Source organism: Moraxella sp. K02 (genome assembly GCF_041154755.1).
Classification (GTDB): Bacteria; Pseudomonadota; Gammaproteobacteria; order Pseudomonadales; family Moraxellaceae; genus Faucicola.
In genome coordinates this window covers 1,211,097-1,268,767 of record NZ_AP031590.1, presented here as the reverse complement: position 1 = coordinate 1,268,767, position 57,671 = coordinate 1,211,097, and the positions used below count along the sequence as shown (strand labels likewise).

Here is a 57,671-nt window from a genome sequence, read left to right as displayed (position 1 = left end):
AGCAATTATCTTGGCAGTGATTTCGACAGTTATGACCCAGCGGCATTATATGACGCGATGACCACGCATAGTTATTGGCTGCAAGCAAGCATTTACCAAGTAGCGCTGCATCGCTATTTAAAGTTACGACTACCCAATTATGACATTAATACCCATTTGGGGGCGGTCGAGTATGCTTTTTTACGCGGTATGTCACCCGAGCATGATACCTGTGGGAAACTAGTAAAGCAGTTTGATAGTGCCTTTATCTTGGCACTCGATGATATGTTCGGCTATCCCAATGGCAATTAAAATTAACCATCACGCATAAAGAATTTATTATGAAAACAAATACGACTGAGCCAACCGCTACAACTGAAGAAACTGCTAAATTAACCCAATTAGCCAGTTTTATTCAATACCGCAAGCAGCAAAAATCACAGCTAACTAACACCAAAATAAATAAAAATAGCCTAAGCAAAAATAATCAAAAAAATAGCGAAAAAACAAAAGAGAAACCGAAAATCTCGCAAATTTTTGATGAGCTCAATAACCAACTATCAGAAGGTCATACCGTTTATGAAATGACAGTCAACAATGAGGAAGAAAAATCACTCATTGCAGCGTTGACGGACAATAACTGGGCAAGCGTAATAGGGGCGAAGGGGGATGAGTTATACAACCATGACACCAATACACCTATCATTCTTCAAAAGCTTGCCCAATCAGTTGATGGAGTTGGTGAAACGCAAGTTAGCTACATTGTTTGGCTACATCGGCAATGGCATGCAGAACAATCATTAGCCAAGCAGTTGATGAAAATTGCCCAGAGAAAAGTGGCGGCGTTTAATGGTATATCTGCATCACAGGACATCGATAATGGTTTGGCGCCCAATGCGATGCAGCAACTCGCCATCGACAAGTCGAGTCAACACGCACTGAGTATCATTATCGGTGGACCTGGCACGGGCAAAACTTTTACCGTGGCGAAGCTAGTAACCACGCTGCAAAAGGGGCATGAGCATAAAAGAAAACAGGACCCTAATTTACCGCCTTTATCTATCACCTTGACGGCACCCACAGGGAAGGCGGCGCAGCGTATGCAACAATCTTTGCAAAAAAGTTTGCAGGATGAAGAAATCACTTTGGACAATGCAAAAACCTTACATCGGCTGTTGGGTATTGGTCGTGATGGCATACCACGCTATCACGCCAAAAATCCATTACCCGATGATTTGATTATTGTAGATGAAGCGTCCATGCTAGGGCTTGAGCTTGCCAGTCAGTTGGTTGATGCTATCAAACCCACGGGTCGGCTGATTTTGTTGGGTGATGCCAATCAGCTGGCTGCGGTAGATGCAGGGTCGGTTCTATCGGATTTGTGCGCGGTGACGCGTTTGCAGCCTTATATCACGGAATTGACCGAATCAAAACGCTTTGATTCAAATTCAGTTGTCGGTCAGTTTGCGCTCGCCATTCAGCAAAATTTGCCTGCACCTAAAAAAATAAAGCTCATCCAGCGATTATTACAACCCATTGATTTACAAGCAATTAAGCCGTCTCAAAGTGAAAATCCAACCGACTTGGTTGCTAAAAAACAGCAAACAAAGCAGCAAACAGCCCATATTCCTTTTTACCCAATTGATGCGTCTTCGAGTTTGCCTGCTGTTTTCAACCAATTAGCGAAACCTTACCATCCATTTTTTGCGCTTATGCAGCAATGGTACAGCAAGCCTGTCAATATTTTTGAAGCGGATAATCGAAAAGAATTGTTTGAGGTATTTGATAGGTATCGCATTCTGTGTGCAGGGCATCAAGGACAATTGGGCACCCAATCAATCAACCAAAAGATGAGCCTAGCTTTTACCGAGTTTTCCAAAATCACTCGAACCAAAGCTTACTTTTATCACGGTTTACCTATTATTATCCAAAACAATGATTATCAGTTGGGGTTATTCAATGGCGATATTGCGATTTGTCTGTTGTACCAAGGGCAGTTATACGCGTGTTTTGCAGAAAAAGTGATACCCATCCAGCGATTAAGCCGTGAAAGTTGTGACTATGCCTATGCGATGACCATTCATAAGTCACAAGGCTCAGAGTTTCATACGGTCGCCATTTGTATTGATAAAGCGCATACAAGGCTACTAAGCCAAGCGCTGATTTATACAGCGGTGACGCGCAGTAAATCCGCCTTATCCATATATAGCGCTAAAGAGAATTTTGAGTTAGCGGTGACGCAAAAAGCGGTGCGACAAACTGGCTTACAATTACAATTTGATCATCTCAACAACACACCATAAAAGATAGGTCATAAAAACAGACATCATAAAAAGATATCTTCTAAAAAATACGCCATAAAAAAAGGTATCAAGCGATACCTTTTTATTTATGACAAGCAGTTTTACACATTTTTTAATGCATAAATCCCTGGCATATGGCGTAGATACCCGTGATAGTCCATACCGCAGCCATACACATAGCGATCTGCCACATCTAGACCCACAAAATCGACTTTAAACTCTTGTACTTTTCGGTCATGGAGTTTATTGAGTAGCACACAGGTGCGGATAGATTTTGGATTTTCTTTTGCCAGCTCGTCCACCACCGCTTTTAGGGTAATGCCTTCATCAAAAATATCATCAATCAATAAAATATCTTCGCCCGCCAAATCAATTTCAGGTTTGAATTTCCATTCAAGTTCATTGGTGCCTTGGTTGTTGCGATAGCGGGTAGCATGGATATAGTACATACGATGATAAAAAGTAAACTGGGTAAGCAGTTGACCTGCTGGAATCAACCCGCCATTCATCACCACCATCACAATGGGATTTTGACCTGCATAGTGCAGGTTGACACTGGCTGCCAAACGCTCGTAAGCACTACTCACTTCAAAGCTACTGATGAGACATTCAGAATTGCGTAGCGCTTCTTCGATTTGCTGATTGCTAAGTTGATTCATGGTGGACCTATTAATTTAAAAAAATAAGTGGGCTATTGTAACGCAGTTTTAGCCAATTGAATAATAACGGTTAGCAATACCTAATTGTTAAATATTAACGCTTGGTAATGTTTGGTAAAACGTTCAAGCGATTCTTGTGGCATTTGTGGGATTAAACGGCGTAGCGCGATATCAATGACTTTGACGATGATGCCATCGGTCACTGGAATCGCCGCGCGTTTGAGCATATTTAAATTGAGTGTTTTGGTAAAATCAACCAAAAAATGCTGCAAACAGGCTTTGGTTAGCTCGCTAAATAAGCGAATCAAATTTTGCTGCTCTTCAAGCCCTTTACCTGCTTGGACGTTTTCTATGGTAGTCAGTAAACTCTTTGCCAGCTCGTCAGTGAGTGGCACTGAGATACGACGTTCACCCGATTGGGTATTTTTTAACACTTTTTGGTCAAAAAAATCGAAGCTAGGTAACACATCTTCATTTTTTGTAGGGCTTAATAGTGTGTTAATGAGTTTATCGCTAGTTGCTTCAATGGTTGCTGCGGTTTTAATCAAATGCGCTTTTCGTTCTGAATCATCGGGTAGCGATTCGATTAATTTAATCAGTAGCGCATCCATCAGCTCTTTACTGGTCAACTGGGTGATTTTATCGCGATAAACATCATAACGTTCGCTGCTTTTGCTACCAATCAGCTCATACGCCTTATCAATGGTAGCGCTCAATTCTGCGGAAGGGGTAAACCCAAAATAATAGCTCATAATATTTTTTCGTTATCCAATGATTTCTTCAGGGTAATCAATCACTACCCAGCCATTTTCTATCCAATCACAAATTATATCAGTTTCGACATCAGCTGCTTGCAAAATTTGTTCATCGACGGATTCGCCATTGGCAAGCCGAATGAGGAGTGATTGCGCATTAGCGGGTATATCGTCTGCGTCGATGGCACAGCCATTGACATAAATTTTTGCTTGAGTTTGTGAGTCCGCTTGGGTTTGGGTAAAGATAATACGGCTAGACATGTCTTGCCTGATGACTGCACCCGCTGCCAAGGCGCTTTGTATCTCATCAATATCGGCATACGCGTCAGGTAGCATCAGCTCATATTGACGCTTGCTTACCGTTTCGCTAATCGCTTGAGTGATTATTTCATCGCCAAGTTCAGAGTTTAGCAGCGCAATCATCTGCGCTTTGATATCTTGAATGCTGGCTATTGACAGCTCGCCTGCAACTGCGGGGGGTTGGTTGATTTTGAGGGGAATAGCTAAATCATCAAAATGGGTAGCCACATCCGCCAAACTATCTAGCAGTTGTAATGGGATAGGTCGTCTAAAGCCAAACGAGAAAGTTAAACAATCCTCAACGGCGACCCCGTAGTGGGATAGATTGGTCGGTACATACAGCACATCACCCGGCTCAAGCACCTCATCAAATATCAGCTCGCCCATCTCATTCATCAAACGAATCGGTTGACCTGCTTCAAATTGGGTGGTTTGGTCGCAATACTTGCCCAATTGCCAATGGCGTTTGCCGTACCCTTGTGCCAAAAAGACATCGTAATTGTCATAATGCTTGCCAACGCTGCCACCTGAGGGCGCATACGACACCATGATGTCATCACGTTGCCACTGTGGAATAAAATCAAACGCATGCCATAGGTTGCCAAGCGCTGGCGACCATTGTTCCATATTTTGCACCAGCACCGTCCAATGTTTTGGCAGTTTTTGAAAATCTTTGGCGGTAAGAGGACTGGTTTTAAGTGACCATTGCTGGTTATTTTCGCTGATGAGTCGGGCAGTGGCGTCTTCATCTTGGGCAAGCCCGATGATATCATCTGGCTCAAACATACCAACCAATTGCGGCAAGCCCTGTTTGATTAGTAGTGGTTTTTTTTGCCAGTATTCGCTCAAAAATTGTTCGGGGCTGATATCGCTAGGCAAACAAAAATGCTGGGTCATATTTTTTCGTTCAGTGGGGAGATGTAACGCGCATTATAGCAAAGGCAGTCTATCAAAACCCCATAATAAAATTTTTTTCACCAAAGTGTAAAAAAAGCGTAAAAATATGAAACATATTGAACTGGAAAGTTTCATATTTTTGGTTGTATTGGCTTTACCGCTCGTATATAGTCAATACTCACAAGGAAGTACTCACAGCAAAGTTAGACGAGCAATATTTGATTGACTCGTTGGTTATACCACAACAAAGGAATGTTCTATGACAGCTATTTTAAATCAACACGAAAACTACCTACAAGCCGACCAAGCTTATGGTTTTCCCTTGCTTATCAAAAATTTATTGTCTCGCGCCAAAGTGGTCTCTGGCAACAAAAAAATCCATTACGCCGACAAAACCAGCTACACCTATCATGAGTTTTTCAAACGTGTCAATCGCTTAGCCAATGTCTTAAAAGGCTTAAACCTACAAAAAGGCGATGTGGTTGCAGTCATGGATTGGGATACACACCGTTACTTGGAATGTTATTTTGCCATTCCGATGTGTGGCTATATCTTGCAAACCGTCAATGTGCGTTTGTCAGAAGACAAAGTGCTATACACCATCAATCATGCCAAACCAAAAGCGCTACTGTTAAATTCAGAATTTTCACCGATGATCAAAAGCCATACCCAAGATGCGCCATCGGTCGAGCATGTGATTTGGTTGGATGATAACAACACGCCAATGCCCCCATATGCCCAAGGCGAATACGAAGCCATGCTCGCACAAGCCAGCGATGAGTACGAGTTTGAAGATTTTGATGAAAACACCATTGCCACAACCTTCTATACCAGCGGTACAACAGGCAATCCCAAAGGCGTATTTTTTAGCCATCGTCAAATCGTGATGCATACGCTCGTCGTCGCAATTGGCTGTGCGCTGAATGTCGAAGGTCAAGGGGTGCGCTATTCAGATGTCTATATGCCAATGACACCTATGTTTCATGTGCATGCTTGGGGGTTTCCATTTGTCGCAACCATGCTAGGGCTAGAGCAAATTTATCCAGGTCGCTATGTGCCTTCCACCATGGTTGACTTGGTAAAAAAACACAATGTTACCACCACCCATGGCGTGCCAACGATTTTGCAAATGCTACTGGGTGAAATCAACAAACGCCAAGAAAAATTCAACGGCTTAAAAATGGTCGTCGGTGGCTCTAAACTCAATCAAGGACTTGCCAAAATGGCTGTAGCCAGCGGCATCGAAGTGTCTACGGGTTATGGCATGTCAGAGACTTGTCCAATTATCAGCATTGTCAGCTTTGATGAAACATTCCAACACATGAGCGAAGAGCAACAAATTGAGCATCGCTGCTTGTCAGGCTCGCCGGTGCCATTGGTCGATTTGCAAATTTGGCATAACGGCAAACGTATGCCAAACGATGGCACATCCACAGGCGAAATCGTGGTGCGTTCACCTTGGTTGACGCAAAGTTATTACAAAAATCAGGACGCAGGCGACGAGCTGTGGGAGGGCGGTTATCTGCACACCCAGGACATCGGTTGGATGGACGCAAAAGGCAATGTCAAAATCACCGACCGGCTAAAAGATGTCATCAAATCGGGGGGCGAATGGATCTCTTCGCTTGAAATAGAAACCATCATGTCATTACACCCAAGCGTTGCCGACATTGCTGTGATTGCGATTCCTGATGCGCGTTGGGGTGAGCGTCCGATGGCATTAATTGTGCTCAAACCTGATCATCAAGACACCAAAGCTGAAGACATCATCGCAATTGCGCAGCAAGCGTATGAGCGCGGTCATTTGCCAAAATACGGTATTCCACAGGATGTGAAATTTATCACTGAATTGCCAAAAACCAGCGTGGGTAAAATTGATAAAAAAGTCATCCGCGATCAATATGCCCAAGGGTTATTTGCTTAGACTGTTACTTAATCACAATAAATTAAAAAGCAAAGTAAAAAAGAAAGTAAAAAAGGTAGAATTTTTTCTACCTTTTTTATCAAGCAATCCATCAAACCAGTAAGCGCTGATTGACCTTTGCCATCGGTAACGGGTAATGCCGGGCTTTGGCAATATCGCGTGCGATTATATTGACTTCATTGACATCAATTTTGTGCCAGTTGGGACGCTTGCAAGCAGATTTTTCTATTAAATTGGCATCAACTAGCGCATCCATGACTTTATCCGCCACATCTAGGGTAGAATTGGCTTTCACATTTTCTGCCACCGCATAACGCAGCTTGGCAAACACCTGCAAATCTGCGACGCGTACGGTAATATCATCACTTGGTACTTGCTGCCCACCATATAACGCATTATCTCCCACTTGGGCTGTTCGAAAACTTGGCACAAATTCACTGACATAATCTATGGCGTTTTGGGTGCGCTGTTTTAGTGCGTTTGGCTCCCAGCCGTTTTCAATATAATTTAGATATCGTGGATTAATAGGCGGTTGGCTGCTTTCTTGTGTGGCTTTGGTCAAACCATCATTGAATAAGGTGATGTTTTCGGTCATTCCATGTAGCTGAAAAAACCCGTCAGGATAAGGGGTAAACTGCGCCATGCCATTGGGCGTGCCACGTTCACCGTGAAAAATAATCTCAGGCAAACGCCCCTTATAATCACGCCATTCACTGATATAAGAAGCTTTAAATTCTACCATGCGTTTGATATGCACGCCTGCCTTGTCATCAATAATACCGGTTCTAAACCCGCAAGCATTAACCACAAAATCAGCATAGATATGCTGCAGCTCGCCATGCTCATCGGTAAAAGACACTTGCCAGCCATCCCTATGACGTTTTAAATCATTAACTTGGGCATTTAAATGTACCTGCGCGCGCTGTAGGCGCTGCAATTGTAAAAAAGCACTGGCAGAGAGTCTAAAAATGTTCCAGCCAAATTCTTGCACCGCAATGATGGGGTATTGCAGTTTTTCCAAATCCATTACTTTAAGAGCCGCCACAACCCACTCATCGGTGGTGGTCGGAATGTCTTTAGCTGCTAATTGAACCAGTTGTTGAATTTGCGGCTTGTCATACACTCGGTAATAATCTTGAACTTTGCCCAACACTTGGTTGCTAGGGTCAGCATCAACCAATGATTGATAGTAAGTCGTTAACATATCAAGACGTGGCAGTAAGTCAGTGGCGGTGCTGTTATCGCGTTTTGGCACCGTGATGAGGGTGGGGCGCACATCAATACTCTCTGGATATAACTTGGCAATATCAATACATTGGCGCATCAACATGCGGCAGTCTTCATCACTGATTTCGCGGTACAAATTGCCACCTGCATGCAGATGACACATGGGCGGGGCGTTGATAAGGCTGGCATTTTTTTCAATCAGATGCACATGGATGCCCGCCATTGCCAGCCGTATAGCAATCGTAGAACCTGCTGAACCACCGCCAATCACTGCTACGGTTGGTGATTGCGTACTTGAATTAACGTACATAATTTTGCCCTTATGCGTTGCCCAAAATGAAGAAATAAATTGTAGCGGAAAATAATCCAATTACTGTGACATTTATGCAGTAATTGTCGCTTTTGTTGTTAATGAATTTTACCCAACAGTATATATTAAAATAAGTGGTATTTTTTATACTTTTTAGTATAAAAATATATTGAAAATTCTAATGTTATCAGTTAAAGTTAATTTAGCTTAAAAAGCTGACCTGTATTTTATCCAACAATCATAATTAAGTAAGGAAATTAAGTATGTTAAAACAAGCCTTCCTAGCAGCGGCGATTTCTACCACGTTATTAGCCGGTTGTGCCACGACGCCAACCCATACCGCTCATGCACCGATGCACGCGGCTAACATTGTTGATGTAGCAAAATCAAATCCAGATTTTTCAATATTAGTTGAAGCGGTGGTAGCCGCAGGTCTAGCCGACACCGTCGCGACCACTAAAAACATCACCGTATTTGCGCCGACCAACGCTGCCTTTGCCAATCTACTGGCTGAGCTTGGAATGACCAAAGCGCAATTGTTTGCAAACAAACCGTTATTGCAATCTGTGTTAACTTATCATGTGCTGCCGGCCACAGTGATGGCAAAAGATGTTAAGCCAGGGATGGTTAAAACCTTACAAGGTCAAAACGTCATGGTGACTTCAAATGGTAAATTACAAGACCCCAATGGACGTGTTGCCAACATTGTGACCACCGATATCAAAGCGAGCAATGGTGTGGTACATGTGATTGACCGTGTCATATTGCCAAAAAGATAAGTTATCGGCCATAAACTGTTGTCTTTAAGCATAGTTATCTTTAGCTATAGTAGCCAACAATTTATTGGTCTGATGGCATAGCGGTGATACGATTCATCGCTATTTTTTTAACCTTCAAAAATCGTATAGAGCGGGTAAAACTATGAAACGGATTGCCATTATCGGTGCAGGATTGGCAGGGTTAACTTGTGGTAAAGCATTGCAACAAGCAGGGCACGACGTAGTGATTTTTGAAAAATCCCGTGGCATCGGTGGGCGACTAGCAACGCGCCGTGCCGAACCATTTTATTTTGATCATGGTGTTGCCGCGTTTACTGCCAGTGACGACGATTTTCAAGGTTTTGTCAATCAATTACTCACTGAAGGGGTGATTGCAGTATGGGCAGTTAACCAAGCTACCCCCGATAATTCCTTTGTATCTACTGTATCTACCAAACCACACTCCGTGCCCAAAGTCTCTGACTACTATGTCGGCATACCCGCCATGAATGCCATTGGTAAACATCTCGCCCGTGGCTTAACTGTGCAGCGCAATACCAGAGTAGCCTCTATCATTGACCATCATCCGATTTTTAATAGTTGGGAGTTGTTAAGTGACAAGGGTGAAACATTGGGTCAGTTTGATTGGATTATTTCGGCGATGCCTGTAGAACAAGCAAAAAGCTTTGCTCAAACATCGCTACATACCAAAGTGTTGAATAAATATGCGCTTATGCCCTGTAGTGTGCTGATGCTGGGATTTGATACACCGCTGGTTTTAGACTATGATTATGCCAAAATCGAGAGTGAGGATATCGGTAAAATTATCGTCAATAGTGCAAAACCCCATCGCGAACGCGGTTATAGCCTTGTGATTCATAGTACCCCAGCATGGACCAATAGACATATTGAGGAAGATAAAACTGTCTGTATCAACCATTTGACACAAGCGGCGAGTCAAGTATTGGGTATCGATTTATCGACTGCAGTACACAAAGACATACACCACTGGCGCTATGCCACACGCGAAGCGGTTAACCCCCAATCAGGTCACCACCAGTTAGGCTATCTACTAGATAGCGAGCAAAACATCGGTGTTTGTGGGGACTGGCTACTTAAGGGTGATGTTGAGTCTGCCTACTTAAGCGGTCAAAAACTGGCAAAAGCGATGATTGAATTACTAAAAAGCGAGTAGCGTATGCAACATATCGCCATATTTGGTGCTTCTGGCGCGATTGGAAAGGCATTTTGTGATTGTTTGGCTATCGCCTATCTAAATGCCACCATTCATGCCATTGCCAGGAAACCCACTGCATTTAGCCACCCCCATATCGTCCCTCATCAGCTTGATTTTGATGATGAGCTGGCTATCGCCGCGCTTATCCAAGCGATAAGCAGCACTCAAGCGTTGGACAGTGTCATTGTGACGATTGGGTTATTACATGACTCTAAACTCGAGGCTCAACCCATCGCGCCTGAAAAATCGTTGCGTGATATCACAGCCGACCAGCTGCATCAATATTTTCATGTCAATGCGGTATTACCGATGATGATTGCCAAATACGCCTTGCCCGCTTTAAACAAATCCTCGCAATCGCTATTTGCCGTATTGTCGGCACGGGTAGGGAGTATTTCGGATAATCGCTTGGGCGGGTGGTATGGCTACCGCATGGCAAAAGCAAGTTTACATATGGGCATGAAAAATTTAAGCATCGAACTACAACGAAAAAACCCCAACGCGATTATTGTTGCTTTGCACCCCGGCACGGTAGACAGTGAGTTATCCAGACCCTTTCAAAAAAATGTGGCAGAAGGCAAATTATTTAGCCCAGCGTTCTCAGCACAAAGTTTACTTAAGGTTTTGCATCAGCTCACCCCCAAAGATTCGGGGAAAATTTGGGCTTGGGATGGCAAAGAAATTCTGCCTTAAAAATTTCCTTTGAAGTTGTACCTTAGCCCTGTATTAAGGCTTTAGTTGCGTACCTAGCGTAAGGCTAATCTACCAACCAGTTTTTGTAGATGACGCCCACAATCACGCAAGTTAGTCCTGTGACCAAGCCGCCCCAAATAAAATCAACCAGTGCGGCAGTTTTATCATAACCTTTAAGTAATGCTAAGCTTGTAAAATCATACGTCCCATATGCCATCAGCCCAATGACCACCCCATATCCTGCCAATACTGCCAATGATGCCTGAGCTTTTAGCTGCGGGTAGATGACCACCACACAAAGCGCAAAAACATAAAATAGATAAAACACGCCTGCTGCCGTCATATTGGGTGATTCACTGAGTAAATGTCCAATGCGCGGTGCATAAAAGCGTTGGGTCATGGTTTTAAGCCATACGGCATCAATACCCAAAAATACCATGACGGCGATTAGATATACCCACAGATAGTTTAATGGTGCCATTGCTAAATCCTTGTGTCCTGTTATTAATTATCATGAACCCGTTACCGCGCAAATTGGGTTAACGGTAATGGGATTTTTCAAGGCGTACTTGCACCACGCCAATGGTTTTTTCCAAAAATCCTGCTTCACAGTACGCAAAATAAAAATGCCACAAACGCATAAACGCATCGTCATAGCCAAGTGCCTTGAGCTGGGGTAGCGCCTGCATAAAATTATAGCGCCAATCAATCAAGGTACGGGCATAATCATAGCCATAATCAACCAATGACGTTACTTGCATATCCGTATGGTCACGCGCTTGGCTGAGAATTTCACTGTTAGACAATAAACAGCCGCCTGGGAAAACATGGGTCTGGATAAAATCCACACCATGCAAATATTTTTGATAACCCCGATCATTGAAGGTAATCGCTTGTAATATCATCAGCCCATTATCTTTGAGCAGTCGATTACACTGGGCAAAAAAATCTGGCAAATATTCATGACCCACCGCTTCAATCATCTCAATACTGACCAGCTTGTCATACTTGCCGGTAAGCTCACGATAGTCTTGCTTTAGCAGAGTGATTTTATCGGTTAGATTGGCAGCGGCAATGCGGCGTTTGGCTTCTTCATACTGCGCGTCTGAGATAGTTGTGGTGGTGACACGGCAGCCATATTGGGTGGCGGCATAAATAGCAAACCCACCCCAGCCCGTGCCGATTTCAATGACATGGTCGTCAGCTGTTAACTCAGCTAATTCACAAATTTTTGCCAACTTGTGGGTTTGTGCGGCCGCCAAGCTTGATAAGGGTGTCGGATAGATTGCCGATGAATACATCATGCGCTCATCCAAAAATAATGCATACATCGCATTGCCAATATCATAATGGGCTAAAATATTGGATTTGGCGTTGCGTTTATCATTATGCCGATTGCGGTGTTGGCGGTGTTCCCAGCGTTTGGTCACATTGGCAAATTTGGCTTCGATGGTATTGATGAGGGTCAAATTGCGGGCAATCAAGCGTAAAAATGCTGTTAAATCATCGGCTTGCCACAAACCATCAATATAATCATCAGCAAAAGCAATCGAACCGCCTGTTAATAGGTGTTGATACACCTGCGGTGAATGGATGGTGAGTGTCACTGCCAAAGGATGATTGCCAATTTGTTCCCCTAGCGTTCGTTGTGTATCGCTCACTGGCGACAGTGTTACAGGCTCAGTATTCATCACCCTAACACCGAAGGTTTTGTGAGTCGCTGCCTTAGTCGCTGCCTTAGTTGCTATAGGGTCAGACTGATGGAAGGTTTCAATCACGGTTAGATGACCCTGTTTGAGCTTTGATAGCAATAAAAATATTATTTGCCGCGCTGCTTTTGCCGCACTGTGTTGAACGGGCGTGAGCAGATGGTCAACAATTGGGTAGGGTAGGTAATCGGTAAACGAGCGCCGCTTGGCTAAATCGGATTGACGGCGTTTAACCAAGGTCTCCTTACCTTTTGATAGGTGATTTGACGGCTGAGAGGTTGCAGTGTTTTTAGCCTCTAAAGAAGACGGTGTCATAGTCAATTCCCATAAAAAATTTCAGTTAACTATTGGGGTAAACGTTGGTTATAAGCTTGATAAGGCACACGTTTTAGCACGTATAATTTAAAAGCCTGCCAGTAAATTCGCAGTAGCGATGTGGCACTCATCCAAGGTCGGCGCTTAATTGCCGTTATCACCGAAGCCTCGTCCAATTGAACGCCTTTAAGACTCACGCCTGCATTAAACACTTTGCCGCGGCTATCTGTCAGCCCAATATCAATCACAACATCAAAGCCATTTTGCTCGGGGTTGTCATTTGCCGATGCGTAGCGTTTAGGGTGAATCTCAATACGCCAATGATATTGCTGATTGATGGGATTAAAAGGCGATACATGAAAACCTTTGTCATGTTGGTACAAGGTCTTCTCACCTGTGAGTAAAAAACCATAGTAATGGCGTTTGTTCCAAGGGGTGTTAGAGACTTCTGCCAAAAAATGGCTTGGCTGGTGGTTCTCATCAAAGCCAATATAAAAATTGACAGGGCTAAAATACCAACCCATATTACGTAACACGACCAAAGCCACCACCTCGCCAGTCGGCTGACTGCCAGTCAATTGCTGCCAAATTTGTTGGGCTTTGACCAATAAACTAGCCGATAGCGCAGGTTGTCCTACTGAAGCGGTTAGACGGTTATCCAAAGAGGGGTCTAATCGATTGACAGCAAAATAATCTGCTTGATGGAATTGATAAAGCGCCCAATGATGCTGCGATAGCAGAGGAATCGTTAATGATTGTTGCAGCGATTTGGGCAACCATGTTGGCACATGACTGGCGCCTATATTGACCTTAGGTAATGGATTGTCCGCTAGCTGGGTTAAATTGACTGCCCAAAACCGATAGGGGTAATGAAATTCATGATTGGTAGGGATTTGTCTGGCATGCCAAGTCACACCTTGCAGGATTTGATGGCCAAATGTCATGATGATTTACCTTTGATGGGTGTTGCACAAACCATCATGCGCTAGGTTTTGGCAAAACGCATGGTTGGTCGTGGCGGTTACTTGCCGTCGCTGCAGCACCGAGCGTTTTTTATCAGCGTGGCTCGGTAACTTTGATACGGTAAATTTTGCCGACGGTTTGCTGGGCTTAGACAGCCGTTTTATTTGAGCAGCGGTTGAGGCAGCTGTGGTATTGGTAGTGAGCAAAATGTCGATATCTACCCCCAAACTTTGGCATACCCGCAAGCCACTTTTCACCCCATCTTCATGAAACCCATTAAACCAATAAGCACCACAAAAATGGGTATGCTGCTTCGCTGAAATTTCATGCCAGCGTTTTTGGGCATCGGTCATTTTGTTGTCATACACAGGGTGGCGATAATCCACACGTTTGATGACATGCGCCTCATTAATCGGCGTATTAAGCGTCACCAAATAGTTATGTTTTGCCGTCAATCGCTCAAGGATATTCATGTGATACGTCAATATGGGTTTTTGGTCAGCCACGCGCGCGGTGGGTTTATCTATCGCGTAATTCCAACTTGCCCAAGCCAGCGGTTTTTTGGGTAGAACTTGGGTGTCAGTATGCAAAACCGCTTCGTTATCTGTATACTCAAAAGCCCCTAAAATAGCCGATTCTGTCTCAGTGATATCGGCTAGTAGACGTCTTGCTACATCGGCATGGCAAGCAAATACAACGTCATCAAACACTTGGGTTTGACGCTTACCTTGATGAATAAATTCAATGCTAACGCCATCCTTGCCACGCGTGACCGATTGCACTGGGGTATTGATATACAGGGTTGTACCTGCTGCAGCAAGCCGAGTAATTAAGGCATTGACATATTGCTTTGAGCCGCCCACCAAGGTAAACCACTGTGGGCGATTGACCACATCTAGCAGACCATGATTATCAAAAAACTGGGCAAAAAAGAGTAGGGGAAAACGCTTGGCGTCGTCCATTCCCATCGACCATATCGCAGACACCATCGGCACCAAGTAGTTGGTTTTAAACAACTCGCCATAGTCATGACTGTCTAAATAATCCCCAAGTGTTTGCTGGCTTAAAGCTGCTTGCTGCATTTTATCTGCTTGGCGAAAATTCGCTAATAGCGATTTGGTCTCGCGATTAAAGCGTAAAATCTGCTGAACAAATTGCCAAAATCGAGGGCTTAGCACATGGCGACGCTGAGAAAACAGACTGTTTAACGTGTGACCATTGTATTCAAAATTAATATACGTGTTTTTAACCGAAAAACTCATTTCAGCTTTTTGAAATGGCACATTGAGTTCATCCAGTAGGCGAATAAAATTGGGGTAAGTACGCGCATTAAATACAATAAACCCTGTATCGATGGCGACTTTTTCGGTTGATGGTCTAAACGGGCTGTTAAAAAAAGGATTGTCAAAAGCTGAGCGCTCGGTAACGCTGACATCCAGCGTATTGACATGCCCGCCCAGATAATCATTGCTTTCAAATACCGTCACTGCATGACTGTCTTTGAGATAATACGCACACGTTAGCCCTGATACACCACTGCCAATAATGGCAATTTTTGGTGGGGTAATATTTGCCTTAGTAGGCTTGGCTACTATAGGATTAGCCACCACAGGCTTGGGGACTGTGTGATTGGAGCGCGGGGATTTTTTTGTAAACACTGCCATGTGCGGATATACCTTTAAAGCCAAGTCAAATGATTAACAAGTCAAATGATTAAGTTGTATGAGAAAGTTTTGAGCCCACAAAATGCCATACCGCATCAGGTAACTGCGCCAACAGCTTTAAGGGCTGTACCAATGTCTGCGGGAATTCAATGACATTATCATCATTGGCAATGCCTTGTTGAATGGCTTGGCTGGCTTGCTGTACGGTTTGCAAAAAAGGCATTGGAAAGTCGTTCTGCAGCGTCATCGGCGTTTTGACAAAGCCCGGTACTACCAAAGCCACTTTGACCCCATACGGTTGCAGGCTCATTTGCAAGGTTTTGCTCAGATAATGGATTGCCGCTTTTGAGCTACCATACCCCTCTGCACGCACAAAGGGCAACAAAGCTGAAGCCGAGCCAACGGTGACAATTTTACCTTTAGTTGCCTTGAGGGCGGGTAGTAGCGCTTCGATGGCATGCACTAACGAGCCATAATTTGCGTTCATTACCCTCATGATAGACCGCGAATCAAAGTTTGGCATGTCGATGTATTCGCAAATACCCGCCGCCGCGATGAATAAATCCAGCGTTTTAATGTCGCTAAAAGCTTGCATCACGGCATCATACTCGGTCAAGTCAAGCTGAATCGTTTTTGCGCCCATCGCTGCCAACGTGTACAAAACATCCCTGTTTCGCCCCACCGTATACACCTCATGCCCTTGGCTTAGATAATCCATCGCCAACTGTAAACCGATGCCTGAGGTTGCACCTGTAATGACGATTGATAAAGGCTTTGAGGAATTGGGGGCAGGCATCATAGCGACTCAATATAACAACTTAATACAAAATTTTGAAAACGGCTTACAACATACTATAAAAGAGTAGCGGATGGTTGGCAATAGGTTTTATACTATTTAGTATAAAAATATAATTATTGGTATATAATCAAATAATAAGTATCATAAAAAAATTTGTAGTATAATATTAGCTAATTTTTAACCTCATAAATATTAGAAACCTGAAAAACATTAGAAACTTGTGATGAAAAAGTTAACGTTTAAACAGCGAATGATGCTAGAGCGTGAGTCGCTGATTATTGAAACAGTCAACCATTTGTTAGCCACTAAAGGCTATGATGCGATGACCGTCGATGAGATTGCTGATACGGTGGGCATTGCCAAGGCGTCTTTGTATCGACATTTTCCCAGTAAAGAAGCGCTAGGCATGGCGGCACTGGTTGATATCATGCACAAAGCGCTTGAGATCATCAATCAGCTAAACGCGACCGACCAAACCGCCATCGATAAGCTCAAAGCGCTGACACAGTGGGCGATGCGACTAAAACTAGCGCAAAAAATGCCAAATCTGCCGAGTGAGAACTCCCAGCTGCGCGAGCTGCTAATTGCCAATGACGATTACACCAACAACTTGGTCATGTTGTCAGATAGCATCGGTGAATGGATTGAGCAAGCGCAAGCAGAGGGCAGGTTGCAAAGCAACATACCAGGACTGGCAATTTTATACACCTTATATGCCAGAGCTTGCGACCCTGTACTGGGGTTTTTACGCTCGTCGCAGCTGTATGATGATGATGAGATTATCGCTATCGTGACCCGCACGTGTTTTGAAGGGCTAACCTAAATTCAGCGAACGCAGACCACTAAAAATAGATAGCTAAAACCCAAGACAGCGTAGAAAAAGAGTAGAAAAGTATGAGTAATTTTGTGATTCATCGTGAGCATGGCATCAGTAAAGCGCAAGCCTTTGAGATAACCGAAGACTGGATTGTCTCAGCAGAAAAAGACTATAAAATGCATTGCGATATAGTGCGCAGTGATGAGCAAATACGCGTCAACTTTTCTCGTGCCGGTGTGACAGGTACGTTAACAGTGGATGATAAGGTATTTGATATGCAAGCAAAGCTTGGGTTTTTATTTAAAAGTTTTTTGCCGCTGATAGAAAAGACAGTCAATCAAAATCTTGATAACGCATTGCAAGCTGTGAAAGACCGTTAGCAGACACGGTGAGCTTTGAGTGGCATTAGCGTTTAGTTTGAATTATTTTATTTAACATAATATACATTATGCGAAATAAAAGCTATCGGTGTCAAAAACGAGATATATGGCACAGTGATTAATTTAATGATGAAATGACAATTAGCAGCAAAACCATTTGCATTTATCAATCAATAATGAGTAGTATGCTCACTCAATTATTTATTTATCGTTTGTTTATCATTAAAATCGCCAAGGATTTATCATGATTGGATTTATTGCCCGTCACAGTACGATTTTTATGCCATTGTTTGGTGTGATTGGATTTATATTTCCTGACTTGTCGCATTTTGTCCTTGGGCTGCTGCCGCAGATTTTATTTTTCTTGATGTTTTTTACCTTGTTGGGCATTGACCAAACCCAGCTGATTAGACGCATGACGACCCAATATGTTTGGGGATTTGCTATATTCCAAAGTGCGCTAATGAGCTTAGCTATGACCTTGATTGCTTATTTATTGGGTGTGCGTGGTGATTTGTTGTTGGCTATCGCGGGTCTGTCAGCCACCGCACCGCTATTTGGCACGGGCGCTATTGTGAATGCGGTTGGTTTTGATGCGCTGCTAGCCATGGCAAAAACCATCACCGCCACGTTGGTCATGCCGGTGAGCTTGCTGGTCATATTGTGGTTACTTGGCAGCAAGGACGCCCATTTAGACTTTGTCCTGTATATTAAGCGGTTGTTGATTTACATTATTGCCCCCATGATTTTGGCGGTCGCGGCACGGCAATACATTCCCCGTGATACGCTCAATACTTATTATCCAAAAATTGCCAAGTTTAACATTATTCTACTGATGATGTTTCCGCTTGGATTGATGTCGGGCTTTAGACAGACCTTTGACACCAATCCCATGCAGGCGTTAAGCTTATTTGGTTTGGGCACTGCCTTGTCGTTAGTATTTTACTTTTCTGCCTATTTTTTATACCGCCGCTTTGGCTATGAAAACGCCATTATCTCTGCGCTGGCGTGCGGTGGCCGCAATGTGTTATTGGCGTATACCATCACCACGCCGTTTATGGGTGCGATGTTTTTACCGCTGATTGGCGCGTACCAATTGCCTTCATTTTGCTTGCCGTTATTGGGTAAAAAAATGGTCAAATGGCATGCTATTGACAGCCAAGCCAGCCTAAAATAATACTGATGTTCAATATGATATGGGAAGTCAAACATGATGCATAACCGTGCTGATTATCGGCTATATTTGGTCACAGATCGCAATTGCCTGCAACAGCAAACGCTTGAACAAGCCGTTGAACAAGCGATATTGGGCGGCGTGACATTGGTGCAGCTTCGAGAAAAAGCGATTGCTAGCAAAGCGTTCTATGAGCGCGCGCTGCGTATCAAAGCGATTTGCCATCACTATAACGTGCCATTACTCATTAATGACCGTGTCGATATCGCCCTAGCAATTGAGGCAGATGGGGTGCATATCGGTCAAAGTGATTTGCCGTGTGGTGTGGTTCGGCAACTTTTAGGCAAAGATAAAATCATTGGAGTTTCCGCGCGCACTGCCCAGCAAGCCATCCAAGCGCAAGCAGACGGCGCAGATTATTTGGGCGTTGGCGCGATGTTTGCCACATCCACCAAACAAGATGCCAAAACAGTCAGCGTTGAGACCTTAAATGATATTCGAGAATCGGTAAGTATTCCGATTGTCGCCATTGGTGGTATCAATCACACCACCCTGCCCGCCTTAAAAAAAGCGCTGCAAGCTGCCGACACATCTATTGACGGCGTGGCAGTCGTTTCTGCAATTTTGGGGCAAAAAGATGTCAAACTTGCCAGTGAACAGCTTAAAGAAATGATAAAAACTTAAATATATCAATCATTTAGAATTTTTTATCAGCCTTAGCTGACTATCAAAACGCCTTGCTTGCTGGGTGATGGGGTCAATAAACGCGATGGATTTTGCCAACAGTTGCAAAGGCTTGGTAAAATCGCTACTGCCTTGGGGCTTGACACTGGGATAAAAATTATCATTTAACAGCGGCATACCTAAGCTTGCCATATGCACCCGCAACTGGTGTTTTTTGCCCGTCACAGGCGTTAATCGATATAAGCTAAACGCCCCGTTATTTTCAATCAATTCAATCATAGTATGCGCATTGGGCTCACCTTGGGCAGTCTTGGTCAAAAAAAACGGCTCGCCACGCTCAAGTCTGGAATGGATGTGAAAGGGATAACATAAATCGCTGCGAGTCGGTGCTATGGCGTGATAAGTTTTGTGTATTTGTCTATCGGCAAACAGCGCATGATAGCAAGCGCGGCTACTTGGATTAACCGATAGTAACATCACGCCTGCTGTGTCTTTGTCCAACCGATGCAAGGGTGAAATATCATTCACGGCTAACTGCTGTAAGTCTGGATGATTTCTTAATTTGGCGAGCAAGGTTTGACTGACATAGTGACCTGACGGCGTAACGGGTAAAAAATGCGGTTTATCGACCACCAGTAAATGTTCATCCAAATGAAGAATGTTAGGCTCAAATGGAATGATGGGCTCATTTTCAACCTGCCTATAGTACAAGATGGTTTGCCCTGCCAAATAGGGCGAATCTTGTTTAAGTGGCTCACCACGCTCAAGGCTAATTAAACCGCTGTCAAATCGTCGTTGCCAGCTTGCTAAACTAATATGAGAAAAATGCGCTGCCAAATAATCGATAAGCTGCCCACCCACAAACGACTTATCATGGGGTAAATATAACTTACTGGGTTTCATGCCATGCTCTATCATGTTAAATCTATCATCCTAAAAAACCACTTTATCGATGCTGTTTTACTTTACGCCCATTTATTGGGTTAACAACAACTGCACAGTTATCGCATGATTAATGCTTAGCACATCATTGGGCAGCAAAACATCATGTTGTTTGACGAGTTGACCGTTTCGGGTAATGCTGATGTTGGGGTCAATCTCATCAATCAGCAGCTGTCCTTGAGATTCGACAATCGCAAAATACACGCCACTGGCAAGCTTTAGGTCATTGGCGGCAAATAGACGTAAGGCATGCGCGATTTGTGCCTCGCGACTGGCAAACACAATCGGAAACTCGCGTACTTTTTGTTGGCGCTCCCCTAGCCCATCCACAGATTTTATGGTCAAAACAATCTGCTGTAGATTTTGGTTCAACTGCGGCAGTTTGCTTTGCGCTTGGCGTGGTGCAGTACTAAAAGCAGGCGGGCTTGCTGCGATATGATGATTTGAGTTTGGCTGTGCCTGTGGCTGAGTCTGAGTCTGAGTCATGAATTTAACACCCAGTTTAATCTCATTGCTAAACACCTCACCTTTTTGCAAACGCGCGATATCCGTTGGCGTGGCTGGCACTTTGGCTTTTAACCCAAATTGCGCTTCGTCGGACAAGGTTACCCCAATTGTAGCAAGCTTGGGTTTTAATACTTCATAGCCGTAAGACACCAAATCAATGGCATCATGCGGGGTATGGGTGGATTCGTGGGCATGATTAAAACTGCTAAATAACTGTTCCACCATCGCGGTTGTCAGTCCATCATTGGATTTTAATATGATTTGAGTAATGACTTGGGATTTATCCACCCATTGTTTCGCCGCTGCCATAATCGCATCGGTCAATAAATCTTGGTAAGGCTTGGCGGATTTTTGGATGTTTGGCAATACAGTTACCATCGACTTGGGCGCAGCTGTTGCCGTTTGCAATGGCGGTTGTACCCTCGTAGGTTGTGGCTTATGTGGTGTAGGCTCGGTATTGACCAGCGGCGACTGCATCGGCGCAACTGCAGGCACTGGGTTGGGGGTTGAAGGCGGTATTGTTGATTGCTGGGTCGGCATCGTAACCTGTTGCACAGGTCTTTGATAAGCTTGATCAGGCTGCGGTTGTGGCGAAACAGGCTGGGTTGGATGCTGCGGTGATACAGGTATCGGGGCTGAAGGTGCTGGTTGCCCGATAGGCTCAGGCAAGGTGATTGGGGCGCGTTCAGGGTAGAATCCCGCCTCGGATTTTTCTTCAGCAAAACGTGGGATGAGTCGACCTAACACACTTCTATATAGACTGGGGCTCTCGTCTTCGTCATCTAGCGCATAGCCGTCAAGCCGTTGAATCAGCAAAATGACCGAATTATCTGCTTCGCTGGCTGTGTCGTCATCTGCTGTTTGGGGGGTATGGGTTTTAATCGGCAAAATATGAATATCAGGCATGGTGTATTTGAGCGATTGGGTAAATTGTCGGTAGCTTTCTGCCATTTTCTTATTGGCAGTGATATCAAAACTCGTCGGCACGGAGAGCTGAACGCTCACCCGTTGTAAGTCATCAATGGCGGTGGTGTATAGGCTAAAGAAATTTTCCATTTCATCAAACACATCGCTTGGGTGTTTGTCGTCAATGATAAAACGGTGATTGGTGGTGATGTAAGCCATAATTTACTCTTAATGGTTAACTTTTTGATTGATGGGTTTGCGTTTTTTTAACAGCTTGCGTAGCATCAGTCATTGGACTAGCCACTGAATCAGCCAGTGGCTTGGCGCTGGCAGGATGGCTAATCGCTGAGCTTTGATACATCTGTTTAGCTAATATCATGCCTGCCTGTACTGCTCGGTTAATGCCATCGCGAGGGTCATCGACCAAGCCATTTTTGGTCCAGTTACGTTCAACCAATACCGCTACCGCTTTATCCCATTTGCCATTTTTATCTTTTAGCCCATAGACAAACCATTTATACGGACGAGCATAACACGCCACCGATGGCTGAGCTTTGCCTGCGCGAATGTCTGCATTGTTACACAGATTTGCCACCATACTGACGGTGACATTGGGGGTATAAAAGCTGCGACCGTTTTGGCGGGTTGGATAGTTAAAGCCGGGTGTGCCTGTTTTGCCCACCATCACGCCCTGTGTCCATGCACAGCTACCAATCGCTTGGTTACAGGCAGTGAAAGCTGTGCCGTTGCCGCCGCCCAAACCTGTGCCTGCTAGCAGCGTACCTGATAATAAATTGAGCGCACCACGGGCGTCAGATTGGTTGATATTGAGAGGCATGGCGCCGAGTTGGCTGGTAGCTGTGGTCAACGTTTCTTGACTTTGGGCATCGCCTCGCCAGGCTTTAGGACGCAGCGGAATTTGATTGACGCCCCACAAATCTTCAATCAAATGCACGCCACGACGCTGGGTTGCGCCATTATCGGCAATCAGCAGATTGGCAAACATATCCGACACACCCAGTACCGAGGTTTTGGCATTACCTGCGCCAAACACTTGGTTCATGCTGGCATTGAGCACATCGCCCCCTTGACGACACGCCCCATTCATACGTCCGCCATTGGCTTTGACACAGCTTGCCACTTGGCTTTCGGTAAATTGTAATTGTTTGGTGGTGTAATCTTGCTTGCCATCGGTGAGCAGGACACCTGAAAAATAGCGACTTTGTAGCATCGGGTCGCTATTATAGGCTTTACCAAACAATAAATCTTTAAATCCGCAATTCACTCCCCCTTTATCGGCGCAATTCACACTCCAGCCCATGTCATCACTGGCTTTTTTAAAGGCGGGCATACCCGGGCAAACGCCTTGTCGGTCACGTTGCAATGACATTGCACTGGTCGTGCGTTGACAATATAAAAAGTTCGCCACTTTTTCGGTAGATGAGCTTGCTATCACTTGTTTGAGATATTGCGCTTCAGGGGTTTGCGTATTTTTAAAGCGCGGATTGGCGCGTACCAGTGCCAATGCTTGTACGGTTTTAACGGTCGAACCTGGGTACACGGTTTGGTATAACGCATGGTTCATGAGGTTTTGCTTGCTCCAGTCTTTTTTCCACAGTATCGGGCAACCTGTGGGCTTAATCGTGGTATCGCCATTATCGGCACGGTAGCAGTTGGAGTCAGCGCTAGCAAGGGCAAGCACGCCTTGAGTTTTGACATCAATCACTGCGATACCGATACTGCGTACCAAGGCGTTCTCATACATGCCATTGGCGACGTTTTGCAACGCAGGCGATAGCACGCTATTACAGTCCGCGCCATTGGGGTTATTGGTGACACAATCCGCTACTTGCTGGGCGCTGGTCTGTACGGCGGGATCCAGAGTTAACGCCATGTTGTAGCCGATTTTGATATCCGAGCCATCGACATTGATACTATTGATTGGCGGTGCCGTGAGTTTTTGCCACCAGCTGCGTTGATCATTTTTTTGTTGGTAGCTTTGATAAGCGTCCAACAACTGACGGTCAAAATGGCTGGCGTGAATGTTGGACAATTCGCTATACATCAACCCTAGATTGGTCGGTAAAGCAACCTCGGTTTTGCTGGTGGAGGCAATCCGTTTTTTCGGATCTTGCGTGGGTTTGTCTTGTAGGGTTTGCAGCACGCCATTGGCTTGGTTTTGAATATCGTTTTTGGTTTTAGTAAAAGCATTGTTGGGGTCAGCCGCTTGAGCATTTGGTAAAGTCGCCGCCCCTGTCAATGGTTTAACCACCAAGGATTTGACTGACACCGGAATCAATCTAGGGTTGTTACAAAGCTGGGTTAATGGATCAACGTCACCTGTGTCAGTCATGGTATTGCTACGATTATCGACATACAGATAGCCTGTTTGATTGTCCGCTGTTTTGGCGGTTTTGATGTACACACAGCCCGGTAGCCCATACCAAGGGTTGGTTTGGGTAAGCCAATTGGTTGGCATATGGGCGACATTGGGGTCGTTTTGATTGCGGCGATTGGGCTGTTGTTCTCGCCATTGTAGTTGCAACAATCGCTCAGGGTTGGCAAGCGTTTTTAAGGCAAAGGCTAACGCATCTTCGTTGATATGTTGCTCACAGGCTTGTTGCCAAAGGCTGGCAGTTTGCAGTTGGTATTGGTTGGCTAGACGTTTTTGTTGAAACAAGGTGTTAAGGCTTTGATTGACTCGGTTGATACTGTCGGTAAAACGGGCTTGGTTTTTTGGCTGAGTTAAATCGCACGTTTTGGCAGGCGTGGCGTTGACCGAAGTTGATAGATTAGCGTTTGTACTTTGGCTATTAGTATTTTGGCTGTTGGCTTGGTTGACCACATCTGCCATACCCAGGTTATCGACGACAAGTGACACGGCGTTTTCATTCGCCGCTGCATTGTACGTGGTATTTGAGGCGGTTAAGGGCGAGAGATACCACGCCACCCAGCCGATAAGACCGACAACAAACACCACCAAAATCACTTGTAAGTTGGTCAAAATGGTTTTGTAAAGCGCTTGAGAAACCCGAAAACTGGCAACTTTACCGTCGTTTTTGATTTTTTTGTTAGTATTTTTTGTTTCACTTGCTTGCGTATTGTCGGAGGCATTGGCAGGCGTGGTGATTTGCTCAACATCTACTGAATCAGCGACATTTTCGTCCTGTGACAGCGTGTCAGAACCTGTGTTGTTGACAGTTTCTAACTTGCCACTGTTCATAGTTTCTTGACTGTTTTCGTCTTTCGGGGTTTGGTTTTCGGTCATTTTGAACCTTTAATTTTTGCAAGCCTTACTAAAATTTGACGTTTCTACGATTGGATAAGTTATTGAGCATACGGTTTATTGCCGTCCAACATCAACTTTGGCTGAAACAGCGCCAAACTGAGCATAATACTATTGAGCCATAAATTACTGGTGCCATAACTTAAAAAAGGCAACGTCACCCCCGTGAGCGGTAAAATTCCTAAATTCCCCGAAATGGTGACAAGTGCCTGAAACACCGTAATCACCACCCACAGCAAAATCACCCACGCCAGCAAAAAATAACCGCCCGACAACAGCCGTGATTTCATCTGCTCACTGGCAAACGCCATCTGCTGACGTGCCATCAATGCAAGCCACGCAAAATACACCATCATCAGCACCACACTTGCCCCGATACCCACCACTGCCATCACCGAGGTAATTGTATAGTCACTTTGCATTTGTAGCGGCACGCCCTGACAGCCCGACAAATGATAACCGCACCACGGAATATCGCCAAACCCATAGCCTATCATCGGCACACTATCGCGAAACCAATGCAAAATCGCCATCTGATCGTTGCTCGCCACAAACGGATTGACCCACGCATTGACCCGCTCGGCAGTACGCGCATCAAACCCGCTTAAATTCACCAATACCATCATCAGCAAAAGCAAAATCGCGGTACTCGACAACACGCCCAAAATATAACCCCGTCCGCCCATTTGGAAAATCTTGTTGGATAGCGCCACGCCCACCAAAAAGGTAAACAAAAACAAAAATACCAGCATGGTGCCTTTTTCATTGGCAATACCCAGCGCGATAAACGGCAACACCACCGCAAAAGCAAGCAGCAGGGTCATTTTTTTGGAGCGAAAGAACAGATGATTAATTAATCCGCGTTGGTTAATCGCCAAAAACACACCCAAAAACACCATCAGCCAAATTTTTGACAGTTCAGCGACTTTCGCACTGTCACTGTGAATCAGCACTGCCAAGCCCAAATAGCCCACCGCAAAGGCAAGCAGCCACACGCGCGCTTTAGTCATCGCCGATTTGACGTTGCCCCAACTGCTGTGTAGTAAGTTATTGGCAACAAGGGTTTTAAGCCCCCAACTAACCAAACTGCTAATCGGACGAGCCAGGCTAATAAACACAAAACACCAAAACAAATCTTTGAAATGATTGAGAAAAATATAACGCAGTGACAGATAACTGCGGGTGCTTAAATCAAATAAAATCATCAAACCAAAGGTGGCAAAGCCTACAAACAACGGATAAATCCACGCAGATGACAGCATGGCACGGTTGTCGGGGAATTTTTCCATCAACCGACGCATGGGTGAAAAAATCGTTAACACACTCAGTAGCACGCCAACGCAAAACAGTACGCCCCCCACCATCATCGGCAATATCACTGTATGGCTAACACCCGCAATGACCAATCCCCACACGGTGATGGCTATAGGTAACACTTCCAGCCAGTGCTTACGCCGCGACAGCCATAGCAAGCCCCACGTCACCCACGACCAAATACACACCTGAGTGAGCATCCCCAAATGGGTGGGCTTGCCAATTAACGGCAGTAAATTGTTCGCTTGCAGGGCTTTTTGTTGGTTGTTATTGGCGTCATAGATACTGGCGACATCGTTTGCCGATTGATTTAACAGTTTGGCAATGGCAGGCTGATTGCTAAACAGGCGATTGTAGGCAAAACGTCGATTGCCATCGGCAACCGCAAGCAATGACACTGCAAAATTGGCTTGGTCGGCGGGGGATAATTTATCGGTTTTAAGCGCCATTAGGTTGTTTAAACTATCGAGTTGCCCGTTAGCGTTAAGGTGTAGCCAGTCTTGTCGATTGCTGAGTTTGTCGCCACCCAAATTCACTTCAGTTTCATTTTCAACCAGCTCAGTTTGGCGTTGCTGTTTGCCTTGGGCCTGCCATGCGGCCGCTAAAGCTTGTTGGGTTTTGACAAAATGTTGCTTCGCCTCACTCATTAATTGTGTGGGCTGACTGGCTTGGGCACAGGCTTGAGTCATGCCATAGTTGGGGTTATTACGGTTGTCATACAGATTAGTAATAACGTTGTCGCCACAATATTTGCTGAGTAGTTGCGGTTTGGCGATGCCTTTAGTATAGCTCATCAATTCGAGTTGATAACGCTGCAGTTTGGTCGAATGGGCGTAATCTGCCAGTAAAAATGCGCCAATTAACAGGAGCCATACCACCGCTAAAATTATGATTTCGCTCAACGTTTGCGATTTGGCGTTGGGTTTTTTGCTGGCTTTTGTACGACTCACTATGTTTAGCATTGGGTTTTCCAAATTGATTAACTTTTTTATTGCTATCCCTGTTTAAAAATTAATTGGGGTCATACAACACCACGGTGCGTGCGATTAAATCATGCAGCGTTTGTTTACGGGCGGTAAACCACATCAAAAAACCAAACGGCAATAAGATAAGCTTTAAGGTTTCGCGGATTAACGCATGGAAAAAATTAACCCGTTGACCCTGCATACCAAACACCCACATACCCATAATCACCTTGCCCACCGTAGCTTGTCGTCCTAGACAGGTCAATAACGTCATATAAAACAAATAAAATCCATACGCTATCAAGGCAAGCGTTTGATCGGTAAACCCACGAATACCAAACTGCGGTAAAATCTGCGGCAACAATAATTGATAAGCCAATCCCAATAATAAACTCACTAAAGCTAAATCAAATAGATACGCCAATGCGCGGCGCACAAAACCTGCATACAGCATGGTATAAGCAGGCTTACGAGTCTGCAGCGCGGTCGAAGGCAGCTGATTGGTAGCGGGCGTTGGGTATTGGCTAGGGTACTGTGGCTGCACTGTGGGAGCGACATAAGGATTTGCGTAGTCAGTGGGTTGCGCGGGTGGATTTGACGCCTGAGCAATATCAGGCTGTGCATAATTAGGCTGTTCATAATTAGGGTTAGGCTGGGCATAGATTGGTTGAGCAGGATGCTGCATGGGTTGACTCGCCTGAACAGCTGGCATATCGGTCGGTTGATAATTGCCTGCAGATGGATTTGGCGTATAACTTTGCCAAGTAGAATGTTCGGGCTGGTTCACCTGAGAGGTCTGAGACGCGTTATGAGCACTGTCATAAGCATGATAGCCACTTGACTGTACAAACGAATTTGCTTGCTGCGGCTGAGTAGGATTATCAGATTGTTGCGCAAACTGACGATTGCCACAATTTGGGCACATAACCGCAGTTTTTGGTAATTTTTGACCACATTGTTGGCAGACAATAATCATAGATGTTTACTACCCTATTTTCATATTTTTAATTTGATAAACTAATTTGACGATCCAACCACCCAGTTGTAGGGCGGCAAGCACTCAGCGGGCACGGGATTTGCGCCGCTACTGTTTTGCTGGTCGATAATGGCTAATACTTTCTCGGCGATGGGTACCAATTCTGGATAGGTTTGCGGATAATTTAACATGTTTTGGCAACGTTTTTGTTGATCGTCCGTGGTATAAAACTGCGCCAATAACGACCCCACTGCGCCTTTGTCATCACCCGCTTGCAGTGCCATTGCCGATGCCAATTCAATCATATAAGTATTGGGGTATTTGCTGCTATCACGCGGCGTTTGTAGCGCATAAAGCAAAAAAGATTTGCTATAAGGATAGTTATTTTTAAATAAATAATAAGCGAAATTGGCAACATATTCGCCTTGATGGGGGTTGTTTTTGACCGCTTGCGCTTGAAGATAAACGGCGGCTTTTGGATCTTTTTTACGCCAGTAATAGCTTTTTGCCGCTTCATTGAGTTGTTTGGCAAGTGTTTTATTTATCGGCTGCTGTTTAAAATAGCCCATATCCGCGTTGCGAAAGGCTTCAAGCGAGTATTGCTTTGTTGCATTGATGTCTTGGCTGTAACCGAGCTCTTGCAGCTGTTTGAGCGATGGCTCGGCAAACTCACCCACCTTGACTACGTTATCAAAAAACTCAGGGCTAATACCGAGCGTGTCTTGGTATAGCTTGGCTACGCTAGTTTGCGATGAGGAAGAAAAAAAGCCATTGTGCGCTTTAAGCGCTTGCGTCATAGTGGCTTTTGCAGTCGGCAGCGATTTGATGATGGCAGTGTAACTATTTGGGCTTTTGGGTTTTTTTTGTGGATTGTCATCGCTACTTGCCGCTTTGGTATTATCAGACTGATTGCTAGTGGCGGATTGTGATGTTGTGGGTGTTGAGGCGGATTTTAACCTTGATACCCCATAGCCACCGATTGCCACTATACCAGCAATTAGACCAGCAATCATCGCTATCAGCCACCCTTTAGAGGGCTTTTTGACAGCTACCTCACCGGTGGCAGTGGTATGCGGTGGCGTAGTGGGTGTCGCATCTCGAGTATCAGTGTGATGCGCGGGTGCTGTTATCGCATTTGTTGAATGAGTCGCCGCTGTTTGGGTGGCGTCGTCGACTGCATCCCCTACATTGACTACATTGATGGGTTGGCTCGGTATGCCCCTGTGACTGTTAGCCTGCGTATTGAGTGATTGCTCAAGCCGACGATTATTTGCCAATGTTTCATCATCCATCAAACCGCTCAAAGCCGCGCTTGGCTGATGACTTGGCTGATTTGCAGCAGTGGACGCTACAGAAGCAGGGGCAGGCGGGGTTTGCCAGACGCTGGTTGTCGCTGCAGCGCTGATTGCGGGTACAGGTGTGACGGGCGTGGTTAACGGGTTATTGGGTACGGTTAAAAACAGACAGCGATGACAGGGTTTACCGACAAAATGAATGTGGCTAGCATCATTGGGATAATTTTCACACACTTTAAACTGGCGGTGTTGAACCAATCCGCGCAGATGGTTTTCCCACTCGGCGGCGCTTGGGCGATCAGCTGCATGGGTCGATAAAAACGCTTTATCAAACAGCGCACGGGTTTGGTCATCCCAACACACATGAATACTGTTTTTTAGCGGTGCAATTTCTGGCTGTGGCTGCAAGCCGTAAGCATATAGCCGCTCTTTGATAAATTGGTCGGTGTTGCGATGGGCAGCATTTTTTAATCGATCTGACACAGGGATAAAATAAAACGGATGAATACCATTGTTTAAAATTTTAAACAGCTCAATCGCCAGTACAAAACGGTCGTGTTTTTCATCCAATAAACCAATATCTTTGTGTTCATGATATTCAGGACTGGTCATTTCAGGGGATATGACAGGACTGGGATAAACGCTGCCATCACTGGCAGTAATACGATAGCTATCACAGTCGATAAACCCAACGATAAAGCCTTTATAATCATCATCCATGCCTGTCCTTGGCTCTGGCATCAGGCGCATATTGGCTTCTTTAAAATCAATAAAGGCATGCCCATGACTATGTAAGTCCGCCATCAAGGCGCTAATATTGGCACACAGCTGCACACGATAATTGAGACTCTGCTGATACGCGGTCAGTTTTGCTGCCTCTCGGGGGTACATAAAAGGATTGAGCGATAACGACCTATCAAAGTCCAGCTCTGGCATGGCGTAGCCAATAAGCTCATCATGCTCACCGACAATCAGATGTCTCACCCAAGCAAACTGGGTATACCCTACCCCATTAATCACTTCATAAATATGCTCAGGCGGGTGCGCCATCATGGCTTGTAGTTTGGCAACGCTGGGGTTTTTGGGATCGGTGGGATTTTTAAAGATTTTTGCCACCAAATTGCCCGTGCCTAACAGATTACCAAGACGATAGACAATGCCCATACCGCCAGAACCGATCTCATGAGAGATAGGCAAATCAATGGTGATACGCTGATTGTTTGCAATTAAATACGGCATGGACTATCTCTTCAGATGGGCAGATGAGGTGGGTAAAGCGGCTAACTCAGTGCTAGCAGTAGCACTCATATGATCTACTGGCTCAGTAATACCCAAATAGTATAGCTGTATTTGCTGATTGCCGCTAGAATCGCTGACCGTGCTAGCAGGCAAGCCCGTAACCGATGACGCACTGGCTGCGGTATTGGTTTTAGAGCCGGTTAAAATTTCTGATAACCCTTTGTCGAGCGTCAGACTATCCAAGATTTCCGTCTTTTTGCTTAACCCAGCTATTTGGCTCGTTATCGATTTGATAGGCAAGCTAATTTGGCAGTTGTAGTAATTCATCGTGGGCTGGATGGTGACACCCAAACTTGTCAAATCATGTGTATCGGTAACTGGCAAACAGCTTGCTTTAGCCGCAAGTTTCACAGCATGATTGTTAAATTGTGAGGCGGTCAAAGTAGTCTCGGTCTCGGTATGTTGGTTTTGCAAAGCGGTACTCGCTGCGCCACTGGCAATTCTGGCAACCGTTGCAGCCGATGGGTTTTTATTAGCGACCACCGTGGTTACAGTGGCGGATAATAATGGCTGATTCACCCTATTTTTGTTTTCGTTTTTATTGTCGTTTTTAGTTTTAGCGCTGCTTGTTTGTTTGGATTTTTGCTCGATGACATCGAGAGACTGACCTTGCGGACTGGCTATTATTACCTTTAAGATGGGATCATCGCTCGGATTGCCACTATCGGTAACCGCTGCAACTTTGCTCAAATCAATGGCATAGGAATCACCCAGTGCGTGCGCGGTCAGTGGGGGCGTTATAGCCGAGGTGGGCGTTGTGCTTGCCACCGATGCCGCCGTATTGGCATTGTTGACAGTTTGCGTGGGCAGCAATCGATCTTTATTTACCCAGCCTAATATACCGGTGCCAATGAGCATCGCTGCGCCAGCCATCATAGCGGTATTACGCCGCTGTCTGGTTGAGTCACTGACGGACTGTGAAGGGGGCAACACCTGCGACGTTGTAGCCGCTGGCGTTGCAGGAGCAGTATCTGCACCACTGGCTTGCGGATTTGGGTTAGGCGCTATGTTATTGATGTTACTGGAGCTTATGTTATTAAAGGCTATATCATCTGGCGTGCTAGTGGCGCGGGTGTTTTTATGATTGACAGCATCGGTATGCCAAACCGTGGGGTTGTTTGGTGCAGTCGCTATAGTGTCATTTTCTAGGGATTCATTCGCTAGGGTTTCATTTTGCATCTCAACCATCGGTTCAAGGTTTTGATAATGCTGTTGATTTTTTAATAACACCACCAAGGATTTATCATCACCGGTTAATCGATAGGTGGCAGGGTTGCCAAGCGCCTGTTCAATAATCGCGCTGCCCTGCTGTGAGCTTTGACTTTGGGTTAAATTAAACAGCAAGTTGCCAAAAAAAGGGCGGTAAATTTTGGGCGTAACACTTGCGCCTTCAAATACCAAGTCCGCACAGCCATCCGACATCAGTGCAAGGCAATCCACTTGCGATAAATCAATGGGCTCAACCCTTAAAAAGGATTGCCAATTGTCTTGGGTGATAAAATGCGTCTCATTGACGTATTCATTCTTGCTATCATCCCCGTACACTTGTAAGTTGGTAAAATAATCAATGTGAGGATGGCGGACAACAAATTGGCTGGTGATAAGGGGACTATCACCAATTTGCACCAATAGTGCCTGATGATTAGCATGGATGAGTAGCCCAGTAAAGGTGGTGTGATAATCCCTTAGGCTCGATTCGGCGGGCAGCTGCGACTGCAGGTCGAGGCGTATTTGTGATAATTGCTCGATAATTTGCTGTTTGACTTGCACCAAATCAAACGCAATGCCGCTGTGACTGACACTGAGACCGACACCGAGACTAAGCAGCATTTGTGCAATCGATTGACTAAAAAACGCTGCCCCCGCTTGGCTAAATTTTGCCGAGCCTGCCCCATCACATACCACAGCCGCTATACCGTCTTGGGTTTTTTGCAAATAGATACTGTCTTGATTGGGCAGGTTGCTGTCGATATGGGATTTACCAATACTGGATGCGCCATACACCTGCCAAGATGATTGGACTGATGATTGCGATGTTTGCGCGAACAAATCCGTGGTTTGGTTCATCATTATCCCCAATTTTTTTTAGGTTTTTTATTATTATGAGCGTTGGAGGTGATTGGCTTTGCCATCAACTTTGAATGGTCGCCCACGGTGAGATGCTCCCTAATTGCACGGTTTCCCCAGGCGCAGATTGTGACACGGTCTTAAGACTCGCGGACAACCACACAAAAAATTCGACAAATTTAACGGAGTTGAGATGCACGGGCGGGGTTAAAATCGACAGTTGTTTGAGCATCTTAACTTCTTGCACGCCCGCATCAATGGCAATCGGATAAATAATACATTGATTATTTTGCTCGGCTTGGTGACATTGATTGATAGCCGCCTGCCACACATCTTGGCTGTCGGTGGGCAGACCATCCGTCATGGCAATAACCCAAGGACGGGTATAATTGATACCGTTGTCGCGTAGATTGATACGCTCTTGCTCAATCAAATTGAGCGCAAGTAACATACCTTGTCCTAGCGGCGTCATGCCATTTTCACGAAATTTAATGGGGAAAAAATCAATCGCATCCGTCCAATCCATCATCAGCTCTGCGGTATCATTGACCCCGCCTACGATGACAATGGCTAAACGCACACGGTTGCGGGCTGTTTCATCTTTCATCAAATCATGATAAAACGCTTCAATCCCTTCATTGAGCATATCGATACGGCGTTTGTCGCCATTGCCTGAGCGTATCGCCATTGAGCCTGACAAATCCAACACCAAAACGCACAGGGTACGCTGGGCGACGTTATTGCCATAGTCGATTTCACGAAACTGGGGGGTGAGGGCTTGCGGGATGGATGGCGGCGTAGAATCAGTTGCGGTTTGAAAATTGGGCATGGGGTTGTGGGCGACCATAAAGATATCCTATTTTTATAAAAATTATTGTAATCGGTATCTCAGCAAAAGCCGATACGAAAAGCAAGGTTTTTTGTGGGGATTTAATTAACAACAGTCAAAAATATTTCTACAATCTTACCAGAAGGGCTTAAATACTCCCCCGCCCCGTTAATCATAAGTCATACACCATCACTTATAAATCGTAAGCCATACGTCATAAAAAACCCCTAACACGCGGTTAAGGGTTTTGATGATTTAAGCTATCTTAGTTTTTCAACAGGCTTATTTAATAAGCACATTTAACAAGCTTAGTCTTTTAACACTTCTGCCATGGCATTGGCTACATAGTCGATATTGCTAGCGTTTAGACCGGCAACCGAGATACGACCATTAGCGACCATATAGATACCAAAATCTTTGATAATGCGCGCTACTTGCTCAGGGGTGAGACCAGTATAGCTAAACATACCGTTTTGCTTGGTGATATATTCAAAACTGCGACCGGGTAATTTGGCTTCTAAACTGTCACGCAGTTTTTGGCGCATGTCTTTGATACGATCGCGCATCACATACACTTCTTGTACCCATTCATTGAATAACGCTTCGTCATTCATCACGATATCAACCACGTGACCGCCGTGCGAAGGTGGGCTTGAGTAAATGCGGCGGATATTGAACTGCAATTGACCTTGTACCGCTTTGGCTTGTGCTTCGTCTTTACACACCACAGATAAACCGCCAACGCGTTCACCATACAATGATAGATTTTTTGAGAATGAATTACTGACAAAGAACATCAAACCCATGTCCACTGCTTTGCGAATCGCATAGACATCTGCATCCATGTCTTCACCAAAGCCTTGATAAGCAATATCCATAAAGGCAAGCAAGTTTTTCGCTTTTACTACTTCAAGGACTTGATCCCATTGCGCTTGGGTCAAATCAACGCCCGTTGGGTTATGACAACAGGGATGCAGCAACACCACATCATGGGCTTGCAAGGTGTTTAAAAAAGCAATTAGTTCATCAAATTTGATGCCATTGGTCGCTGCATCATAGTAAGGATATTTGCCCACCGCAAAACCAGACCCTTCAAAGATACCGATATGGTTTGCCCACGTTGGGTCAGACACATAGCATTTGGCTTGTGGAAACCAAGCATGAATAAAATCAGCCCCGACTTTGAGCGCGCCCGAACCACCTATGGTCGCTGTGGTTGCTACACGCTTGTCTTTTAATACTTGTGCGTCTTTACCAAACAATAGGTTTTGGCAAGCAGCGCGATAACCTGGCAAACCGTCCATTGGCAGGTAGGGACGTGGTTTTGGTGGATTAGCGATTTGTGCTTCAGCTTTTTGCACACAGTTGAGGACGGGTAATTTACCGTCATTATCAAAATATACACCCACACCCAAATTAACTTTGTCGGCACGTGGGTCTTGTTTATGCTTGTCCATCAGCCCCAAAATCGGGTCACCCGCATACGGTTCTACATGTGAAAACATGAATAGCTCCTACATTTAATTGATAAGTTTGACTGCTAAAAAATTTACGCTAACGTGGCATTGCCCAAATATTCAATGTCAACGGATAAGGATAAACCTTGTAACCCAATAAAACAACCGTCACGCCTATTTTTTTGCTGGTCTAAGCGCTTTAATTAGCAAAAATTCAAGCCTATCAAAGTGTCCCGTTTAATGAGTTAACCTACTCATGTAGTTACATTTTTTCACAGCAGCTATCGCATAAATTGCAAATTTTGCTTGTTATTTACATTTATAACTTATATTTCTATCAATAATATGCGCATAATAATTTTATCAATTCCGCGTGTATTTTTGAGGAAACACAACATGATGATGACTGCTATAAAAAAATCCCAAATCGTTGCCGCGACAGTTGCGGTGATTGCCATGAGTACCGTGGCGACCCCCAGTAATGCGCGTACCGTTAAAGCCGCCGCCAAAAAAACCACAACGGTAACGACGACTCGCGTCGCGCCAAAAACCACAACGATTGTTAATCAACATATCGATGGCACTAGCGATACAGTGATGGTTCGCCCCAATGGATTTACCATCGTTGACGGTATGCCATTTTACCCGACACAAATTGTCACCACGCCGACCTATCGCACTGTCTCTACCTCTACGCCTGTCGTCACTACCACAGCACCTGTGGTAACAACAGCCCCTATTACAACACTACCTAGTACCACTGTAGTATCAACATCGAATGTCAATACCACCACCCCAGTGACGTTACAAACAGGCTCAGGCGCAACAATAACCGTGTCAAAACCTGCCACCGTTGTTTCTACTACCACGACAACACCCGTATTGCTACCGGCATCAACGCCTGCGGTAGCGACAATGACCACCGTGCCTGTCACGACTGCACCGGCTATTATCGTTAACCCGTAATCCGTAATTCGTAATTCGTAATTCGTAATTCGTAATTCGTAGATACTAATTAGTTAATCTACCAAAAGCAAGACGTCACATGTTGTCGTCTTGCTTTTTTTTAACCGTATTTTTAGCCGCTGATAAGGTAAAATACTCATCTTAAGTTTAATTTTGCAACCTATTTTTTATGTTTTTATCTGCTCATATATGAGATATGCAAGGTTTACGCGATGAATTATGAAAGATTGCAAGACAAATTAGCCATCTTAGCCGATGCTGCCAAATATGATGTTTCCTGTTCATCAAGTGGCAGTAAGCGTGACAATCATAATAAAGGACTCGGCACGGCTAATTCGGGTATTTGTCATAGTTATACCGAAGATGGCCGCTGTGTTTCCTTATTAAAAATATTGTTTACCAATCATTGTATCTACGACTGCGCGTATTGCACCTCACGGCGCAGTCACGATACGCCGCGCGCAGCATTTACTGTTGAAGAAGTGGTTGATTTGACCATGCAGTTTTATCGGCGCAACTATATTGAAGGCTTGTTTTTAAGCTCAGGGATTTTTAAATCGCCCGACTATACCATGGAGCGATTGGTTCGTGTCGCCAAAACCTTGCGTCTTGCGCACAAATTCAATGGCTATATTCATCTAAAAACCATTCCCGGTGCATCTGCTGAGTTGATGCAGGAAGCAGGATTGTATGCCGATCGCTTAAGCGTCAATATGGAAATCCCCACCAAATCTGGCTTGGCATTTCTCGCACCTGAAAAAAACCATGACGATATGAAAGCGCCAATGAAAGTGGTACAAGAACAAATCGTGGTGTTTAAAGACAGTAAAAAGCAACACAAACATACCCCAAAATTTACCCCAGCGGGTCAAAGTACCCAGCTGATTGTGGGCGCAGCGCAAGAGACCGATTTACAAATCATCCGTTTATCGAGCCATTTTTATCAAGAATATGACCTAAAACGGGTGTACTATTCAGGGTATGTGCCTATGCTCAGTGACAATCGCTTGCCCGCCATGGGTACCCCTGTGCCGATGGTGCGAGAAAATCGCTTGTATCAAGCGGATTGGTTAATGCGTTTTTATGGATTTGAAGCAGAAGAAATTCTACCCGATGACCATCCGTTTTTGGATTTGGACTGTGACCCCAAATTGGCTTGGGCGATTCGTAATAAGTCACATTTCCCCGTCAATATCCAAACCGCGCCCTACAAAATGATTGTGCGTATTCCTGGTATTGGTACCCGAACCGCCAAAAAAATTGTTCAGGCACGAAAATTTTCGACCTTGACGCTCGAACATCTCAAGCAAATGGGCGCTGCCGTAAACCGTGCCAAATACTTTATCGCACTCAAAGGTCGCAATGAGCATTTAAGTCATTTAACCCAGGATAACTTTCGCGATTATGTACTGGCGCAGACCCAAACCAAATTCAAAGCCGAACGGCATGGTCAATTGGCGTTGTTTTAGCATTATTATTTTAGAATTAATTTTTTAAAATCAATCTTTTAAAATTAAGGTTTTAAAGTCCACTGTGCAAAAGGTCAATCTTTTATGGATTTAGTGACGGCTGAGACCCCCATTTTAATCTTTGATGGCAGCTTTGAAGGCTGGCTCACGTGTGTGTTCACCATTTATGAGAATGGTTGGCAGCACACCCCGATTGTGACCATTCAAGCCGAGCATGAAGTGGTGCCCAATTTTTGGCAAGACACTGTCACCGTCGCGACCGATGAAGCCAAGACCTTACGGGTGAGTGATAAATTAGCGCACGTCTTTGGCAAAAACGGTATGCGGCAACTGCTGTGGGGCTTTTTATCAGAATCGCCTACCGTGTATAGTCATCTGTTTGGGGTGGTACGGTTTCAATTGTCCAATCCCAACCTTGATGTGTGGGAGAATTATACCCATGCGGATGTGATGGCAGTGAGCAAGCTTATCAAAATGGTCGGGCGTGAGCGCCACCGTATGCAGGCGTTTGTGCGATTTGAACAAATGCAAATGCCAGACACTGAAAAACCGGTATATTTTGCGCGCGTTGAGCCCGATTTTAATGTATTACCCATTTTGCATCAGCATTTTAAAGAACGCTATGCCGATCAAACTTGGGCGATATATGATGTCAAACGCGGGTTTGGTATTTATTACGCTCACGATGATCCCAGCGAACAAGTCCATATCATCTTTGATGTAGATGATGAAGCGCTACTGCATCCGCAGCAATTTTATAGCAAGGCAGAACAACAATACCAAACGCTTTGGCAAAAATATTTCACTCACGTGACCATCAAAGAGCGGTTAAATCGCAAGCTGCATATCCAATATATGCCGAAACGCTATTGGAAATATTTAACGGAAAAAATGGTCTAATTTTGGCTTTTCTACAATAATTGAATACCAAAATTGCTTAGTAGTCTGGCCAATAACCAAAAGATCATAACCGTCACTACGATACAAATGCCCAAATCCGCCCAAAAGCCAACTTTTGGCAGCAAATATGGAAAAATTAAAAACATCGGCAAGGTGGGTATCACATACCAAAATGTGTAATAGGCGTGATTGGCGATTTTTTGGGTAGGTTGATGTTCAAGATACAGCCAAACCAAGGTCAAAATCGTCACCAATGGCAACGCGGCTATAAATCCTCCTAGCTTGTCACTGCGTTTTGCAAACTCTGAAACCAATACCACCATTAATGCAGTGATGGCATATTTAAACCAGATATTCATGTGATATATCTACCATGTTTTTATATTGACTGTAAATGTTCAAGTAGCTGTTGCATATCCTCGGGTAATGGCGCTTGTACTTTAATGGGCTCGCCCGTCTTGGGATGGATAAAGCCAAGCTCATAAGCATGCAGCGCTTGACGTTGAAATTGTAGCACGATTTGCTTTTGATCGTCATCCAATGCTTTTAACAATATGGCATTTTTGCGAGCGGAACCATACAGCGGATCACCGAGTAACGGAAATCCCAAATTGGATAAATGTACCCGAATTTGGTGGGTACGCCCTGTTTCAAGACGGACGCTGACCAATGAGACAGCGTCGCTTATCGCTGTGATTTTCTCAAGATGGGTGACAGCGGGTTTGCCACTACCCACCACCGCCATTTTGGTACGCTGGGTCGGATGGCGACCAATGGGTGCATCAATGGTGCGATGGCGGGCAAGCTCAGCCGCGGACGCCAACACAATCGCTTGGTAAAGCCGGTACACGGATTTGTCTTTAAGCTGATTAATTAGATGCAGCTGGCTTTGACTGTCTTTAGCAATCACCATTAAACCCGATGTTTCTTTATCGATTCGATGTACCAATCCTGCTCTAGGTAGCGTGCGGCTGTCAGGATAATGAAAAAGCAGCGCGTTGACTAGCGTACCCGAGCCATTGCCTGCGCCAGGATGGACGACCAAACCTACTGGCTTATTGATGACCAGCACCGCCTCATCTTCATATAAGATATCAAGTGGGATATTCTCGGGCAAATCTTGCTGTTGAGCGATCAAACTCGCTTTAAGCACCAACATATCGTTGGGCTTAAGACGATATTTGGGTTTTTGCGCTGCGCCGTTTACGGTCAGTTCGCCTGACTCAAGCCAATTTTTAATTTGCTCACGCGAATAGTCGCTAAACACCAAGGCAGCAATTTTATCAATGCGCTCCCCTATTTGCTCAGAGTTGACTGTATAATTTTGGATAATTTGATGACTGCCAGCGTCGTGAGCCTGCAGGTTTTGATGGCTTGGGTGTGGTTGTGACAGATTTTCCCATTCTTCTTCGAGTTGATTGGTATTGTTTTGAGTCATAGATTCATTCATAGATTCGATGTTTGATTCGATTGGATTTAAGTTGCTCGGATGTGAGGCGATTGGCTTGGTCATAAACAGTTCAGACTTAGGGTATAGGGGGTTTGCAAAATTAATATGCGTGGATAGGTCACAAAGTATAACGTTTCGTGATAGACTTAGTGAAATTTTTAATACAATATTTTGCATTCAGTTTTGAACAATAAGTATTATGATGGGCAAATATTTTTGCAATAGATTTGAGGTTCGTATGCATCATCTTTCCAAAGTTGTGGGTGTCACCGCAATTACTCTGGCTTTGACCACTTTATCTGGCTGTCAAACGCTAAAAAATTCAAAATTGTTGGGTGGCAAAGACGAAGTCGTCGCGACCAAAGCTGAAAAAAGCGAACAAGGCTACTACCAAGCAGCGTCTGACAACATCAAAAAAGGCAATCTTGCCAAAGCGATTAGCCAGTTAAACGACTTGCGGACTTTCTATCCTGTGGGTGATTACAGCGAGCAAGCGTTACTTGACCTGATGTATGCGCAGTACCAACATGGTGACTATTTAGATGCGATTGCCAGTGCCGATCGTTTTATCCAGTCTTACCCGTCCAACCCGCAAGTTGACTACGCGTACTATGTTCGCGGCATCTCAAATATGCAGGCGGCATCAGGCGGCGTGATGAAATACACCAAGCTCAATCCTGCACACCGTGATATGGGCTATTCGCGTATTGCGTTTAATAATTTTCAGCAATTGATTAATCGCTTTCCCAATAGTGCGTATGCCCCAGACGCTGCGCTACGTATGCGTTATATTTATAACCAATTGGCAGAAAGTGAGATGGATGTAGCGCGCTGGTATATTAAACGCAAAGCCTATGTGGCAGCCGCCAACCGTGCTAAATGGGTGTTTCAGTACTATCCACAAAGCGAGGCAATTCCAGAGTCTATTGCAACCATCGCCTATAGCTATGATAAACTGGGAATGACAGATACCGCCAACCAATATAAACAACTACTTCGTATCAACTACCCTGCGCTGATTGATGCGCGTGGCAACGTCAAACTTGATAATACCCGTACCGGTTCAAACTGGTTAAATAAAGCCACATTGGGCGTGTTGGGTCAAAGCTCACAAAATGCTGCTGTTCAAGGGCTAGCCCAGCAGTCTGGGCAATACTCAGGCAACACCAAGCCGCAAGTGATTCAGACCTCAATTCAGCAAGCTGCGGCAATGCGCCTGCCAAGTCCGGCTACCACGGCAAATGATGAAACACCGACCAGACCACGTGAGACTACAATTGGTTTGGGTCTGCCACCTGACAATACCAGTCAAGTCAAATAATCTATAAACCCTGTTAACATTAGCTAGGTTTATCCTAGCTATTTTTTTTCAATCAGCTAATTTTTAACTGGAAATGCGCTTTTTACCATGAGTAACAATGCCATCATTGATCAAATCATTGCCAATGCTGATATCGTCAAGATTATTGGCAAGCATGTGGAGCTCAAACGTTCGGGCAATGAATTCAAAGGCTGTTGCCCTTTTCATGGAGAAAAAACGCCCTCATTTTTTGTCAATCCGCAAAAAGGGCTATATAACTGTTTTGGCTGTGGTGTCGCGGGCAATGCGCTCACCTTTTTAAAAGAGTACGAAAACCTCACCGCGGGTGAAGCGCTCAAAGAACTGTCCCGTCAAACGGGGATTGAGCTGCCCAAAGAGCCTGTCAAAAAATCACATACCTATAAAAAAACACCTATTCAGCACAAACCTGCTGTATCGCAAGCAAGGGCATCCTCTCATCAAAATCTGGCTCAAAGTCCCGCCCAAGCCCTCTCTGAATCCGATGTTGCCGAGCGTCCGTCTATTGCCGATGCAGAGGCTTTGTGGATAGACGCTTTTGATGATTTTCAAACGTCTGATAGCTTAGATGCGAGCTTTATCCCTTTTGCTGATTATGATGACGCAAGCGTTGGCGGGTTTTCACCCTTTGATGACATGGGTAATAGCAGTCCGCAGGATAGTTCATCAAGTTTATACGACTTACTCACCCAAATCTGCCAGTTTTATCAACATCAATTACAGCAAAATAGCTTTGCCCAACATTATTTGCTCAAACGTGGTCTGACGCCGCACACTATCGAAGAATTTGCCTTGGGTTTTGCCCCAAACGGTTGGCAACATCTTGAAGAAGCCTTTCCCCAAGATATCGAAGGTTTAAAAATCTTGGGATTGGTACGCACTTCGCAAAATGGACGTGATTTTGATTTGCTGCGCAATCGGGTGATTTTTCCCATTCGCGACCAACAAGGGCGGGTGATCGGCTTTGCCGGTCGCACCATGTCTGATGATGAGCAGCCCAAGTATATCAATTCTTCAGATTCACCTGTATTTCATAAACAAGCCGTGTTGTATGGTCTTTTTGAAGGGCGCAAGGCCAAAGCCAAAGACTGGCTGGTGGTTGAAGGTTATATGGATGTCATAAGCCTTCATCAAGCGGGCGTGTATGGCGCAGTTGCCTCCATGGGAACAGCACTAGCGCAATCACAAATCGAAAGATTACTGCAATTTAATCCCATACTTACTTTAAGTTTTGATGGTGATAGTGCAGGACAAAAAGCCGCTTGGCGTGCCATGGAAGTGGGTTTGCCTGCGCTCACTGATGGCAAGGAATTGCACTTTTTGACACTGCCAGATAATCATGATCCTGATAGTTATGTCAAAGCGCATGGTTTGTTAGCGATGCAGCAACAAATCGCCCAAGCCGTTCCCCTATCAGCGTATTTGTATTCAAGTCTGACGCGTCAATATCCTACCAATACCCCTGAAAATCGCAGCAAAATTTTGCAGCAACTCTCTGCGCTGACCCAAAAACTGCCAAAAGGCAGTTATGGCTGGTTGCTGCGTGAAGACATCAAGAACAAAATGGGATTGGGGCGAAAAAACCAAGCACGGCAAGCGCAAGATGCCCTGCTCAATTTTGATAGCGAATTGACGGTACAACTGCATCTGCAGTTGTGTTTTTTGTTTCAACCAGAGCTGTTAGGCAGTCTGGAAAATAACCGCATTAGCCAATCTGTGATCCGCGAGATTTATCAGCGCAGCGAAGCGGCTAATGTTTTTAAGCCGAAACACCCATCTACCAAACCAACAGCCCCTATTCGATTAGATGAAAATTCAACTGGTGACACTGATGTTATCACAGATGTCATCGATGCGCCCTGCAAAAACTATGATGAAAGCTGCTGCCTAACTTGGCAAGCCATTGCCGATGAAGAATTATTGAATTTGATTACTTGGATTCAAACCATTCAGTCAAGATTGCAGGATTTTGATAACCCAAAATGGTCAACTTACGATCGAATTAATGCCAAAGCGCATTTTATACTGGCGGGCTTGACATCAGAGCAGCAAAACAAACTTGTCAAACATTGGGCGCGGTTTTTTAAGGAACTCAGTCAGCGCAATATTGATGATATCTCGGACCTGGTGACAGAGTTGGTGGTTCAATTGATGTTAGAAACTCTACAGCGCGAACAAAAAACCCTAAAAGCAGACTTAAAGGCGCTGAGCCTATGTATTAAACACCACCAAGCGATTTTAACTTGGCTTAGAACATGGCTACAGCGCAAAGAGGATTAATTCATCGCGTGTTTATGCCATTTTAATCCGCGCATCATGAAACATATCCATCTCAGGGGCGAGTACTTTCATAAAACGGTCAAAATATAATAGTTGTTTGGTGAGTAGCGCAAAATCTCTTGGGAAGTGAATACCATGGCGTTTACCGACTTCCACCATTTCAAGCAACATTTGATTGATTTCATCAGTATGATCTTTTAATCGGTTTGGCATAGTTTGGTCAATGGTTTTTCCCATAAATAAACTATCTTCCGCCAAGATTTTTTTCATCACTGATTCAAGATCTTGCGCAAGGACATCGACATTGACTTGCTCTCGCGCATGGGTCATATCCATTTCAACCATATAATGCGCCATGCCGCGATAGTCTTCTTTAGCAAAACTATCCATTATACCCATACTGGCTTGCCACGCTTTGGGTTCAAGTTTGCCTACAATCCCAAAATCAATAAAGCCAATACGACCATCGGTCAACAACATCAAATTGCCTGCATGCAAATCGGCATGAAAACTATTGCACAGCATCAAGCTAGAGAACCACGTATTTAAAGTATCTGTCATCACCTGCGCGGGGTATTTGCAGTATTGACGCATGGCAGCATCATCAATCATCGATACCCCAAAAAACCGGGTCATGACAAGTACTTTTTTGGTACTGATATCATGATAAACATCGGGCGCGACTACTTTATGATTGTCGGTTTTTTTCAAAAAATCTTGGAAATCATCAATGTTTTTGGCTTCTTGTAAGAAGTCCGTTTCTGCTGCCATGCGCAAACGGATTTCATCAATAATGGGTGAAATACTGGCAAATTTTAGCGACGGTGCGATAATGTCAATCAGTTTAGTCAACCCAACCATCATGCCTAAATCGGTTTGAATGATGGTGTCTACTTCAGGTTTTTGCACTTTCAACACCACATTATCGCCATTTTTTAAAACAGCACTGTGGACTTGGGCGATGGATGCAGACGCTAGCGGTTTGACCTCAATACTTTGAAAAATATCTTCCAATGTCTGCCCATCTTTTTCCAGTTCCTCTCTTAAGACGCCTTCAATATAGCTATAAGGCATGGGCGTGGTTTGATCCAGACAGCCTTGAAATACTGTCACATATTCGCGAGGAAAGATGGACGGGGTACTGGCAATAAACTGACCGATTTTGATATAGGTAGTACCCAACGCTTCAAAGCTTTGGCGCAGCAGCGTTGGGGTCATTTTTTCGCCTTGGGCGATACGTAGCCCTGCTTTGCCAGCCACGGTTGCCGTCTTCCCGACCCGCTGAATGACATTTAAGGATTTTTTAAAAAAGTGATTTTTTTGCATGATTAACTCTAGTTTAAATGACGTCTGTGATAGCGGATGGTTGGCTACAAATCTCGCAGTTAGCGTCTTTACGATAGTGAAGTTTTTTAAGATTCATGGTTTTGCCGTTCCATAGCAATAACGTTTGCGCTATAGGATTGATGCCGAGTCCCAAAAAACTCAAAGCCGCTTGGGCTTGAAGGTTGCCGATGATTTGGGTGGTACTGGCAAGCACGCCGCTAGTAGCACAAGTTCGCTCATCATCCCCTGCCCCTTGAAACAAGCAATGATAGCAACCTTGCTGCGGCGCAAATAATGCCAGTTGCCCGGTTTGCGCAATGGCGGAAGCTGATAACAATGATAAATTCGACTTGACAGCGATGGTATTAATGAGGTCTCGTGTTCTGAAGTTATCGGTACAATCACAGATTAATTTGCTTAGGCTATTTATATTTGCTTGTTCAACCATTTGTTGATAATTATCGGCTGTCAAACGTGCTTGTATGGCGATAACCTCACAAAATGCATTGATTTCATGTAATTTAGCCTTGGCTACCAACGCTTTAGATTGACCGATGTCGTTTGGGGTAAATAGCGACTGCCGCTGCAAATTGCTCTCATCAATCGTATCATCGTCAATAATCAGTAGTTTGCCAATGCCAGCACGACACAAGGTCTCTGCAAGTGGGCAACCTAACCCGCCCATCCCAATAATAATCGCACAGCTATTTTTTAGCCGCGTTTGTGCTTCTATATCCCACCCTTCTAGCAATATTTGGCGAGCATAGCGTAGCATTTCTGCATCGGTTAATTCGGTTTGTTTTGACATAGTAGTTAAATTTTACATATTTACTTAGGCTATTTTAGCCCATTAATTTAGTACACTGATTTATTACACCTAGCGTTACCCGTTCATTGTCCCCATAGTCTTTGACAGTGATGACCTCGTCAAAGCCATTTGACAAAAACACGCCCCTAACCTGTTCGCCCTGGTTATACCCATGTTCAATCGCTAATAAGCCATGAGGCTGTAAAAATTGTGGCGCAGTTTTGACAATATGACAGATGTCTGCCATGCCTTTGTTATCCGCGATTAGCGCGCTAATAGGTTCATCGGTTAAGCCCGCCAAGTGGGGATCGTTGGGATCGATATAAGGTGGATTAGATACAATGATATCAAATTTGTTATTTTCATCTGCATGGGTTGTCATAAAGGGTTCATACCAACCGCCTTCAAAAAACGCGATATTATTCACCCCTATTCTATTGGCATTTTGTGCTGCCATTTTCAGCGCCTCAGCTGACTTGTCTACTGCGCTAACGGATGAATTTTTAAATTCCTCTGCCAGCGTGATGGCAATACAACCTGACCCAGTGCCTAAATCCAAAATATTCATTGGTTTGCTTAGGCTATTTTTATGGTGATTAAGCACCGCCTCTATCAACCTTTCAGTATCAGGACGCGGTATTAAAGTATGATGGTTGACTAAAAACTCATGCTGCCAAAAACTTTGTTTGCCTAAAATATACGCCAATGGTTTACCGGCTATCAACTCATCCAACGCTGCAAAGTATTGAGCGACTATCTCTGCAGTTACCATTTCGCTTTCATGGGTAATAAGATAAGTCTGCCCTACATGAAGATACTCACCCAGCAACTGTTTACGGATGTGTTTTTCAACCGCGCTTGGTACACCCAACAATGATTGAATGGTGTAAGATGATACTGGATTATTCATGGGTGATGTTATCGCCTCTTGTCGCATCTTGGCTCATCACATGCTTATCTACCATATAAATCAACAACAGCACAGGAATGCCAATCAGTGCAGTAAAAGTGAAAAAAGCAGGATATCCCATAGTTTCTACCATCGCACCTGAATAGCCACCCAAAATTTTTGGTGTTAACGTCATCAATGAACTAAGCAGTGCATACTGTACCATGCTAAAGCGAATATTGGTCAATACCGATAAAAAAGCGACAAAGATGGCACTTGCTAGACCTGATGCGAGATTATCAAACATCACCGCTGAGTACATGTAAAAAAAATCGTGACCCTTGCCCGCCAAAATCACAAACAATAAATTACTGGCTGACGCTAAAATAGCACCAATCAACATAGCATTCATGATTTTAAAACGCTCGGCAAGCAAACCGCCTAGAATACCCCCTACAATTGACATCCCCATCCCAAAGGTTTTGACTGCCAAGGCGATATCGGTTTTGCTAAAGCCTAAGTTGACATAAAACAAGTTTGACGTCGTACCTGCCACAATATCTGAAATACGATACAAGCCTATCAATAAAATCAGCCATACGGCTTTTTTACCATAACGAATGAAAAAGTCTTGAATCGGCGCGACCCACATGTCAACCGCGACTTGTTTTTTGATGATTTTGGCTTTTAATAACACTAACGCGGTACCAATGGCGATAGCCACAGCGCCAATAAATTTAATACTTTCATAAACAAAGCCCAAAAATTTTGACTCAGTCTCGGGAAGCACATGACCGATGACAATAAAACTGGAAATCAGCGCAATCACTGAAATTAAAAATAGTAAAAACAGTTGAAAATAATCCGACATCGGGCGTTCATGTTGCTCACGGGTGACGGTGGGTTCTTTAATCAAAAGAGTGGTGACAACGCCTACTAGCATCAAAGATGCCATAATATAATAGGTTTGTTGCCAAGCAGCGTAGTTGTAAGTGGCTTTGGTCGAGCCAAAATATTCTGCCAAAAACAGTGCCCCCGCCCCTGCGACAATCAGACCGATTCGATAGCCTGCCATAAACATACCAGAGAGTACGGGTTGCATGGATTTTTCAGCAATTTCAATGCGATAGGCATCAATCACGATGTCTTGTGTCGCCGCTGAAAAACCTAACAACACGGCAAAAAATGCCATGTAATCAAGCACAACATCACTGGTGGGATTAAAACTACCAAGCATAAAAATTGCAAAGGCGATCACAATTTGTGCCACAATTAGCCAACTACGGCGTTGGCCTAGCATTTTGGTTAACAATGGAATCGGTACGGCATTGACGAGAGGCGACCAAACAAACTTAAACGAGTACCCGAGCATCGCCCAGCTAAACATGGTGATAATTTTGATATCAAATCCTGCTTCTTTGAGCCAAATTGATAAACTAGAAAATATCAATAGATAAGGTAGCCCTGAAGAGAAACCCAATAGCAACATCACCCAAGCGCGCTTGTCCATATAGGCTTTGATGGCTTCGCCCCAAGACTTTTTTGTGGCTGTTGAGCTTTCGCTTGGTAGCGCCGCTTGGTCGTTTGCCACAGGTTGTTTTGATATTTCCATGTTACCTCTCACTCGTCACGCACGATTTACCACAAAACTTTATTAAAATCTTGCTATTGTAGCGGTTTTCTAGGTCTAGACAAACTAAAATTATGATGGCTGTCTGAGACGTCGATATCTGAAAAGGCGGTGCTGCAACTGAATCAATAACTAAGTCAATAACTAGGTCAATGTCTGCAGACTTATCAATTTTTTTAAATTTTAAGCCTATTAAATAAGCCTGACGAAAGCCGCTAGGTTTTGAACCTGCGATTTTATGGTAATATGCTATAATTGGCACCCTGCGGTGACTTTCAACTTTTTTGTTAGTTGTTAGCTGTTAACGGCTTTGGGGCAAATTATGCAATAGCCGATTGCTATCTATCCGCAAAATAATGCCTATCATGTCACGGCAGTTGATAATGAAAGCTTATGTGTAGTCGATAGTAGCATGGCAGGCGCAGTGTCCAACACACGTATGGCGGTAATGCCTAGTTTTGTTAATTTTTAAGTTCAACCAAGCTCCTATAGCGAGCATTTTATTTCGTTTTTTTATTCGTTTTTTTTATTAAGGTCATTTTATGGCAATCAATGTTGTCATCAATCAACGTTATTTACAAATCCAACTCAAACAGCTTGAAACCGTTTGGCAGACTGTGATTAATAATTACAATCTGAGCCAAGCTGCCAAAGTATTACACACCAGTCAATCCAGTCTTAGTAAGCATATTGCCGCGCTCGAAAGTCAGCTTCGGGCAGAAGTTTTTGTGCGGCAGGGTAAGCGATTGGTGGGTCTATCCCCTATCGGTGAGCTGCTACTACCGCATATTGAGAAAATATTTGTAGAAGTACGGTCGATTGAAAATTTAACTTTAGATTTTCAAAATCCCCATCAGGGTGAGTTGTCAATTGCCACGACGCATACCCAAGCACGTTATGTGTTGCCTTGGGTAATACAGCGCTTTAAACAACAATTTCCCAATGTCCATCTGATTTTACATCAAGCTGACCCCGAGTCGATTGCCAATATGGTGGCACAAGGTCAAGCCGATATTGGCATCGCAACTGAATCGCTGCTTGCGCATGATAATCTACACTGTATTCGCTATTATGATTGGTATCATCATGTGATTGTGCCCGTGGGTCATGAGCTTGAAAATCGCACTGAAATTGATATCCAAACCTTAGCAAATTATCCGATTATCACTTATCACGGCGGTTTTACGGGTCGTGGTGCGATTGATAGAGCCTTTAGCGCGGCACAGCTGACCCCTAATATTGTACTTACTGCTTTGGATGCCGATGTGATTAGCACCTATGTCGGTATTGGTATGGGCGTGGGCACGATTGCTGAAATGGCATTTGAAGGTCAGAATTATCGCAATCTTGTCAAAATTCCAACGAAAATTTTTGGAAAACATGTGACATGGATAGCCACCCGTGCCGATGGCGATATCCGTAATTTTGGCAAAGCTTTCATTGATATTTGTCAGCAACAATTTGGGTGATTGATTTTTTTGGATTCGCCATTATAAAGAGACTACTATTCTTTTTATGATGACTACAATGGTGACAAAGATGACCAAACAAATCCCTATTTCATTTTTAGACCTTGTTCCTGTACCTGAAGGCAGTGACGCCAAAAACGCGCTTAAGCAAGCGGTGACTGTTGCCCAAACTGCCGAACAAGTAGGTTTTAACCGCTATTGGCTGGCTGAGCACCATAACATGCGCGGCATTGCCAGTACTGCAACCAGTGTGTTGCTAGCTCACATTGGCGCTCACACCTCAACGATTCGAATTGGCTCGGGTGGTATCATGTTGCCTAACCATGCGCCGTTAGTGGTCGCAGAACAGTTTGGTACGTTAGCCACTTTGTATGGCGAACGTATCGATCTTGGCGTCGGCCGTGCCCCTGGTACGGATGGAGCAACCTTCCGTGCCTTGCGCCGCACTATGAATGATGCCGAAAACTTCCCGCAAGATGTGCAAGAACTGATGCATTATTTTGACCCGCTCGATGGTCAGACAGTGACTGCCATGCCGGCTAATGGCTTAAATGTGCCTGTCTGGATTTTAGGGTCGTCTTTATTTGGTGCCAGTCTTGCTGCTGCATTAGGCTTGCCTTATGTGTTTGCGTCTCATTTTGCGCCGCAGATGTTATCGCAAGCGGTGACATTGTACCGTGAGAATTTCAAGCCTTCTGCCTACTTGCAACAGCCTTATGTGATGGTAGCAAGTAACTTGCTATTGGCCGATACCGATGAGGAAGCCGCTTACCAATTCACCTCAGCGCAGCAAAGTTTTGTTAATTTGCGCCGCGGTAAACCCTCACAAATGCCAAAACCGATTGAGAATATTGATGCTTTTTGGACATCTGCAGAGAAGTACATGGTTGAATCATCGTTGGCAATTTCGTTTGTCGGTACACCTGACAGTGTCAAACCAAAACTTGACCATTTTCTTGAGACTATCCGCCCTGATGAATTGATTGTCACTTGTAATATTTATGACCAACAAGCCCGCCTCAACTCCTTATCTTTGGTGAAAGCGCTTGATTCATTTAGCTTAAACAGCTAATCAACATCACAAAAGCAAAAACCACAAAAAAGCCCAAGTTAATCTTGGGCTTTTTTATTATTTCAATAATTCTGATAATGACATCTTATTGAGCCGATCCAAATCCTCTTGCGTGTCTACACCGGGCGGCAACAATTCTGAAGCAATATCAATGGCGATACGCATGCCTTGCTCCAAAATACGCAATTGTTCCAATGATTCAAACTGCTCTAGCTCGCCTTGCTGCCAGACACTAAATTGTTGTAGCAAACTGACCCGATAAGCATAGATGCCTAGGTGTCGATAAGCGTTTTTTGGCGCGCTATTTTCCCCACTTATTGGCTGTTCGGTCAACAATGCTGTATGGCGATCGCAAGGAATCGGCGCTCGGCTAAAATACAAGGCTTCCTTATGGGCATTTTTGACGACTTTGACTACCGATGGCCGTAAAAACTCTTCAACGCTTTGGATGGGTTCAGCCAAAGTCGCCATCACGCAATCTTTTTTTTGTAGCAGGAGCTCAGTCACTTGTTTGATAAGTCCTGCAGGCACGAGTGGTTCGTCGCCTTGCATATTAATCACGATATCTTCAGTTGACCACTGCTGAAGCCTAGCTACTTCAGCAAGCCTATCAGTGCCAGACGCATGATTGGGGTCAGTCATGATGACAGCTGCCCCATAGTCTTGACACAGTTTAGCGATGTTATCGTCATCGGTTGCCACAAAAATATCATCGGCAATTCCCGCCGATTTCACCGCATTGGCACGATCAATCACCCATAGAATCATCGGTTTGCCATGAATTTCTAACAGCGGTTTGTTGGGTAGTCGAGTACTTTTTAGACGGGCTGGTATGACCAAATGTTTTAACATATTGTATTTCCTACAAGTTTTTTAATTGTCAGCATTGTTAGCATTGTTAGCATTGTCAGCAAGGGCAACCAATTCACCAATTTGTCGGTCGATTAACCCATAAAAGGCGGGTGATAACTCAGCTTCTACCGGTAACACCCATATGGTTGTTACAATGTCATTTTTTTCATGATCTTGGGCGAACAAAATACGCAATTTGACCGCATCCTTATCAGTGACGATAATCGGTAACTTTGGCAAGTTGGCAAAATCTTGCAAACTATAAGTGTGATGGTCATTTAGTGGCATCGGTATGATGTCAAATCCTAATTGGCTTAGGCTATTAAAAAAACGCTGCGGCAAACCAATCCCCGTCATGGCAATCACTTGTTGGGCAGGTAAGCTATTTTGCGAATAGGTTTTAAATAAAGGCGCTTTAAATAAAGGTACTAGCGGTTTTTGTAGCAAACGCATACGAATATCGGGTGATATGCTATGATAATTTTTGCTTAGGCTATTTGAAAAATGGGTTAAAGCCTGAGTATCCTGCCAATCACTTTGATGAAATATGACGGTGGTATTGGGCTGATACAGGCGTTTAATCGGTTCGCGCAGAAAGCCTGTGGGCAATAGCTGGCGGTTACCAAAGCCGCGATCGGCATCGACGACAATCCAGTTTTCATCCCTATCCAAGGCAAAATGTTGCAGTCCATCATCCGCCAAAATAAGTTGAATGCTTGGGAATTGCTCAAGCAATAACTCAATTGCTTGAGCCCGGTTTGGACAGACTGCCATTGGCACGCCTGTACGCTGCACAATCAGACACGGCTCATCACCAACCTCACTGGGCTTTGAATTTGCTGTCACGATACAAGGCATCAGCTTGGCTTGTCCACCATAGCCACGACTGATGACGCCGACTGTCAGCCCTTTTTGCTGCAGGTAAGTTACCACGGCAATGATTAGCGGCGTCTTACCGCTACCGCCAACCGTGATATTGCCCACTACAATGACGGGCACGTTGGGATAATAAACTGGTTTTAGCCCTAATCGATAAATATTTTTATTGAGCCAAAAAACCAATCCATACAACCAAGACACGGGCAATAACAACCATAGCCAGAGAGATTTGTTGCGCCACGCCTGTAGTAGTGTCTGTTGCATTAGCTTGACAATATGTCCTCTTCAAAATGACGCTCATACAGCTTGGCATACGTACCTTGCGCCGCTAGCAAACTGTCGTGGGTACCGACTTCAATAATTTCACCTTTATCCATGACCACGATTTTATCGGCATTTTGGATAGTGGTTAATCGGTGCGCGATAACGATGGTGGTTCTGCCATGCATGACACGTTCCAGCGCTTTTTGGATATAAAATTCTGATTCGTTATCTAGCGCGCTGGTGGCTTCATCCAAAATCAAGATAGGCGCATCTTTTAGCAGGGCACGTGCAATGGATAAGCGTTGGCGTTGTCCGCCAGATAACTGCAGACCCTGTGAACCAATTTCTGATTGGTAACCCTGCGGCAATTGCATGATAAAATCGTGCGCAAAGGCTGATTTTGCGGCATCAATCACTTGCTCCGAGGTTCGGTTAGATAATTCGCCATAGGCGATATTGTTGTGGATAGAGGTATCAAACAGCACCACTTGTTGGTTGACGCTCGCAATCTGACTACGCAGTGAATGTAATGTCAAATCTTCGATAGCGACATCGTCAAGATAAATATTGCCCTTTGTGGGCTCTAGCGCGCGCATCAGACAGTTGACTAGAGTAGTTTTACCGGCGCCACTTCGACCGATTAACGCCACCGTTTCACCGGGATTGACCACCAAATTTACGTTGTTGAGCGCTTGTTTGCCATCCTCAAAAGTGACGCTTAGGTTGTTAAGTACTATTTTACCGGTCAGGGCTTTTTCAACCTTGCCTGTGTCTTTTTCTTCGGCTTCATCGAGCATCTCAAATATAGAATCCGCCGCCGCCAAACCTTTTTGCAAGCCTTGATTAATATCGGTCAACGAGCGCACGGGTTTACTCAGTAGCCCTGCCGCGCTGATATAGGCAATAAACTCGCCTGCGGTGGTATCGCCTAATACGTTGGGTCTTAATGCAATCCATACCACCACCGCCATCGCGCACGCCATCAATAATTGAATTAATGGGGTATTGATACTATTGGTCACCACCACCTTTAGCCCTTGTTTAAGATTGGTTAAAGAGGCGTTATTAAACCGCGTCAGCTCATTTTGTTGACCGCCATAATTTTTGACCACTTGGTAGCCTGTGATGACTTCATTGGTAATATGACTGACTTCACCCATGGATTTTTGAATACCGCGCGACAGCTTGCGAAAGCGTTTACTGGCTTTGCCAACCAACAATAAAATCGGCGGCAATACCACAAACAACGACAGGCTTAATTTCCAATTACTGTAAAGTAAAAACGCCAACAACCCAATCACGGTCAAACCATCGCGTAACAAGGTTTTGAGCGTATCGGTACCCGCCGCAGTCACCTGCTCGACATCAAAGATTAATTTTGCAGAAATCTGACCGGCATTGTGGTTGAGATAAAATTGGCTAGGTAATCTGAGCAATTTTGAAAACACTTGCATACGCAGCTGATAGACGACATTTCGTGAAATCACCGCGCTAAAGTAATTACCCAAAAATGAGCTAAGTCCGCGCAGTACAAACAATAATACGATTAAAGCTGGAAAAAGATTGATATGCGCTTGATCACGATCATTAATCGCATCAATAATGAATTTGACCAGTTTGGCAATGCCCACTTCGGTGCCTGCATTTAAGGTGAAGCCAATGACGACTAGCGTCATCGCCCACCAATACGGCTTGAGATAACCTAGCAATCTTCGATAGGTCTGCCAACGTGGGTGAGCATTGGAAGGTTTTGAAACGGTCATGGCATCTCAATATATAAAAGAAGGACTTAACAGCTATTGTATCAGTAAATTGAACAATAAAAATTATTTGGCATCTGGCGCTGGGGCAATATTACTATCGAGCGAAGTGGCAGGCATCACAGTACTGATATTTAAATTCATAAAGCCCATTTTACCTGCTATATCCATCACCTTAACCACCGATTGGTGACTGGCATCGGCATCGGCAGAGATAACAAATAGCTGCTTTCGGTCTTCACCTGCTTCTTGACGAATCATCGCCTTCAATTCAGCTTCGCCATTACCAGATAAAGCAATGCCATTGACCAAATAGCTACCATCTTTTTGCACCGCGATTTCAATGCGTTTGCTTTTCTCGGTAATCGGTACGCCTTCTGCTTGCGGCAAAATGATATTGAGTTTACTAAAATGGTTAAAGGTGGTCGACAGCAGTAGAAAAACAATCAAAAACAGCAAGCAATCAATCATTGGGGTCAGATTGATTTCTAAGGGTTCGACCGTGGGTTTACGAAATCGCATGGGTTGACTCTTTTACACAGCTATACGCCATTAACGAGGCGTGATTAGACCATTGTCCAGTAATTCTTGCATCATCAAACCCGCTTCTTGTTCAAACGCGGCATTGATATCAATGATACGGCGCTGAAAAATACGGTACGCTATCACCGCAGGTATCGCAACCAGCATGCCCCCTGCTGTGGTAATCAGCGCTTGCGATACGCCAGCTGCCAGCATGGTCGGATCTTGCATTGCGCCTTCAGTAATGGCTAAGAATGATGAAATAATCCCCAGTACAGTACCTAAAAGCCCCAGCAATGGCGCGATAGCACCGATGGTGCCCAACATATTGATATGTTTTTCTAATTGGTGAATGGCGATACTGGCGCGGTTTTCCATATGCATGGTCATTGAATCAATCCCATGCTGGCGATTCATGAGTCCAGAAGCGAGGATATCACCCAAAGGCGAATTGAGTTTGACATTCTCAAGCGATTCACGATCAATATCGCCCTGCTCAATCAGCCGCTGCATCAATTGTTCACGCAGATGGGCGGGTGTCACTGTACTGGCTTTAAGTTTTATCGCGCGCTCAATGATGATAATCAACATCAAAATCGAACATAGGACAATGGGCCACATCAACCAACCGCCTGCTTTAACTAATTCCCACATCCGTTATACTGCCTTTGCCTGTCAATGACTAATAAATTGAGAAAACCAATCTAATGCGCAAGATTAATGCGCAAGTTGCGACTGAAACTGCACAATCAAAGCTTGTAATTCCTCTTCATTGTGAAAAAATATCTCAATACTGCCCTTGCCTTTTGAGGAGCCTTTGATTTTTACCACGGCACCGAGTTGTTCAGAGAGATGTTGGTTCAGTCGCAGCCTATCATAATCAATTTCTTGGCTTTGTGTCGGCGCTTTTGGATTTAAAATGTCTTTAACTAACGCTTCAGTCTGACGAACGGTCAATTGACCCTGTATAATTTTTTTGGCGATAACCGGCTGCTGTTTGGGTGACAGCGCCAATAATGCCCTGGCATGCCCCATATCCATTTGCCCTTCATTTAACGCTTGTTTGACATCGTCATGTAATTGGTTCAAACGCAGCAAATTAGAAACCGTTGTTCTCGCCTTACCCACCACATCGGCAATTTGCGAGTGACTCATGCCAAATTCATCATGAAAACGCTGCAATGCGGCAGCCTGTTCCATGACACTCAAATCTTCCCGTTGGATGTTTTCAATCAATGCCAAAGCGATTGCCAAGTCATCTGACATGGGGCGCATGATGGCGGGTATATGAGTTAAACCTGCAATTTGCGCCGCACGCCAGCGACGTTCACCCGCGATAATTTCATGGGTAATCGGGGAATTGGGCAATACTTTGGCTAAGGGTCGAATCACAATAGGCTGCATCACGCCATGCTGCTTGATAGACGTTGCCAACTCTTGCAAGGCATCTTCGTCCAAATCAATGCGCGGCTGATACTTGCCACGCTGCAAATACGTGACGTTGATATGCATCAAATTTAACCCAGCCACATTACTATTATCACTACTATTATCATTGGCATCGTTATATGCCGTATGGGTATTTGACGTTGGTGTTTTGGGATATTTTGGGGTAAATGGTTTGGGGGTTACCGCCGATGTAGGCGATTTTTTAGCTATGGCTCTAGTGTCGCGAGCTTTGGCTGATTCGTCATCCAAGATGTTTTGTCCATCATCGGTTGACTTGACATCTGGTGTTTCAGCGCTTTTCGCGTCGTCGACAGCGGCTTGAACATGCGCATCGATTAGATTACCGGTAATCAATTTTTCTGTTTTGATTGAGCCGAGTAACGCATCAAGTCCTCGATTTGATGCCAATCCACGCTTTTTAACCATGTTGAAATTCCCAATGCCATTAAATAGTTAAAAATGACTGATAAAAAATTAAACCAATGCCGCCATTTTTGAACTGGCTATTTTAGCAGATTCGCCATAGCTTGAAAAATATTTTCATTGCTTTTGCCAGTGCGCACTCGCCAACAAGTTAACAAAGAAAGTGCCTAACCAGCTTACTTTAGGCAAGTTGGAATTGGCGACTTTGCTTGATAATTTCATTGGCAAGGCGAATATACGCTTGTGAGCCTTTTGAATTCATCTCATAATCAAGCGCAGGAATGCCGTGCGCAGGGGCTTCTGCTAGACGAATATTACGAGGAATAATGGTGTTAAATAAAATCGGACCAAAATGCTCAATCAACTCCATAGAGACGTCATTTGCCAAGGTGTTGCGCGGGTCAAACATGGTTCTTAACACACCGCGGATATGCAAGTTTGGGTTTAGCAACTTCAAACGCTCAATGGTTTGCGATAAATCCGCCAATCCTTCCAATGCAAAATATTCACATTGCATCGGGATAATCACCCCTG

At 44.5% G+C, this 57,671-nt stretch carries 48 protein-coding genes (2 of these 48 cut by a window edge); 17 read left to right on the top strand and 31 right to left on the bottom strand.

Annotated elements, in window-relative coordinates; genetic code table 11:
- Positions 1 to 291 carry the 3' portion of a UvrD-helicase domain-containing protein gene (locus ACAM39_RS05750; protein WP_369626954.1) on the top strand. Its footprint begins 4,218 nt before the window's first position, so only the last 291 of its 4,509 coding nucleotides appear in the window; its start codon lies off the left edge, out of view; its stop codon occupies positions 289 to 291.
- Between the two features lie 29 nt (positions 292 to 320).
- Positions 321 to 2,282 carry an exodeoxyribonuclease V subunit alpha gene (gene recD, locus ACAM39_RS05745; protein ID WP_369626953.1) on the top strand — a complete coding sequence of 654 codons (1,962 nt, stop codon included), beginning with the start codon at positions 321 to 323 and terminating at the stop codon, positions 2,280 to 2,282.
- 101 nt (positions 2,283 to 2,383) lie between these two features.
- On the opposite strand, the gene ACAM39_RS05740 is transcribed toward recD, so the two are convergent.
- The 3 genes from ACAM39_RS05740 to ACAM39_RS05730 all read right to left on the bottom strand — a co-directional run bounded on the left by ACAM39_RS05740 (position 2,384) and on the right by ACAM39_RS05730 (position 4,893).
- On the bottom strand, positions 2,384 to 2,941 hold the full coding sequence (locus ACAM39_RS05740) for a hypoxanthine-guanine phosphoribosyltransferase (RefSeq protein WP_007115322.1): 558 nt from the start codon (positions 2,939 to 2,941) through the stop codon (positions 2,384 to 2,386).
- 80 nt (positions 2,942 to 3,021) lie between these two features.
- The gene (locus tag ACAM39_RS05735; protein WP_369626952.1) at positions 3,022 to 3,693 is read right to left on the bottom strand and encodes a hypothetical protein; all 672 of its coding nucleotides are present in this window, start codon (positions 3,691 to 3,693) and stop codon (positions 3,022 to 3,024) included.
- A 12-nt stretch (positions 3,694 to 3,705) separates the two neighbouring features.
- Positions 3,706 to 4,893, bottom strand: a complete 1,188-nt coding sequence (locus ACAM39_RS05730) for a JmjC domain-containing protein (RefSeq protein ID WP_369626951.1) — start codon at positions 4,891 to 4,893, stop codon at positions 3,706 to 3,708.
- 259 nt (positions 4,894 to 5,152) lie between these two features.
- Here ACAM39_RS05730 and ACAM39_RS05725 point away from each other — a divergent pair, with 259 nt between their 5' ends.
- On the top strand, positions 5,153 to 6,817 hold the full coding sequence (locus tag ACAM39_RS05725) for a fatty acid--CoA ligase (RefSeq protein WP_369626950.1): 1,665 nt from the start codon (positions 5,153 to 5,155) through the stop codon (positions 6,815 to 6,817).
- A gap of 91 nt (positions 6,818 to 6,908) precedes the next feature.
- Here ACAM39_RS05725 and ACAM39_RS05720 read toward each other — a convergent pair whose 3' ends face one another.
- Positions 6,909 to 8,354 (bottom strand): FAD-dependent monooxygenase, encoded by a 1,446-nt coding sequence (locus ACAM39_RS05720; RefSeq protein ID WP_369626949.1) that lies wholly within the window; start codon positions 8,352 to 8,354, stop codon positions 6,909 to 6,911.
- A 263-nt stretch (positions 8,355 to 8,617) separates the two neighbouring features.
- Here ACAM39_RS05720 and ACAM39_RS05715 point away from each other — a divergent pair, with 263 nt between their 5' ends.
- The 3 genes from ACAM39_RS05715 to ACAM39_RS05705 all read left to right on the top strand — a co-directional run bounded on the left by ACAM39_RS05715 (position 8,618) and on the right by ACAM39_RS05705 (position 11,042).
- On the top strand, positions 8,618 to 9,133 hold the full coding sequence (locus ACAM39_RS05715; protein WP_369626948.1) for a fasciclin domain-containing protein: 516 nt from the start codon (positions 8,618 to 8,620) through the stop codon (positions 9,131 to 9,133).
- Between the two features lie 142 nt (positions 9,134 to 9,275).
- Positions 9,276 to 10,307, top strand: coding sequence for an NAD(P)/FAD-dependent oxidoreductase (locus ACAM39_RS05710; protein ID WP_369626947.1), 1,032 nt, complete (start codon positions 9,276 to 9,278; stop codon positions 10,305 to 10,307).
- Positions 10,308 to 10,310: 3 nt separating this feature from the next.
- The gene (locus ACAM39_RS05705; RefSeq protein WP_369628550.1) at positions 10,311 to 11,042 is read left to right on the top strand and encodes an SDR family NAD(P)-dependent oxidoreductase; all 732 of its coding nucleotides are present in this window, start codon (positions 10,311 to 10,313) and stop codon (positions 11,040 to 11,042) included.
- Between the two features lie 64 nt (positions 11,043 to 11,106).
- On the opposite strand, the gene ACAM39_RS05700 is transcribed toward ACAM39_RS05705, so the two are convergent.
- Genes ACAM39_RS05700 through ACAM39_RS05680 form a run of 5 tightly spaced genes read right to left on the bottom strand, consistent with a single transcriptional unit; the run spans position 11,107 to position 16,492 of the window.
- On the bottom strand, positions 11,107 to 11,523 hold the full coding sequence (locus ACAM39_RS05700; RefSeq protein WP_369628549.1) for a DUF2177 family protein: 417 nt from the start codon (positions 11,521 to 11,523) through the stop codon (positions 11,107 to 11,109).
- Positions 11,524 to 11,581: 58 nt separating this feature from the next.
- A complete protein-coding gene (locus ACAM39_RS05695) occupies positions 11,582 to 13,066 on the bottom strand; it encodes a class I SAM-dependent methyltransferase (protein ID WP_369628548.1) in 1,485 nt (494 codons plus the stop codon).
- A 29-nt stretch (positions 13,067 to 13,095) separates the two neighbouring features.
- A complete protein-coding gene (locus ACAM39_RS05690) occupies positions 13,096 to 14,010 on the bottom strand; it encodes a DUF1365 domain-containing protein (protein ID WP_369628547.1) in 915 nt (304 codons plus the stop codon).
- Between the two features lie 6 nt (positions 14,011 to 14,016).
- Positions 14,017 to 15,693, bottom strand: coding sequence for an NAD(P)/FAD-dependent oxidoreductase (locus ACAM39_RS05685; RefSeq protein WP_369628546.1), 1,677 nt, complete (start codon positions 15,691 to 15,693; stop codon positions 14,017 to 14,019).
- A gap of 49 nt (positions 15,694 to 15,742) precedes the next feature.
- Positions 15,743 to 16,492 (bottom strand): SDR family NAD(P)-dependent oxidoreductase, encoded by a 750-nt coding sequence (locus ACAM39_RS05680; protein WP_369628545.1) that lies wholly within the window; start codon positions 16,490 to 16,492, stop codon positions 15,743 to 15,745.
- A gap of 223 nt (positions 16,493 to 16,715) precedes the next feature.
- On the opposite strand from ACAM39_RS05680, the gene ACAM39_RS05675 reads away from it, so the two are divergent.
- From ACAM39_RS05675 to thiE, 4 genes are all read left to right on the top strand, one after another.
- A complete protein-coding gene (locus ACAM39_RS05675; RefSeq protein ID WP_369628544.1) occupies positions 16,716 to 17,315 on the top strand; it encodes a TetR/AcrR family transcriptional regulator in 600 nt (199 codons plus the stop codon).
- A gap of 71 nt (positions 17,316 to 17,386) precedes the next feature.
- Positions 17,387 to 17,689, top strand: coding sequence for a polyhydroxyalkanoic acid system family protein (locus ACAM39_RS05670; protein WP_036604172.1), 303 nt, complete (start codon positions 17,387 to 17,389; stop codon positions 17,687 to 17,689).
- Between the two features lie 244 nt (positions 17,690 to 17,933).
- Positions 17,934 to 18,866 carry a lantibiotic ABC transporter permease gene (locus tag ACAM39_RS05665; RefSeq protein WP_369628543.1) on the top strand — a complete coding sequence of 311 codons (933 nt, stop codon included), beginning with the start codon at positions 17,934 to 17,936 and terminating at the stop codon, positions 18,864 to 18,866.
- A 33-nt stretch (positions 18,867 to 18,899) separates the two neighbouring features.
- A complete protein-coding gene (gene thiE, locus ACAM39_RS05660) occupies positions 18,900 to 19,547 on the top strand; it encodes a thiamine phosphate synthase (protein WP_369628542.1) in 648 nt (215 codons plus the stop codon).
- 9 nt (positions 19,548 to 19,556) lie between these two features.
- Here thiE and ACAM39_RS05655 read toward each other — a convergent pair whose 3' ends face one another.
- From ACAM39_RS05655 to ACAM39_RS05615, 9 genes are all read right to left on the bottom strand, one after another.
- Positions 19,557 to 20,450: a pseudouridine synthase gene (locus ACAM39_RS05655; RefSeq protein WP_369628541.1), complete on the bottom strand. Its 894-nt coding sequence runs from the start codon at positions 20,448 to 20,450 to the stop codon at positions 19,557 to 19,559.
- 72 nt (positions 20,451 to 20,522) lie between these two features.
- Positions 20,523 to 22,121 (bottom strand): hypothetical protein, encoded by a 1,599-nt coding sequence (locus ACAM39_RS05650; protein WP_369628540.1) that lies wholly within the window; start codon positions 22,119 to 22,121, stop codon positions 20,523 to 20,525.
- Positions 22,122 to 22,137: 16 nt separating this feature from the next.
- The gene (locus tag ACAM39_RS05645; protein WP_369628539.1) at positions 22,138 to 25,170 is read right to left on the bottom strand and encodes a hypothetical protein; all 3,033 of its coding nucleotides are present in this window, start codon (positions 25,168 to 25,170) and stop codon (positions 22,138 to 22,140) included.
- Between the two features lie 59 nt (positions 25,171 to 25,229).
- Entirely contained in the window at positions 25,230 to 27,464 is a 2,235-nt protein-coding gene (locus ACAM39_RS05640) for an FtsW/RodA/SpoVE family cell cycle protein (protein WP_369628538.1), read from the bottom strand.
- A gap of 49 nt (positions 27,465 to 27,513) precedes the next feature.
- Positions 27,514 to 28,443, bottom strand: a complete 930-nt coding sequence (locus tag ACAM39_RS05635) for an RDD family protein (RefSeq protein ID WP_369628537.1) — start codon at positions 28,441 to 28,443, stop codon at positions 27,514 to 27,516.
- Positions 28,444 to 28,484: 41 nt separating this feature from the next.
- Positions 28,485 to 30,977: a hypothetical protein gene (locus ACAM39_RS05630; RefSeq protein WP_369628536.1), complete on the bottom strand. Its 2,493-nt coding sequence runs from the start codon at positions 30,975 to 30,977 to the stop codon at positions 28,485 to 28,487.
- A 3-nt stretch (positions 30,978 to 30,980) separates the two neighbouring features.
- The gene (locus ACAM39_RS05625) at positions 30,981 to 33,104 is read right to left on the bottom strand and encodes a PP2C family serine/threonine-protein phosphatase (protein WP_369628535.1); all 2,124 of its coding nucleotides are present in this window, start codon (positions 33,102 to 33,104) and stop codon (positions 30,981 to 30,983) included.
- 64 nt (positions 33,105 to 33,168) lie between these two features.
- Positions 33,169 to 33,951 carry a vWA domain-containing protein gene (locus tag ACAM39_RS05620; RefSeq protein ID WP_312176063.1) on the bottom strand — a complete coding sequence of 261 codons (783 nt, stop codon included), beginning with the start codon at positions 33,949 to 33,951 and terminating at the stop codon, positions 33,169 to 33,171.
- Positions 33,952 to 34,241: 290 nt separating this feature from the next.
- Positions 34,242 to 35,438, bottom strand: coding sequence for an amino acid aminotransferase (locus tag ACAM39_RS05615; RefSeq protein ID WP_369628534.1), 1,197 nt, complete (start codon positions 35,436 to 35,438; stop codon positions 34,242 to 34,244).
- A gap of 348 nt (positions 35,439 to 35,786) precedes the next feature.
- On the opposite strand from ACAM39_RS05615, the gene ACAM39_RS05610 reads away from it, so the two are divergent.
- The 3 genes from ACAM39_RS05610 (at position 35,787) to ACAM39_RS05600 (ending at position 38,725) form a co-directional block, all read left to right on the top strand.
- Complete coding sequence (locus tag ACAM39_RS05610; protein WP_369628533.1) at positions 35,787 to 36,356, top strand: hypothetical protein; 570 nt, start codon at positions 35,787 to 35,789, stop codon at positions 36,354 to 36,356.
- 212 nt (positions 36,357 to 36,568) lie between these two features.
- Positions 36,569 to 37,825 (top strand): putative DNA modification/repair radical SAM protein, encoded by a 1,257-nt coding sequence (locus ACAM39_RS05605; RefSeq protein ID WP_369628532.1) that lies wholly within the window; start codon positions 36,569 to 36,571, stop codon positions 37,823 to 37,825.
- A gap of 84 nt (positions 37,826 to 37,909) precedes the next feature.
- On the top strand, positions 37,910 to 38,725 hold the full coding sequence (locus ACAM39_RS05600) for a TIGR03915 family putative DNA repair protein (protein ID WP_369628531.1): 816 nt from the start codon (positions 37,910 to 37,912) through the stop codon (positions 38,723 to 38,725).
- Between the two features lie 11 nt (positions 38,726 to 38,736).
- Here the strand turns inward: ACAM39_RS05600 and ACAM39_RS05595 are convergent, their stop codons facing one another.
- Positions 38,737 to 39,084, bottom strand: a complete 348-nt coding sequence (locus tag ACAM39_RS05595) for a DUF3147 family protein (RefSeq protein ID WP_369628530.1) — start codon at positions 39,082 to 39,084, stop codon at positions 38,737 to 38,739.
- 20 nt (positions 39,085 to 39,104) lie between these two features.
- A complete protein-coding gene (locus ACAM39_RS05590) occupies positions 39,105 to 40,238 on the bottom strand; it encodes an RluA family pseudouridine synthase (protein WP_369628529.1) in 1,134 nt (377 codons plus the stop codon).
- Positions 40,239 to 40,413: 175 nt separating this feature from the next.
- Here ACAM39_RS05590 and ACAM39_RS05585 point away from each other — a divergent pair, with 175 nt between their 5' ends.
- Positions 40,414 to 41,496, top strand: coding sequence for an outer membrane protein assembly factor BamD (locus tag ACAM39_RS05585; protein ID WP_369628528.1), 1,083 nt, complete (start codon positions 40,414 to 40,416; stop codon positions 41,494 to 41,496).
- An 87-nt stretch (positions 41,497 to 41,583) separates the two neighbouring features.
- Complete coding sequence (locus tag ACAM39_RS05580) at positions 41,584 to 43,794, top strand: DNA primase (protein ID WP_369628527.1); 2,211 nt, start codon at positions 41,584 to 41,586, stop codon at positions 43,792 to 43,794.
- A 12-nt stretch (positions 43,795 to 43,806) separates the two neighbouring features.
- Here the strand turns inward: ACAM39_RS05580 and ACAM39_RS05575 are convergent, their stop codons facing one another.
- Genes ACAM39_RS05575 through ACAM39_RS05560 form a run of 4 tightly spaced genes read right to left on the bottom strand, consistent with a single transcriptional unit; the run spans position 43,807 to position 48,429 of the window.
- Positions 43,807 to 45,120 carry an ABC1 kinase family protein gene (locus tag ACAM39_RS05575; protein ID WP_369628526.1) on the bottom strand — a complete coding sequence of 438 codons (1,314 nt, stop codon included), beginning with the start codon at positions 45,118 to 45,120 and terminating at the stop codon, positions 43,807 to 43,809.
- A 13-nt stretch (positions 45,121 to 45,133) separates the two neighbouring features.
- A complete protein-coding gene (locus tag ACAM39_RS05570; protein ID WP_369628525.1) occupies positions 45,134 to 45,928 on the bottom strand; it encodes a HesA/MoeB/ThiF family protein in 795 nt (264 codons plus the stop codon).
- A 34-nt stretch (positions 45,929 to 45,962) separates the two neighbouring features.
- Entirely contained in the window at positions 45,963 to 46,838 is an 876-nt protein-coding gene (gene prmC, locus ACAM39_RS05565; RefSeq protein ID WP_369628524.1) for a peptide chain release factor N(5)-glutamine methyltransferase, read from the bottom strand.
- Positions 46,831 to 48,429 carry an AmpG family muropeptide MFS transporter gene (locus ACAM39_RS05560; RefSeq protein ID WP_369628523.1) on the bottom strand — a complete coding sequence of 533 codons (1,599 nt, stop codon included), beginning with the start codon at positions 48,427 to 48,429 and terminating at the stop codon, positions 46,831 to 46,833. The genes prmC and ACAM39_RS05560 overlap by 8 nt, the downstream gene beginning before the upstream one ends.
- A gap of 560 nt (positions 48,430 to 48,989) precedes the next feature.
- Here ACAM39_RS05560 and ACAM39_RS05555 point away from each other — a divergent pair.
- Together ACAM39_RS05555 and ACAM39_RS05550 are read left to right on the top strand one after the other, a co-directional pair.
- On the top strand, positions 48,990 to 49,916 hold the full coding sequence (locus ACAM39_RS05555; protein ID WP_248107416.1) for a LysR substrate-binding domain-containing protein: 927 nt from the start codon (positions 48,990 to 48,992) through the stop codon (positions 49,914 to 49,916).
- A gap of 70 nt (positions 49,917 to 49,986) precedes the next feature.
- Positions 49,987 to 50,988, top strand: a complete 1,002-nt coding sequence (locus ACAM39_RS05550) for an LLM class flavin-dependent oxidoreductase (RefSeq protein WP_369628522.1) — start codon at positions 49,987 to 49,989, stop codon at positions 50,986 to 50,988.
- Between the two features lie 57 nt (positions 50,989 to 51,045).
- Here ACAM39_RS05550 and kdsB read toward each other — a convergent pair whose 3' ends face one another.
- The 7 genes from kdsB to ACAM39_RS05515 form a co-directional block, all read right to left on the bottom strand.
- The gene (kdsB, locus tag ACAM39_RS05545) at positions 51,046 to 51,840 is read right to left on the bottom strand and encodes a 3-deoxy-manno-octulosonate cytidylyltransferase (RefSeq protein ID WP_219331268.1); all 795 of its coding nucleotides are present in this window, start codon (positions 51,838 to 51,840) and stop codon (positions 51,046 to 51,048) included.
- 21 nt (positions 51,841 to 51,861) lie between these two features.
- A complete protein-coding gene (gene lpxK, locus ACAM39_RS05540; RefSeq protein WP_369628521.1) occupies positions 51,862 to 52,983 on the bottom strand; it encodes a tetraacyldisaccharide 4'-kinase in 1,122 nt (373 codons plus the stop codon).
- The gene (msbA, locus tag ACAM39_RS05535) at positions 52,983 to 54,746 is read right to left on the bottom strand and encodes a lipid A export permease/ATP-binding protein MsbA (protein ID WP_369628520.1); all 1,764 of its coding nucleotides are present in this window, start codon (positions 54,744 to 54,746) and stop codon (positions 52,983 to 52,985) included. Before msbA ends, lpxK begins: the two co-directional genes overlap by 1 nt.
- Positions 54,747 to 54,809: 63 nt before the next feature.
- Positions 54,810 to 55,265, bottom strand: coding sequence for an ExbD/TolR family protein (locus ACAM39_RS05530; RefSeq protein WP_204156055.1), 456 nt, complete (start codon positions 55,263 to 55,265; stop codon positions 54,810 to 54,812).
- Between the two features lie 30 nt (positions 55,266 to 55,295).
- The gene (locus ACAM39_RS05525; protein ID WP_369628519.1) at positions 55,296 to 55,919 is read right to left on the bottom strand and encodes a MotA/TolQ/ExbB proton channel family protein; all 624 of its coding nucleotides are present in this window, start codon (positions 55,917 to 55,919) and stop codon (positions 55,296 to 55,298) included.
- Positions 55,920 to 55,982: 63 nt separating this feature from the next.
- Positions 55,983 to 57,140 carry a ParB/RepB/Spo0J family partition protein gene (locus ACAM39_RS05520; RefSeq protein ID WP_369628518.1) on the bottom strand — a complete coding sequence of 386 codons (1,158 nt, stop codon included), beginning with the start codon at positions 57,138 to 57,140 and terminating at the stop codon, positions 55,983 to 55,985.
- A gap of 178 nt (positions 57,141 to 57,318) precedes the next feature.
- Positions 57,319 to 57,671 carry the end of a ParA family protein gene (locus ACAM39_RS05515; RefSeq protein WP_369628517.1) on the bottom strand. It continues 448 nt past the right edge of the window, so 353 of the gene's 801 nt are visible here — the last part of the coding sequence; the start codon falls outside the window, past its right edge; the stop codon is at positions 57,319 to 57,321.

What these genes read in the sequence shown, in the direction of transcription:
- ACAM39_RS05665 (WP_369628543.1), top strand. Translation starts at nt 17,934, where the DNA reads ATGATTGGATTTATTGCCCGTCACAGTACGATTTTTATGCCATTGTTT.
- ACAM39_RS05705 (WP_369628550.1), top strand. Translation starts at nt 10,311, where the DNA reads ATGCAACATATCGCCATATTTGGTGCTTCTGGCGCGATTGGAAAGGCA.
- ACAM39_RS05525 (WP_369628519.1), bottom strand. Translation starts at nt 55,919, where the DNA reads ATGTGGGAATTAGTTAAAGCAGGCGGTTGGTTGATGTGGCCCATTGTC.
- ACAM39_RS05720 (WP_369626949.1), bottom strand. Translation starts at nt 8,354, where the DNA reads ATGTACGTTAATTCAAGTACGCAATCACCAACCGTAGCAGTGATTGGC.
- lpxK (WP_369628521.1), bottom strand. Translation starts at nt 52,983, where the DNA reads ATGCAACAGACACTACTACAGGCGTGGCGCAACAAATCTCTCTGGCTA.
- ACAM39_RS05615 (WP_369628534.1), bottom strand. Translation starts at nt 35,438, where the DNA reads ATGTTTTCACATGTAGAACCGTATGCGGGTGACCCGATTTTGGGGCTG.
- ACAM39_RS05580 (WP_369628527.1), top strand. Translation starts at nt 41,584, where the DNA reads ATGAGTAACAATGCCATCATTGATCAAATCATTGCCAATGCTGATATC.
- ACAM39_RS05520 (WP_369628518.1), bottom strand. Translation starts at nt 57,140, where the DNA reads ATGGTTAAAAAGCGTGGATTGGCATCAAATCGAGGACTTGATGCGTTA.
- ACAM39_RS05550 (WP_369628522.1), top strand. Translation starts at nt 49,987, where the DNA reads ATGACCAAACAAATCCCTATTTCATTTTTAGACCTTGTTCCTGTACCT.
- ACAM39_RS05570 (WP_369628525.1), bottom strand. Translation starts at nt 45,928, where the DNA reads ATGTCAAAACAAACCGAATTAACCGATGCAGAAATGCTACGCTATGCT.
- ACAM39_RS05670 (WP_036604172.1), top strand. Translation starts at nt 17,387, where the DNA reads ATGAGTAATTTTGTGATTCATCGTGAGCATGGCATCAGTAAAGCGCAA.
- ACAM39_RS05730 (WP_369626951.1), bottom strand. Translation starts at nt 4,893, where the DNA reads ATGACCCAGCATTTTTGTTTGCCTAGCGATATCAGCCCCGAACAATTT.
- ACAM39_RS05595 (WP_369628530.1), bottom strand. Translation starts at nt 39,084, where the DNA reads ATGAATATCTGGTTTAAATATGCCATCACTGCATTAATGGTGGTATTG.
- ACAM39_RS05655 (WP_369628541.1), bottom strand. Translation starts at nt 20,450, where the DNA reads ATGAAACCCAGTAAGTTATATTTACCCCATGATAAGTCGTTTGTGGGT.
- ACAM39_RS05625 (WP_369628535.1), bottom strand. Translation starts at nt 33,104, where the DNA reads ATGAACCAAACCACGGATTTGTTCGCGCAAACATCGCAATCATCAGTC.
- thiE (WP_369628542.1), top strand. Translation starts at nt 18,900, where the DNA reads ATGATGCATAACCGTGCTGATTATCGGCTATATTTGGTCACAGATCGC.
- ACAM39_RS05635 (WP_369628537.1), bottom strand. Translation starts at nt 28,443, where the DNA reads ATGATTATTGTCTGCCAACAATGTGGTCAAAAATTACCAAAAACTGCG.
- ACAM39_RS05725 (WP_369626950.1), top strand. Translation starts at nt 5,153, where the DNA reads ATGACAGCTATTTTAAATCAACACGAAAACTACCTACAAGCCGACCAA.
- ACAM39_RS05630 (WP_369628536.1), bottom strand. Translation starts at nt 30,977, where the DNA reads ATGCCGTATTTAATTGCAAACAATCAGCGTATCACCATTGATTTGCCT.
- ACAM39_RS05690 (WP_369628547.1), bottom strand. Translation starts at nt 14,010, where the DNA reads ATGACATTTGGCCATCAAATCCTGCAAGGTGTGACTTGGCATGCCAGA.
- ACAM39_RS05575 (WP_369628526.1), bottom strand. Translation starts at nt 45,120, where the DNA reads ATGCAAAAAAATCACTTTTTTAAAAAATCCTTAAATGTCATTCAGCGG.
- ACAM39_RS05620 (WP_312176063.1), bottom strand. Translation starts at nt 33,951, where the DNA reads ATGGTCGCCCACAACCCCATGCCCAATTTTCAAACCGCAACTGATTCT.
- ACAM39_RS05680 (WP_369628545.1), bottom strand. Translation starts at nt 16,492, where the DNA reads ATGATGCCTGCCCCCAATTCCTCAAAGCCTTTATCAATCGTCATTACA.
- ACAM39_RS05600 (WP_369628531.1), top strand. Translation starts at nt 37,910, where the DNA reads ATGGATTTAGTGACGGCTGAGACCCCCATTTTAATCTTTGATGGCAGC.
- ACAM39_RS05610 (WP_369628533.1), top strand. Translation starts at nt 35,787, where the DNA reads ATGATGATGACTGCTATAAAAAAATCCCAAATCGTTGCCGCGACAGTT.
- ACAM39_RS05585 (WP_369628528.1), top strand. Translation starts at nt 40,414, where the DNA reads ATGCATCATCTTTCCAAAGTTGTGGGTGTCACCGCAATTACTCTGGCT.
- ACAM39_RS05605 (WP_369628532.1), top strand. Translation starts at nt 36,569, where the DNA reads ATGAATTATGAAAGATTGCAAGACAAATTAGCCATCTTAGCCGATGCT.
- ACAM39_RS05695 (WP_369628548.1), bottom strand. Translation starts at nt 13,066, where the DNA reads ATGACACCGTCTTCTTTAGAGGCTAAAAACACTGCAACCTCTCAGCCG.
- ACAM39_RS05650 (WP_369628540.1), bottom strand. Translation starts at nt 22,121, where the DNA reads ATGGCTTACATCACCACCAATCACCGTTTTATCATTGACGACAAACAC.
- ACAM39_RS05710 (WP_369626947.1), top strand. Translation starts at nt 9,276, where the DNA reads ATGAAACGGATTGCCATTATCGGTGCAGGATTGGCAGGGTTAACTTGT.
- ACAM39_RS05735 (WP_369626952.1), bottom strand. Translation starts at nt 3,693, where the DNA reads ATGAGCTATTATTTTGGGTTTACCCCTTCCGCAGAATTGAGCGCTACC.
- ACAM39_RS05700 (WP_369628549.1), bottom strand. Translation starts at nt 11,523, where the DNA reads ATGGCACCATTAAACTATCTGTGGGTATATCTAATCGCCGTCATGGTA.
- ACAM39_RS05560 (WP_369628523.1), bottom strand. Translation starts at nt 48,429, where the DNA reads ATGGAAATATCAAAACAACCTGTGGCAAACGACCAAGCGGCGCTACCA.
- ACAM39_RS05640 (WP_369628538.1), bottom strand. Translation starts at nt 27,464, where the DNA reads ATGCTAAACATAGTGAGTCGTACAAAAGCCAGCAAAAAACCCAACGCC.
- recD (WP_369626953.1), top strand. Translation starts at nt 321, where the DNA reads ATGAAAACAAATACGACTGAGCCAACCGCTACAACTGAAGAAACTGCT.
- ACAM39_RS05530 (WP_204156055.1), bottom strand. Translation starts at nt 55,265, where the DNA reads ATGCGATTTCGTAAACCCACGGTCGAACCCTTAGAAATCAATCTGACC.
- prmC (WP_369628524.1), bottom strand. Translation starts at nt 46,838, where the DNA reads ATGAATAATCCAGTATCATCTTACACCATTCAATCATTGTTGGGTGTA.
- ACAM39_RS05675 (WP_369628544.1), top strand. Translation starts at nt 16,716, where the DNA reads ATGAAAAAGTTAACGTTTAAACAGCGAATGATGCTAGAGCGTGAGTCG.
- ACAM39_RS05740 (WP_007115322.1), bottom strand. Translation starts at nt 2,941, where the DNA reads ATGAATCAACTTAGCAATCAGCAAATCGAAGAAGCGCTACGCAATTCT.
- ACAM39_RS05590 (WP_369628529.1), bottom strand. Translation starts at nt 40,238, where the DNA reads ATGACCAAGCCAATCGCCTCACATCCGAGCAACTTAAATCCAATCGAA.
- msbA (WP_369628520.1), bottom strand. Translation starts at nt 54,746, where the DNA reads ATGACCGTTTCAAAACCTTCCAATGCTCACCCACGTTGGCAGACCTAT.
- ACAM39_RS05645 (WP_369628539.1), bottom strand. Translation starts at nt 25,170, where the DNA reads ATGACCGAAAACCAAACCCCGAAAGACGAAAACAGTCAAGAAACTATG.
- ACAM39_RS05715 (WP_369626948.1), top strand. Translation starts at nt 8,618, where the DNA reads ATGTTAAAACAAGCCTTCCTAGCAGCGGCGATTTCTACCACGTTATTA.
- ACAM39_RS05555 (WP_248107416.1), top strand. Translation starts at nt 48,990, where the DNA reads ATGGCAATCAATGTTGTCATCAATCAACGTTATTTACAAATCCAACTC.
- ACAM39_RS05685 (WP_369628546.1), bottom strand. Translation starts at nt 15,693, where the DNA reads ATGGCAGTGTTTACAAAAAAATCCCCGCGCTCCAATCACACAGTCCCC.
- kdsB (WP_219331268.1), bottom strand. Translation starts at nt 51,840, where the DNA reads ATGTTAAAACATTTGGTCATACCAGCCCGTCTAAAAAGTACTCGACTA.